Consider the following 55119-nt stretch of genomic DNA (forward strand, 5'->3'; position numbering starts at 1 on the left):
AGACCAACGCGTGGGCAGGGGACGATGCATCAGGTAAACTGCCGCATCTTTTATACCTATAACGATTCGCCTGATGCCCACGACGTTTCATGAGATTCCCCGCAAGCGCCCGACCACGCCCCTGCTCGACCGCGCGAACACGCCGGACGGCCTGCGCCGGTTAGGCGAAGCCGAGCTGGAAACCCTGGCCGATGAGTTGCGCCTGGAATTGCTCTACACGGTCGGCCAGACCGGTGGGCATTTCGGTGCAGGCCTGGGCGTCATCGAGCTGACCATCGCGCTGCATTACGTCTTCGACACCCCGGACGACCGGCTGGTGTGGGACGTGGGTCATCAGGCTTATCCGCACAAGATCCTCACCGGTCGCCGCGAGCGCATGGGCACCCTGCGCCAGAAGGACGGCGTCGCGGCATTCCCGCGCCGCTCCGAGAGCGAATACGACACCTTTGGCGTCGGCCACTCCAGCACGTCGATCAGTGCCGCGCTGGGCATGGCAATTGCCGCCCGCCTGCAAAACAGTGATCGCAAGGCCATCGCGGTGATCGGCGACGGTGCGTTGACCGCAGGCATGGCGTTCGAGGCACTGAACCACGCGCCGGAAGTGGACGCCAACATGCTGGTGATCCTCAACGACAACGACATGTCGATCTCGCGCAACGTTGGTGGATTGTCGAACTATCTGGCCAAGATCCTTTCCAGCCGCACCTACGCGAGCATGCGCGAAGGCAGCAAGAAAGTGCTGTCGCGCCTGCCCGGTGCCTGGGAAATCGCGCGTCGCACCGAGGAATATGCCAAGGGCATGCTGGTTCCCGGCACCCTGTTCGAAGAGCTGGGCTGGAACTACATCGGCCCGATCGATGGCCACGACCTGCCGACCCTGATCGCCACCCTGCGCAACATGCGCGACCTGAAAGGTCCGCAGTTCCTGCACGTGGTCACCAAGAAAGGCAAAGGCTTCGCCCCGGCGGAAGTCGACCCGATCGGTTACCACGCCATCACCAAACTCGAACCCCTGGACGCCCCGGCCGCCGCGCCGAAAAAGGCCAGTGGACCGAAATATTCCGGCGTGTTCGGCGAATGGTTGTGCGACATGGCGGCTGCCGATCCGCGTCTGGTCGGGATTACCCCGGCGATGAAAGAAGGCTCGGACCTGGTTGCGTTCAGCGAACGCTTCCCGCTGCGTTACTTCGACGTGGCCATTGCCGAGCAGCACGCCGTCACCCTCGCGGCCGGCATGGCCTGCGAAGGCGCCAAACCCGTGGTAGCGATTTATTCGACTTTCCTGCAGCGCGGCTACGACCAGTTGGTGCATGACGTCGCGGTGCAGAACCTCGACGTACTGTTCGCCATCGACCGCGCAGGCCTGGTGGGCGAAGACGGTCCGACCCACGCCGGAAGTTTCGATCTTTCGTACCTGCGCTGCATCCCCGGCATGCTGGTGATGACCCCGAGCGATGAAAACGAGCTGCGCAAAATGCTCACCACCGGCCACCTGTATGAAGGCCCGGCGGCCGTGCGTTATCCACGCGGTAATGGCCCGAACGCGACCATCGAGAAAAACCTCGAACCGATCGAGATCGGCAAAGGCGTAGTCCGCCGCCAGGGCAACAAAGTCGCCCTGCTGGTGTTCGGCGTGCAACTGGCCGAGGCGCTGAAAGTTGCCGAGACGCTGGATGCCACCGTGGTCGACATGCGTTTCGTCAAACCATTGGATGAAGGACTGGTGCGTGAAATCGCGGCAAGCCACGATCTGCTGGTGACTGTCGAAGAAAACGCCATCATGGGCGGCGCCGGTGGCGCGGTCAGCGAATTCCTCGCCCGCGAAAACATCCTCAAGTCGATGCTGCACCTGGGCTTGCCGGACATCTACGTCGAACACGCCAAGCCTGCGCAAATGCTGGCCGAGTGTGGACTGGACGAGGCCGGAATCGAAGCGTCCATTCGCGAGCGCCTGCAACTGCTCAACATCTAAACGCAAACCCCTGTGGGAGCGAGCTTGCTCGCGATGGCGGCCTGTCAGTCAACTCAGATGCTGACTGATATACCGCTATCGCGAGCAACCTCGCTCCCACAGTAGTTTTCAGCGCCTATCAAAACTGTATTCGCCCCAAAGCACCAACGGACTACCAATGAAGCGCTCCCCCCTCGCCCTGGTGCTGACCCTGCTGCCGGCCGGCCATCTGCTGGCCGACACCTTCGAACGCGACCAGGCCCTGAAACTGCCCGACGTGCTGATCAGTGCCAACCGTCAGGTCGAAGCACGCAACGACAGCAGCGCCGCCAATACCGTATTCACCCGCGAAGACATTGATCGCCTGCAGCCCGATAGCGTCACGGATCTGTTGCGTCGGGTGCCGGGCGTGCAAGTCTCGCAGACCGGCGGGCGCGGCAGTCTTCCGGGGGTCTACATCCGCGGCACCCAGTCGGCCCAGAGCCTGGTGTTGGTGGACGGACAGCGCATCGGCAGTTCGACCTCCGGCGACAGCAACCTGCAACACATCAACATCGAGCAGGTCGAGCGCGTGGAAGTGCTGCGCGGCTCCCGATCGGTGATTTATGGCAGCGATGCGATTGGTGGGGTGGTCCAGATCTTCACCCGCCGTGGCGGCGAGCAGGGCCTGCAGCCTCGACTGCATACGGGTTTTGGCAGCAACCAGACGTGGGAGCGTAGCGTTGGCCTGTCCGGCGGTGATGAGCGAACCCGCTTCAACCTCGGCGCCAGCCTCGACGAAACCGCCGGGATCAATCGCACTCACGAGTCATACCCCAGCGACGGCGACCATGACGAATACCGCAACAAGTCGCTCAGCCTGAACTTGAGCCACGTGCTCAGCGATGACATCGAGATCGGCGCCAACGTGCTGGATAACCGTGGCAAGAGCGAGTTCGACAACCCGTTCGGTCGTTACGATGACCAGACGAAACAGTCTTACCAGCAACAGCCCTTCAGCGACTTCGATGTGAGCAGCGTCAGCAGCTATGTCGATGCACGGATCAACGACCTCTGGAAAACCCGCGTAGATGTCGGCCACAGTGAAAACCGCGAGAAGACCCTCGACAAGCTCAGCGATGAACGCACGGTGTTCAACACGTATCGCAACTCGGTGACCTGGCAGAACGACCTTACGATCAACGAGCACAACAGCCTGCTGCTTGGCGGCGATTGGTATGAAGACCGGATCAACAGCAGCACGGCATACGACGAAGACAGCCGCTGGAACCGCGCCGCGTTTATCCAGCATCGCTTTGAGGCGGACAGTTTCTCCACGGAGTTGGGCCTGCGTCACGACGATAACCAGCAGTTCGGCAGCCAGAATACCTGGAGCGGCACCTTCACTCTGCCGCTGAACCCGGACAACGAAGTGCTGCTGACCTACAGCGAAGGCTTCCGCGCACCGACGTTCAACGATCTGTACTACCCCGATTTCAGCAACCCGGACCTGAAGCCTGAAACCTCGAAAAGCTATGAGCTGCAGTGGCGCAGCCAATTGACCGAGAGCAGTCGCCTGGAGACATCGCTGTATCGCACCGACCTTGAAGACGCGATCATCTTCGGCAGCAACTCGCGCCCCGAGAACGTTGCCTCGGCGCGAATCAACGGCTTCGAAGCAGCGCTGAAGCAGGAGCTGTTCGACTGGCAGAGCAATCTCGGCGTGGCGATCATCGACCCGCGCGACCGCGACACAGGCCACACCCTGGCTCGTCGCGCACGGCGCACTTTGAGCTGGGACCTGGACCGGCAGTTCGAACGCCTGGGCCTCGGTGCCAGTTGGCAAGCGGTCAGCAGCAGCTATGACGACCTGAACAATCAACAACCGCTCGGCGGCTATGCCTTGTTGGGACTGCGCAGCAGTTGGGAACTCAATCGTGCAATCAGGCTGGAGCTGAAGGTCGACAACCTGCTGGACAAGGGTTACAGCCGGGTGCTGTACAGCTACCAGGGTAGCCAGTACGGGTATCGCGAGGAAGGCCGGGCGTTGATGTTCGGGGTGACGTGGACGCCGGAGCTCTGATCCGAAATTTGTGGTGCTTGGGTGGACCTCTTCGCGAGCAAGCTCGCTCCCACAGGCTCAGTGTGATCTTTGTGGGAGCGAGCCTGCTCGCGATGCGGGCGGCGCGGTCTTAGCGGTCGGGCGCGATCATCTGACACAGTTTTGCGGTTGCCTCGATCATCTGCCCGCTCGGCCGCTCCAACCCCTTGTCCGTCACCAGGCGCAATTGTCCGTTCGCCACCGCCTTCACCTGTGACCAGGCTTTCCACGCATCAAGCTGCGCCTGTTCGCCGGCCAGAATCACCTCGGGATTACGCTGCAACACAGCTTCCACACTGACTTGCGGTGCCGGCAATTTCAGGTCGGCAAACACGTTTTTGGCACCGCAGACCTCCAGCGCATCACTGATGATCTGCTCGCCGCCAACCGTATACAGCGGCCGATCCCAGACCTGATAGAACACGCGTAACGGCTTATCTCGGCGATAACGCTGACGCAGTTCACCCAGTCGTCGGCGCAAATCGCTGGCCAATGAAATTCCCCGCTCAGGCCGGCCGAGCTGAGCGGCAATAGCCTCGATCTGCGCGGTAAGCTGATCCAGGCTGTGTGGTTCGGCGACGTAGGTAGGAATATTCAGGCGCTTGAGCTGGTCGCGCTGGGCCGGGCCGACACTACCGGGCCATAGCAGCAACAGATCGGGGTTCAGGCTGAGCAAGCGCTCCACGTCCAGCTGGCCATAGCGGCCAACGGAGGGCAGGTTCTTGAGTTCGGCAGGTCGTTCACCGGCGTCCAGCACACCGACCAGGAGGTCGGCAGAACCCAGTTCCACGACGATTTCAGAGAGCGACGGTGCCAGGCTGACAACCCGCTCGAGCGCCATGGCCGAGCTACTTGCGGCCAGCAGCAAAACCGCCAGCCAGACCGCGCGCATCAACCGAGTTGACGCGGAATACGGTAGAGGTAGAACAGCACCGCGGTCGACAGCGCCAGCAGCATCAGCGGTACCGCTTCAAGACCGACGAACACCGCCAGGGCAGCAATCCAGGCCGGCAGGCCGGCGGCGAGGAATGCCGTGCGCCGCTTGGCCGCCAGACTGATCCAGGCGCCAGGTTCTTCAGGGGTATCAAGAGCTTTCTGAGTGGCGATCAGCGCGTGTTTGTAGGCGCCGAAAAACTTCAGGCTGACAAACATCGAGGCGACTCCGGCGATGAACAACGGCATCGCCAGCACCGGCAGGATGGCTTCGCTCTGGCCGAACACCGCGTTGATCACCAACAGCGGCAACAAGGCCAGTGCCAGGTACTTCCACCAGCTGACGGACAGTCGCCGACGAACCTGACCGCGGGTCACGCCCGGTCTACCTCGCCCTGATGCTCGTTACCCATCATGTGGTCGAGCTTGCTGGCCTTGGTCGCCAGGTAGAGTCGGTTATGCGGGTTGTGGCCGGTGTGCAGCGGCACGCGCTCGGCGACCACGATCCCCATGTCGGTCAAGGCTTTGACCTTACGCGGGTTGTTGGTCATCAGGCGCAGGGACTTCACGCCCAGGTGCTCCAGCATCGGCAGGCACATGGCATAGTCACGCTGGTCGGCGGCAAAGCCCAGACGCTCGTTGGCTTCAACGGTATCGGCGCCACCGTCCTGCAGCTCATAGGCACGGATCTTGTTCAGCAGGCCAATGCCGCGGCCTTCCTGACGCAAGTACAGCAACACGCCACGACCTTCACGGGCAATCGCCTGCAAGGCAGCTTCCAGTTGCGAGCCGCAGTCGCAACGCTGGCTGAACAAAGCATCGCCCGTCAGGCATTCGGAGTGCAACCGGCCGAGTACCGGGGCACCGTCGGCGAAATCACCCAGGCTCAGCACAACGTGCTCGCGGCCGGAGGCTTCATCGAGAAAGCCGTGCATGGTGAATTGCGCAAAAGGCGTTGGCAGCTTGGAAGCGGCGACAAAAACGACAGGCACCGGTGTGCTCCTGATCTAAAAGTCTGAAGATTCGCAGAGCCGGCATTGTAACAGCAGGTTCCGGGCGACGCTTAGGCTGAATTATCGGCGATAACTATCAAAAAGTTTGATATCAGGGGCTCCGTGTCAGCCCTTCATTTCGAATCAAACGGATAAGGCTGTTTCCAGCGCTCGAAGATCGGTTTCAGCTCGCCGCTTTTCACCAGTTGCTCCATGCGCTGGTCGAACAGGGCCATTAACGTGCGCGCCTTCGGAGTCTTGGCGAAACACAGGTACAGCGGCAACTCTGCGATATGGGTACGCCGCAGCTGGGACGGATCCTTGGCCCGACTGATGACATCATCGACTTCAGTCAGGGCATCGATATAGAAGTCAGCACGATTGTGGGTCAGCATCGACACGATGCCGGTACGCCGCATCACCTCGTCGAAGTGGCGCACATTGGGCAAGTAATGCTGGTAATCGTAGCCACGGACCCAGGCCAGACGATAATTTCCCAGGGTTTCCGGGGTGGGTACCGGACCGCTGGCCAGGCCCAAAGCATAGATGTGATCGGTGTCGAAATTCCAGCGCGGATAGAGCAGTTCGTCTGGCCCGTCGCGATAGGATCCGACACAGGCGTCCACTTCCCCGCGCTGGGCCAGGCCCATGGAACGCATGTAAGGCTCGGTACGGATGTCCAGCTTGACGCCCGCAGGCTCAAAGACCTGCCGCAGCACGTCCCAGCCCAGCCCATGACCATCGGCGGCGGTGTAGTTTTCCCATTCTTCGCTGGCCAGGTGAATCACCGATGGCGTAGTCGCGGCCTCCCCCGCCTGGGCGAGCGAGCAAAACAAGGCGAACACCAGCACCATCAACCCGCGTCGAGCCATCCTTAGTTCTCTCAGTTAAAGCACTCCCACTTAACGCCTCATGACCTATAAGTCAGGCGAAAATCCACACCAGTCCCTGCATCGCCAACCAGGCGAACACCCCGGCCAGGACATCATCGAGCATGATGCCAACGCCGCCATGTACATGCCGGTCAATCCAGCGAATCGGCCACGGCTTGAGTATGTCGAAGAAGCGGAACATCAAGAAGCCCGCCAGCAACCACTGCCAACCTTCCGGCACCAGCCACAGGGTGATCCACATCCCGACCATTTCGTCCCAGACGATGCCTTCGTGGTCATGCACCCGCAAATCGTCGGCCACTTTGCCGCACAGCCAGAAGCCGAACAACATGGTGATGCCCAGCATCAGCCAGTAACCCCAGTCGGGCAGCATCTGCCACAACGGGATAAAGGGCAGCGCAACCAATGAGCCCCAAGTGCCGGGCGCCTTTGGCAAGGTGCCCGAGCCAAAGCCGAACGCCAGGAAATGCCATGGATTACGCCAGACCGACGGCGGTACGTTTGCCGCCGGGACCTGTTTGGGGTGATCTGTCACGGTGACTCCCGAAAATGTTGATAACCCCGGGTTTGCGGGGTGATGTCTTTGCCGTCGGCATCCAGCAGCATCACGCCCTGCCCCGTCACCACCTGCCCGATCACATGAATCGGCCAGCCGTCGGCCAGCAACAGCGGTAACTCGACGGACGGCAAGGTGAAGACCAGGACGTAATCGTCGCCGCCGCTCAGGGCCGCAACCTGTGCGTCCGATTGACCGAGAAAATCGACCAGGCTCTGCGACAGAGGCAAACGATCCCGCTCGACTTCGATACCGACCTTCGAGGCCAGCGCGATATGCCCGCAATCAGCGAGCAGACCATCGGAGATATCCATTGCCGAAGTGGCCTTGCCACGCAACGCCTGACCCAAGCCGAGCTGCGGTTGCGGCGACCAGTAATGCGCCAGCAACGGCTCGGCAATGCTCGCTTCGGCCGTGCGCTGGCCGAGCACCAGTGGCAAGGCACCAGCGGCATTGCCCAGGTCGCCGCCCACACACAACAGGTCGCCCGGTTGCGCACCGCTGCGGGTCAGCGCCAGACCGGCAGGCACGCGTCCGAACACGGTCATGGTCAGGCTCAGCGGCCCACGGGTCGTGTCACCACCCACCAGCGCCACGCCACAGCTTTGTGCCATCTGGTTCAAACCACGGGCATAGGCTTGCAGCCAATCGGCGGTCACCGTCGGCAAGGTCAGGGCAAGGGTAAAGGCAACGGGGGTGGCGCCCATGGCAGCCAGGTCGCTGACGGCCACAGCCAGCGAGCGCTGACCGAGTAGAAACGGATCGCACGGGTCGGCGAAATGCACGCCGGCCACGAGGGTGTCGGTAGAAATCGCCAACTGCTCCCCGGGAGGAACAGCCAGCAAGGCGCAGTCATCGCCAATCCCGAGGGCAACACCTTCGCCGCCCTGCGCACAAGGCGCGGCGGCAAAGAAATTGCGGATCAGCTCAAACTCGCCCATGGCTTCGTGTCGACATTACAAGCGCCGATCAGCGCTTGAACGCCTTCACTTCAGCTTCACGCAGACGCGGGGCCAGCTTGTCGAGCACACCGTTGACGAACTTGTGGCCGTCGGTGGAACCGAAGACTTTGGCCAGTTCGATACCTTCGTTGATCACAACGCGGTAGGGCACGTCGACGCGCTTGAGCAGTTCCCAGGTGGACAGGCGCAGAACCGCCAGTTCAACCGGGTCGAGCTCTTCGATGGTCAAGTCCAGGCAAGGCTTGAGGGCGGTGTCGATTTCGGTCTTGAACTGCGGAACCCCGTGCAGGATTTCGCGGAAGTACGCGCCGTCGACATCGGTGAAATCGTTATCGACCCGGAACTGCGCTTCGATCTCGTTCAGCGATTGCTTGGCCATGTGCCATTGGTACAGCGCCTGAGTCGCGAGCTGACGGGCTTCGCGGCGCTTGGCGCTTTTCGATGGCTTGCCAGCATCCGCAGGCTTTGGATCGCGCGGGTTGAAACGATCGCTATCGTCGCTAATCACTTGGCCTCCAACTGCGCCAGCAGGCTGACCATTTCCAGAGCGGACAGGGCAGCTTCAGCACCTTTGTTGCCGGCCTTGGTGCCGGAACGCTCGATGGCTTGCTCGATGGAGTCAACGGTCAGCACGCCGAATGCAACCGGTACGCCAAACTCCATGGACACCTGGGCCAGGCCCTTGGTGCACTCGCCAGCCACGTATTCGAAGTGCGGAGTGCCGCCACGAATGACTGCGCCCAGGGCGATGATTGCCGCAAACTCGCCCTTTTGAGCGACTTTCTGCGCAACCAGCGGGATTTCGAAGGCGCCAGGTGCGCGGATGATGGTGATGTCGCTTTCGCTTACGCCGTGGCGAACCAGGGCATCAACTGCACCGCTGACCAGGCTTTCAACGACGAAGCTGTTGAAACGGCCCACTACCAGAGCGTAGCGGCCTTTAGGGGCGATGAAGGTACCTTCGATGGTCTTCAGGGTCATTCGTTAGATCTCTTAAAGAGCCGGGACGCGTTTCGTACGCGCCCCTCGGTGATTTATTTGCCGCGAATTCAAGTCCGGAAACGACCGGGCATTATTCGGAGGGCACGTATTCTACAACTTCCAGATCGAAACCGGATATCGCATTAAATTTCATCGGTGCTGACATCAGGCGCATTTTACGCACGCCCAGGTCCCGGAGAATCTGCGAACCGGCACCCACGGTGCTGTAGGTGGTCGGCTTTTTCACCGCCAGGTGGTCAGCGGTTTCGCGGATGTGCGCCAGCAACACGTCGCCATCGAGCGGGTGACCGAGCAACAGCACTACGCCGCTGCCGGCCTCGGCAACCGTGGCCATGGCGGCGCGCAGGCTCCAGCGGCCCGGTTGCTTGACCATCAGCAGGTCACGCAGCGGGTCCATATTGTGCACGCGAACCAGGGTCGGTTCTTCGGCACACACGTTGCCCAGGGTCAGTGCCATGTGCACGTCGCCTTCCACCGAATCACGATAGGTCACCAGGTTGAATTGGCCCAGTTCGCTGTCCAGTGGCTGCTCGGCAATCCGCTGAACGGTACGTTCGTGGATCATCCGGTAGTGAATCAGGTCGGCGATGGTGCCGATCTTGATGTCGTGTTCGGCTGCAAAAGCTTCCAGCTCGGCGCGACGGGACATGGTGCCGTCATCATTCATCACTTCGCAGATCACGCCGCTCGGCTCGAAACCGGCCATGCGCGCCAGGTCGCATGCCGCTTCAGTATGGCCGGCGCGAGCCAGGGTGCCGCCAGCCTGGGCCATCAGCGGGAAAATGTGGCCCGGGCTGACGATGTCTTCAGCCTTGGCGTCGCGGGCGGCAGCCGCTTGCACGGTACGTGCGCGGTCGGCGGCGGAGATGCCGGTGGTCACACCGGTAGCCGCTTCGATGGAGACGGTGAACTTGGTACCGAAACCGGAACCGTTGCGCGGCGCCATCAACGGCAGCTTGAGCAGTTCGCAACGCTCACGGCTCATCGGCATGCAGATCAGGCCACGGGCGTGCTTGGCCATGAAGTTGATGTGCTCGGGCTTGCAGCACTCGGCGGCCATGATCAGGTCGCCTTCGTTCTCGCGGTCTTCGTCATCCATGAGGATGACCATCTTGCCTTGGCGGATGTCTTCAACCAGTTCTTCGATGCTATTGAGCGCCACAAGGCACCCCCTTGAGTCAGGATTTGAGGTAGCCGTTGGCGGCCAGAAAGCTTTCAGTGATGTTGCTGGAAGTTGGCTCTGCGGCCTTGTCGCCCAGCAACAGGCGCTCCAAGTAGCGAGCCAGCAAGTCCACTTCCAGGTTCACCCGGCGACCCGGCTGGTACGACGCCATGATGGTTTCGCTCAGGGTATGCGGAATGATGGTCAGCAGGAACTCGGCGCCATCGACTGCGTTCACGGTGAGGCTGGTGCCGTCGACAGTGATCGAGCCTTTATGGGCGATGTACTTGGCCAGGTCCTTCGGTGCGCGAATGCGGAATTCCACGGCCCGCGCATTCTCTGTACGGGCAACCACTTCGCCCACGCCATCGACGTGACCGCTGACCAGGTGCCCGCCGAGGCGAGTGGTCGGGGTCAGGGCTTTTTCCAGATTCACCGGACTGCCGCTTTTCAGGTCGTTCATGGCGGTGCAGTCGAGGGTTTCGCGGCTGACGTCTGCCGCAAAGCCGTTGCCGGGCAACTCGACAGCAGTCAGGCACACGCCGTTGACCGCGATACTGTCGCCCAGTTTGACGTCGCTCAGGTCGAGCTTGCCGGTTTCGACATGTACCCGCACATCACCGCCCTTTGGGGTCAATGCACGAATACTGCCGATGGATTCGATGATGCCGGTAAACATGAGGTTCTCCTCGAGAACAAAGCCAAAGCTTGCGCGATGGCCGGAAATTATACGCTCACCGCTGGCGATGGAATGGCGATGACTCGCCAGTCATCGCCAACTGCACGAATTTCGATGATCTTCAGCTCGGGTGCATCCTTCATTTGCGCAATCGGCCAATCCAGTAGCGGCCGCGCCGAAGATCCCAAAAACTTGCCGGCGATGAAAATCTGGAATTCGTCCACCAGCCCGAGCTGGGCAAACGCACCCGCCAGACGCGGACCGGCCTCGACCAACACTTCATTGACCCCACGGGCAGCGAGCTCAACCAGCAGCTGACGCAGATCGACCTGGCCGTCATAGCCGGGCACGATCAGGCACTCAGGGCCGTTGGCGTACTGTTCTTCCACCGCGACGCAGGTGGCGACCAGGGCCGGACCCGCCTTGAAGAACGGTGAATCCAGCGGCACCCGCAAACGTCCGTCGACCAGCACGCGCAGCGGCGGGCGGCTCATGGCCTGGGCCGTTTGCTCGGCATCCAGTCCCAACTCATCGGCCCGCACGGTCAACCGCGCGTTGTCCGTCAGCACCGTGTCGGCGCCAGTCAGCACTACACTGGCCTGGGCGCGCAGACGTTGCACCGCCGAACGTGCGGCTGCACCTGTGATCCACTGGCTTTCGCCACTTTCCATCGCCGTGCGACCGTCCAGGCTCATGGCCAACTTGACCCGCACGAACGGCAAGCCGTGTTCCATGCGCTTCAGGAAACCCTGATTGAGCTGGCGTGCCTCGCCTTCCAGCACGCCACTTTCAGTGGCGATGCCTGCCTGAGCCAGGCGTTGCAGACCGCGACCGGCGACTTCCGGGTTCGGGTCCTGCATCGCCGCGACCACGCGGGCCACTCCGGCATTCACCAGCGCATCGGCACAGGGCGGCGTGCGGCCATGGTGGCTGCACGGCTCAAGCGTCACATAGGCGGTAGCACCACGAGCCTGCTCACCAGCCGCGCGCAAGGCGTGGACTTCAGCGTGAGGCTCGCCGGCGCGAACATGCCAGCCTTCGCCGACAATCTGCCCACCCTGCACGATCACGCAACCAACCCGCGGATTGGGGTGCGTCGTGTAGTGCCCCTTGCGCGCCAGTTCCAGCGCTCGGGCCATGAAATGAGCATCGAGGATGGCAAGTTCTGCGGGCGTGGTCATTCTTTCACCGGTTCACGGGCCAGGCGGTCGATCTCTTCGCGGAACTCGTTGAGGTCCTGGAAGCGCCGATACACCGAAGCGAAGCGGATGTAGGCGACTTCGTCGAGCTTCTGCAGCTCGGCCATCACCAGTTCGCCGACCACGAGGGATTTGACCTCGCGTTCGCCGGTGGCTCGCAGTTTGTGTTTGATGTGCGCCAGCGACGATTCGAGGCGCTCGACACTCACCGGGCGCTTCTCCAGCGCGCGCTGCATGCCGGCGCGGAGTTTTTCTTCGTCGAACGGCTGGCGACTGCCGTCGGTTTTGATCAGGCGCGGCAACACCAGTTCAGCCGTCTCGAACGTCGTGAAACGCTCGCCGCAGGCCAGGCATTCACGCCGGCGGCGCACCTGTTCGCCCTCGGCGACCAGACGCGAGTCGATGACCTTGGTGTCGTTGGCACCGCAGAAGGGACAGTGCATGGTGGCAGGCAACAAAAAAAGGGAGGGCCATGGTAGCGCATCCCTGTGGCAAGACAAGCCATAGGGTTTGCGGTATACAGACGCAATGATCACTAGATCCATGGAATTCAGCTTTATGGAGCCACCGATGTCATTACGTCCGCTCATTTTACTCAGTATTTTCAGCCTGCTGGTGGCTTGCGGCAGCGATGCGCCCAAGCCCCAGCCGCCAACGCCAGGCCCGGCGCCGCAACAGGCGCAGAAGAAGGCCAGGGAGGCGGCTGAGCTCGGCCCCTTGCCCGCCTATCAGCGTGAACTGAGCGGCACCCTGCAAGGCGTGCCGGCAGGTGCCGAAGTCGAACTGGCATTGCTGGTGATCGACGAAAAAGACCGCCCGCAACAATTGCTCGCCAGCTCCAGCCTGATCGGCAACAACCAGGTGTTGCCGTTTCACCTGCGTTTCAACCCGGATGCCTTTCCGGTCGGTGCCCGTGTGGAACTGCGAGGCCGCGCCAGTCAGTCCGGCCAGTTGATCCTGCACCTGCCGTCACAGCTGATTACCCAGCCGACCACCCAGTCCCTGGGCCAACTGCAATTCGTCAAAGCCCCATGAGTGCACCGCTCGACCTGCAACGGGCCTTGGCTGAACTGCTCGGCGACGCACAACTGGTGGCCTGCCCGTTGCCGGAAACCGATTTGAAACTGTGGCTGATCGACGGCGACAACATGGACCGCGCCTTCAGCCCGGAAGAAACCCGGCGCATCCTGCATGAGCCACCATACTGGAGTTTCTGCTGGGCCAGCGGCCTGGCCGTGGCCCGCTATCTGGCCGAAAACCCGCATTGGGTCGAAGGCAAGCGGGTGCTGGATTTCGGTGCCGGTTCCGGGGTGGCGGGGATTGCCGCTGCCAAGGCCGGCGCCCTGGAAGTGCTGGCCTGCGACCTCGACCCGCTGGCGATTGCCGCGTGCCAGGCCAATGCCGAGCTCAACGACGTACAGCTCAATTACTCGACGGACTTTTTCGCCGAGGCTGATCGCTTCGACCTGATTCTGGTGGCGGACGTGCTGTACGACCGGGCGAACCTGCCGTTGCTCGACCAGTTCCTCAGTCGCGGCCGGGAGGCGCTGGTGGCGGACTCCCGAGTACGGGATTTTCGTCATCCGTTGTACCGGCGCATCGAAGTGCTCGAAGCCATGACCCTGCCGGATCTGGCCGAGCCCCACGAGTTTCGGCATGTGAGCCTCTATCACGCCGCCCGCGCCTGACCTTATAGTTGCTCCATTCACGCTTTTACGAGATTGCCCATGAGTCAGGAAACGCCGTACATCTTCGACGCCACGACTGCCGATTTCGACCAGTCGGTGATCGAGAACTCCTTCCACAAGCCGGTGCTGGTGGATTTCTGGGCCGAATGGTGCGCGCCCTGCAAAGTGCTGATGCCGATGTTGCAGAGCATTGCCGAGAGCTATCAGGGTGAGCTGCTGCTGGCCAAGGTCAACTGTGACATCGAGCAAGACATCGTCGCTCGCTTCGGCATCCGCAGCCTGCCCACCGTGGTGCTGTTCAAGGACGGCCAGCCTGTCGACGGCTTTGCCGGCGCCCAGCCGGAATCCGCCGTGCGCGCCCTGCTCGAACCCCATGTGCAGATGCCGCCACCGGCCGCCGCCGATCCGTTCGAACAGGCCCAGGCACTGTTCGATGACAGCCGCTTTGCCGATGCCGAAGCCCTGCTCAAAGTGCTGCTGGGTGAAGACAACACCAATGCCAAGGCGTTGATCCTGTACGCCCGCTGTCTGACCGAGCGCGGTGAACTGGGCGAAGCGCAAGCCGTACTGGATGCCGTCAAGAGCGACGAACACAAGGCCGCACTGGCCGGCGCCAAGGCACAGATCAAGTTTCTCGGCTTGGCCAGGGACTTGCCGGATGCCGCTGACCTGAAGGCCCGGCTGGCGAAAAATCCCCAGGACGATGAAGCGGTCTATCAACTGGCCATCCAGCAACTGGCCCGTCAGCAGTACGACGCTGCACTGGATGCGTTACTCAAGCTGTTCATCCGCAACCGCAGCTACAGCGAAGGCTTGCCGCACAAGACCTTGCTGCAGGTGTTCGAGTTGCTGGGCAATGACCACCCGCTGGTCAGCACGTACCGCCGCAAGTTGTTTGCTGCGCTGTACTAAGCCGCCCCTGTAGGAGCGAGCTTGCTCGCGAAAAACCTGAGAACACCGAGGTGAATCAGGTTTCCCGGGGTATCGTTGACGCCCATCGTCGGAACGCCGCCCGGAGCAAGCTCGCTCCTACAACAGCCAGCGGTAAATCGGTGTATCGGTGCCGCTTTCCACCTTCACATCCGGACTGTGGCGCAACCGCACCAACAGGCGCTTGCCCGCCGCCGCGCTGCCGGTCAGGCCTTCGAGTTGATCGAGCAGATCCGGCCCGCTGAGCTGCCCGGCCTTGCGCAACAAATCCCGGGCGATCTGCCACAGCGCATCATCCTGATTCAGCGGTTTCGCCGCTGGCGCGCTGACTGCGGATTTTTCCACCTGCAACTGCGCCCCGAGTCGCGCCCAGTCCGCGTCGTCCATCTCCAGGGTCAAATCCACCGGCCAGTCGCCGATGCTTCCGCGAATTCGCAACATAGGTCTGCTCCCGCACATTTCTTCCCCGCATGCTCCCATGGGACTTGTGCAACGCCAAGCGGACAGTCAAACTCCTCACACTTACGTTATAAGATTACATAACATATTTTTCATTTTACTTTTCGGAGACTCGCCATGCGTCGTCTGCTTCTCGCTCTGCCGTTTGCCATGCTGCCATTGGCTGTCGCCCATGCCGCCGACGAACACGATCATGAGCATGGCAGCCTGGGCGCCCACGAACATGGCGTGGGACGCCTGAACGCGGCGCTGGACGGGCAGACCCTGGAACTGGAGCTGGAAAGCCCGGCCATGAACCTGGTGGGTTTCGAGCACGTGCCCACCAGCGATGCAGACAAAGCCAAAGTCGCCGCCGCCCGCGCTCGACTGGAGCAACCGCTGGCCCTGTTCAACCTGCCAAAAGCCGCTGGTTGCGTGGTGGAAAACCAGGAACTGGAAAGCCCGTTGTTCGGCGACAAACCCGATGCCGATGATGATCACGATGAAGACGCCAAGGACGAAAACGGCCACGAACATCACCATGATCACAGCGAAATCCAAGCTCGCTATCAGTTCACTTGCACCACACCGGCGGCACTGAAGTCGCTGGACCTGGCGAATATTTTCACCAGCTTCCCGGCCACCCGGAAAATTCAGGTACAACTGATCGGCCCGAACGGGCAGCAAGGGGTTGAAGTGACGGACAAGGCTGCTGCCCTCAAATTCTAAATTCACCTTGCTCCTACAGGGTTCACCTATCAATTGACCGGTTTCACATGACCCAAGCACTCATCGAACTGTCCGACCTGGGCTTCAGTTGGCCCGGTCACCCGCCACTGCTGGACATCCCGGCGTTTCGCCTGGAGCGCGGAGAAACCCTATTCCTCAAAGGCCCCAGCGGCAGCGGCAAGACCACCCTGCTCGGCTTGCTCGGCGGCGTGCAAAAGCCTGATCGCGGCAGTATCCGCCTGCTCGGCCAGGAGCTGACGCAACTCTCGGCCGGTGCCCGCGACCACTTCCGCGTCGATCACACCGGCTACATCTTTCAGCAGTTCAACCTGCTGCCGTTTCTGTCAGTGCGTGAAAACGTCGAACTGCCCTGCCACTTCTCGAAACTGCGCGCCGAACGGGCGAAACAACGCCACGGCAGCGTCGACAAAGCGGCCGCGACGCTGCTCGCCCACCTGGGTTTGAAGGATGAAAACATCCTCGGGCGCCGCGCCGATTCGTTGTCCATCGGCCAGCAGCAACGGGTCGCCGCCGCCCGCGCGCTGATCGGTCAACCGGAACTGGTGATTGCCGACGAGCCGACCTCGGCCCTCGATTACGACGCCCGCGAGAACTTCATTCGCCTGTTGTTCGCCGAATGCCGCGAAGCCGGGGCGAGCCTGTTGTTCGTCAGCCACGACCAGAGCCTTGCGCCGTTGTTCGATCACAACCTGTCGCTGGCCGAACTCAATCGCGCCGCCACCCCGTCAGAGGTCTGAGATGTATTTGTTTCGTCTAGCCATGGCCAGCCTGGCTAACCGCCGCTTCACCGCGACCCTCACGGCGTTCGCCATCGCCCTGTCGGTGTGCCTGCTGCTGGCGGTGGAGCGCGTGCGCACCGAAGCCAAGGCCAGTTTCGCCAGCACCATCAGCGGCACCGATCTGATCGTTGGCGCCCGCTCAGGCTCAGTGAACCTGTTGCTGTATTCGGTGTTCCGCATCGGCAACGCCACCAACAACATCCGCTGGGACAGCTTCGAGCACTTCGCCAACAACCCGAAAGTGAAATGGGCCATCCCGATGTCCCTCGGCGACTCTCATCGCGGCTACCGGGTGATGGGCACCACCGAAGCCTACTTCGAGCATTACCAGTACGGACGCCAGCAACACCTGGAGCTGGCCGATGGCCGGGCCTTCGCCACCGACCCGTTCGAAGTGGTGCTCGGTGCCGAAGTGGCCGAGGCACTGCATTACAAACTCGGCGATAAACTGGTGCTGGCCCACGGTGTGGCGGCGATCAGCCTGGTCAAGCACGACGACAAGCCGTTCACCGTGGTCGGCATTCTCAAGCGCACCGGCACCCCGGTGGACCGCACGCTGCACATCAGCCTTGGCGGCATGGAAGCGATTCACATCGACTGGCACAACGGCGTACCTGCCCGGGGCGAGGGTCGCATCACGGCCGATCAGGCGCGCAATATGGACCTCACGCCGCAAGCGATCACTGCGTTCATGCTCGGTCTTAACAACAAGATTGCGACCTTCACCCTGCAACGGGAAATCAACGAGTTCCGCGGTGAGCCAATGCTGGCGATCCTGCCGGGCGTGGCGTTGCAAGAGCTGTGGAGCCTGATGGGTACCGCGGAAAAAGCCTTGTTCGTGGTCTCGCTGTTTGTGGTGCTGACCGGATTGATCGGCATGCTGACGGCCATTCTCACCAGCCTCAACGAACGCCGCCGGGAAATGGCGATCCTGCGTTCGGTGGGTGCGCGACCGTGGCATATCGCGACGCTGCTGGTGCTCGAAGCCTTTGCCCTGGCGCTGTCAGGTGTGATCGCCGGTGTGGCGTTGTTGTATGTGTGCATCGCGGCGGCCCAGGGTTATGTGCAAGCCAACTACGGCCTGTTCCTGCCGCTGTCCTGGCCAAGCGAGTATGAATGGACGCTGCTCGGTGGCATCCTCATCGCCGCGCTGCTGATGGGCAGCGTGCCGGCCTGGCGCGCCTATCGCCAATCCCTGGCCGATGGCCTGTCGATCCGTTTATGAGGACGTTGAAAATGCCCCGCGCTGTACTTGCGCTGTTGATGCTGGTCGCTCTGCCCTTGTGGGCGGCCCAGCCGCGAGACTTGACCTGGTCGGAGATGATTCCGCCGGATGCGCCGAAAGAAGTGCCGAACATGACGCCGCTGCACGACCTGTCGCAGATGAGCAATGCCCTGTCGGCCGAGTCGGCACCGGCCGCCAAACAGGACCTGCCCAACGCACCGGTGGTCAAGGCCCTCGATGGCCAGAACATTCGCTTGCCGGGCTACATCGTGCCGCTGGAAGTAAGCGAGGAAGGACGTACCACGGAGTTCCTGCTGGTGCCGTATTTCGGCGCCTGCATCCACGTACCGCCACCACCGTCGAACCAGATCGTGCACGTCAAAAGCGAAGTCGGTGTGAAACTCGACGAGCTGTATCAGCCGTACTGGATCGAAGGCGCATTGCAGGTCAAGGCATCCACCAGTGAGCTGGCGGATGCTGGATATCAAATGGAAGCGGACAAGATTTATCTGTATGAACTGCCGGAGTGAAGCCGGTGGTTTTGTGCTGTCGATCAATCCCTCTTCGCGAGCAGGCTCGCTCCCACACTAGAAAGCGTACGCCTGTGGGAGTGAGCCTGCTCGCGAAGGGGCCATCGACAATCACCACAAAAACAACTGCCACCCCGCATTCATTGAGCTGCATCAAAAGACCGAATAGTTAGCCGGCTTACCATTGGACATCAAAATTTTTAACGTCCTCTGGAGCCCCCATGAACAAATCCATGCTCAGCGCCTCGCTGCTTGCCCTCGCGCTCGCGGCCCCGCTCGCCCACGCCCACGAGGCCGGCGACATCATCCTTCGGGCAGGCGCCATCACCGTCAACCCTAAGGCCGACAGCTCCAGCGTGAAGGTCGATCAGGGGCCGCTGGCCGGCACCGACCTGGGCGGCAAGGCGACCATGGACAGCGACACGCAGCTGGGCCTGAACTTCGCCTACATGATCACCAACAACTGGGGGATCGAACTGCTCGCGGCCACCCCGTTCGAGCATGACGTGCAACTCAAAGGCACCGCCCTGCCTGCCGCCAACGGCAAACTCGGCTCCCTCAAACACCTGCCGCCGACCCTGAGCGTGGTCTACTACCCGCTGGATTCGAAGTCGGCCTTCCAGCCGTACGTCGGCGCCGGCATCAACTACACCTGGATCTACGACGAAAGCCTGAGCAGTGAAGCCAAGTCCGCCGGCTTCAGCAACTTCAAGGCAGAGAACACCTGGGGTCTGGCCTGGCAGGTGGGCGCCGACTACATGCTGACTGACCATGTCATGCTCAACGCTCAGGTGCGCTACATCGACATCGATACCCGTGCCACCGTCGAAAACAACTCGATTGCCCCGGGCACTCGCGCCAAGGTCAACGTCGATGTCGATCCGTTTGTGTACATGGTTGGCCTGGGCTACAAGTTCTAAAGAACGTTCACGTGGTGGTGAATGAGGCTTGGTGGCGAGCAGACTTGAAGCTGACGGCGACTGCTGTGCAGTCGAACGGGGGAAGCCCCCCTCGCCACAGGAAATCTATCCGCATCAAGGTGAATTCCGGCCGTGAAAAAGGCGCCTGTAAAAAGGCGCCTTTTTCATGTCCGCATGGAAGCGATCTATCGCCCCAGCAACCGCGCCAGTCCCACATGCATCGGTGTCTGCTCCGAGGTCGTGAAGCGCTCCAACAGACGCCGGTTGTTCGCCCGGGAGTGACGAATGTCACCGGAGCGCGCCGGGCCGTAGCTCACCGGTGGCAGCTTGCCGACCACGGCTTCGAGCGCTTCGAGCATTTGCTTGAGGGTCGTTGCCTGGTTCCAGCCAACGTTGACCGCACCGACTTCGACCCGAGGCTTCTCGATGGCCTGCACCAGCAAGTCGACCAAGTCTTCGACGTAGACAAAATCCCGGGTTTGCTCACCATCACCGAACACGGTGATCGGCAGGCCCTTTTGCGCGCGCTCGCTGAAAATGCTGATCACCCCGGAGTACGGCGAGGACGGATCCTGGCGCGGGCCGAAGATGTTGAAGAAGCGGAAAATCACCGGTTCCAGCGCATGTTGGCGGCGGTAGAAATCGAAGTAGTGCTCACTGGCCAGTTTGTCCGCCGCATAGGGCGTCAGCGGCGACTTAGGCGTGTCTTCGTCGATCGACTCGCCTTCGCCATTGTTGCCGTACACCGCCGCGCTGGAGGCAAACAGCACGCGCTTGACCCCGGTCTGGCGCATGGCTTCGCAGACGCTCAGCGTACCGATGAAGTTGCTCTGGTGCGTGCGCACCGGATCGTCCACCGAGGCCTGCACCGAGGCCACGGCCGCCAGATGCGCCACGGCGCTGCAACCGGCCATCGCCTGGGCAACCAAAGCCGCATCGGCCACGTCGCCGACGATCAGTTCGACCTTGGGGTTGTCCAGCGGCAGATTGCTGCGCTTGCCGCTGGACAGGTCATCGAGAATCCGCACCGCATGGCCCTTGGCGAGCAGGGCGTCAGTCAGGTGCGAACCAATGAAACCGGCACCACCGGTGATCAAAACGGGACCGTCAGCCATGGCGATAGAACCTGTCCAGTAGAACGGGAAGCGCCGCACGCCAGGCGCGCGGCTTGATCCCGAAGGTGTGCAGAATTTTCTTGCAGGCCAGTACCGCGTGTTGCGGTTCTTCGGCAGCATCCGGACGCGCGGCGTGGGCCTGGGCGGTCGGGGCTTCGATGGCCAGCGGATGCAGGCTGCGGGCTTCGGTCAGAATCGCCTGCCCCAGCGCCAGCGGCGTGGTCGCCTCATGCCCGGCGTAGTGGTAGGTGCCCCACAGCGGCGCAGCGCAATCGAGTTGCTTGAGGACTGAAATGATCACGCGGGCAGCATCGTCGACCGGCGTCGGATTGCCGCGCCGATCGTCGGCCATCAGCAGTTCTTCGGGTTGTTCGGCACGGGCGAGGAAGCGGCCAAGGGTGCCGTCCGGGCTGTCGTCCAGCAGCCAGCCGAAACGCAGCAGTACGTGTTGCGGGCAGGTGGCGCGAACGCTTTGTTCGATCCGCCACAATGCCTGGCCCCGCAGGCCCAGTGGCACGGGTTCGTCTTTTTCGCTGTAGGCCGTGGCGCGGGAGCCGTCGAACACGCGATAGCTGGAAGGTTGCAGCAGAACGATGTTGTGGTGCTGGCACAATTCCGCCAGACGCTCGATCGCACGCTCCTGACCGGCCAGGCGCTGTTCGCTCACCACCTCTGCCTGAAACCAGTCGAAGTAGTAGGCAAGGTTGATCAATGCATCGGGACGAGTGTCGTCGAGCAGTTGTGTCAGGCTCGCGGCATCCCAGCCGTCTTGCGGCGGGCGGGGGGCGAGGAAACCGATGTCTTCCTCTGCACCGAGGCGAATCAGCGCCTGCCCAAGGGCATTTCCGCCGCCCAGTAACATAAGGCGCATTCGCATAGAGTCAGCAGGCCCAGTCTGATTGAAACAATGGCTTTATCGACAGCGCGCCCAGGCGATGTCGTTGGTAATTGCCGGAATCGTTGCATTTTGCGGGTTTAGTGCGCAACCGTCATCCGTAAAGTGTAGATGTCCGGGATTTGCGGTGTTGCCACCGGCCCTATCGCGAGCAGGCTCGCTCCCACATTAGTCCGGTGTACACAATTCCATTGTGGGAGCGAGCCTGCTCGCGAAGAGGCCCTTAAGGCCAGCAAAGGTCTTGAGTGGTACTTGCATCTTTCACCCTCACCCGCATAACTTGCTGCATGAACCTGCCCATCCCCGCAGACAGTGCCCTGAGCGGCTTTCACCCCGCCGTCAGCGCCTGGTTCAGCCACACGTTCGCAGCGGTCACCGCCGCCCAGGCCCGGGCGTGGCCGTTGATCCGCCAGCAGCGCTCGACCCTGATCGCCGCGCCCACTGGCTCCGGCAAGACCCTCACTGCCTTTCTCGCCGTCATCGACGACCTGGTGCACCGCGGCCTGGAAAGCCCCGAAGGCTTGCCCGACGCCACCCTGGTGGTCTACGTCTCGCCGCTCAAGGCGCTGTCCAACGACATCCAGATCAACCTGCAAAACCCGCTGGCCGGCATTACCGAGCAATTGCGCCTGATGGGCCTGCCCGAATTGCAGATCACCACGGCCGTACGCACCGGCGACACACCCCAAAAAGATCGTTCGGCGATGCGCAAGACGGCGCCGCACATTCTGGTGACCACGCCAGAATCCCTGTACGTGTTGCTCGGCTCCGATTCCGGTCGGCAGATGCTCGGCACGACACAAACGGTGATCATCGACGAAATCCACGCCATGGCTGCCAACAAACGCGGCAGCCATCTGACACTGAGCCTTGAACGCCTGCAGGCATTGTGCGCACAACCACTTCTGCGTATCGGTCTGTCGGCCACGCAAAAACCGATCGAAGCCGTCTCGCGCTTCCTCGTCGGTCACGACCGTCCGTGCGAGATCGTCGACATCGGCCATGCCCGACCCCGCGACCTGGACATCGAAGTGCCGCCCGTGCCGCTATCGGCAGTGATGGCCAACGATGTCTGGGAACTGGTCTACGACCGCCTCGCCGCCCTCGCCCGGGAACACCGGACCACGCTGGTTTTCGTCAACACCCGGCGCCTGGCCGAACGCCTGAGCCGTCACCTGAGCGAACGCCTGGGCAAGGACGCCGTGGCCGCCCACCACGGCAGCCTGGCGAAGGAGTTTCGCCTGGACGCCGAGCAGCGACTCAAGCGTGGCGACCTGCAAGTGCTGATCGCCACGGCGTCGCTGGAACTGGGGATCGATATCGGCGACGTCGACCTGGTGTGCCAGATCGCCTCGCCACGTTCGATTGCCGGGTTTCTGCAACGGGTCGGCCGCTCCGGGCACCAGGTCGGCGGTACGCCCAAGGGCCGTTTGTTTGCCACCACCCGCGACGACCTGATCGAGTGCGCCGCGCTGCTCGACTGCGTGCGCCGGGGCGAACTCGATACCTTATTGATCCCGCAAGCGCCGCTGGATGTGCTGGCACAACAGATCATCGCCGAGGTCAGTTGCCAGGAGTGGCCGGAACAAACGCTGCTGGAGATGCTGCGCCGCGCCTCGCCCTACGCCGGACTCGACGACAAACACTACCAGGCGCTGCTGCACATGCTCGCCGAGGGCTACAACGGGCGTCAGGGCATCCGTAGCGCGTACCTGCACCGCGACGCCGTGAGCCGCACCCTGCGCGGTCGCCGGGGCGCAAAACTGACGGCGGTGACCAGTGGCGGGACCATTCCGGACAACGCCGACTACAGCGTATTGCTGGAGCCTCAAGGGCTGAACATCGGCACCATCAACGAAGACTTCGCGGTGGAAAGCATCGCCGGGGATGTCTTCCAGTTGGGCAATACGTCCTATCGGATCCTGCGCGTGGAAACCGGCAAGGTGCGGGTCGAGGATGCCCAGGGCCAGCCACCGACCATTCCGTTCTGGCTTGGGGAAGCGCCGGGACGCAGTGCCGAATTGTCCTCGGCGGTGGCACGCTTGCAGGCTCAGCTCGACGACCTGCTGGGTGCCGCGCCTGGCAACTTGCAGCCAGCACTCGACTGGCTGACCGATACCCTGGGCCTGAACCTCGCCAGCGCCGAGCAACTGGTGGACTACCTGGCCCGTGCGCGGCAAACGCTGGGCGCCCTGCCATCACAAGACACCTTGCTGATGGAGCGTTTTTTCGACGAGTCCGGCGGTACCCAACTGGTCATTCACACGCCGTTCGGCAGTCGCATCAACCGCGCCTGGGGGCTGGCCCTGCGCAAGCGTTTCTGTCGCACCTTCAACTTCGAATTGCAGGCCGCCGCCAGCGAAGACGCCATCGTGCTGTCGCTGTCCACCAGTCACAGTTTTGAACTGGACGATGTCTGGCGCTACCTGCACAGCAACAGCGCCGAGCACCTGCTGATTCAAGCCGTGCTCGACGCGCCGCTGTTCGGCGTGCGCTGGCGCTGGAATGCCGGGGTGGCCCTGGCGCTGCCGCGCTACAGCGGCGGGCGCAAAGTCCCGCCGCAGATCCAGCGGATGAAAAGCGAAGACCTGATCGCCAGTGTCTTTCCCGATCAGATCGCCTGCGTGGAAAACCTCGCCGGCGAACGGGAGATTCCCGATCATCCGCTGGTAGAGCAAACCCTCGACGACTGCCTGCACGATGCCATGGACAGTGAAGGCTGGCTGGCCATGTTGCGGCGCATGGAGCGCGGCGACATTCGCCTGATCAGCCGCGACTTGCCGGCACCCTCGCCGCTGGCGGCGGAGATTCTCAGTGCCCGGCCCTATACCTTTCTCGACGATGCGCCGCTGGAGGAGCGCCGCACCCAAGCGGTGCTCAATCGCCGCTGGAGCGACCCGCAAACCACCGACGACCTCGGCGCGCTGGACGCCGAAGCGATTGCCGCCGTGCGCGATGAAGCCTGGCCGGCGCCCTCCGGTGTCGATGAAATGCACGAGGCCTTGATGAGCCTGGCGTGCATCAGCGATGCCGAGGCCAGCGCCAATCCGCAATGGCTCGACTGGCTCGATACCCTGGCCGACAGCGGACGCGCGAGCCGTATGCGGATCAACGCCGGGCAATCACTGTGGCTGGCGCTGGAGCGCCTGACCTGCCTGCGAGCGATTTATCCACAGGCCGAATTGACGCCCCCACTGCTGGCGCTGCCGGACTTCGATGAAGCCTGGGCACCCGAGGAAGCCGTACTCGAACTGATCCGCGCGCGGCTCAGCGCCTTCGGGCCGCTCCCACTCAATTCCATTGCCGAGCCACTCGGTTTGCCCGTCGCGCAGGTCAATCAAGCCTTGGCGCAACTGGAGCGCGAGGGCTACGTGCTGCGCGGCCGTTTCACCCCGGGCACCGCTCAGGAAGAATGGTGCGAGCGGCATTTGCTGGCGCGGATTCACCGCTATACGGTCAAGCGCCTGCGTCGGGAAATCGAACCGGTGGCGTTGCAGGATTTCATGCGATTCCTGTTCGACTGGCAGCATGTGTCGAGCGCAAGCCAAGGCCAGGGCGTGGCGGTATTGCCAACCGTCGTCGCGCAATTCGAAGGCTACCCCGCCGCCGCTTCAGCCTGGGACAGCGACATCCTGCCGGCACGAATCAAGGACTACTCGGCGTCCTGGCTGGATGAGTTGTGCCGCAGCGGCAGGCTGGTGTGGACGCGCCTGACTGCGCACAACAAAAGCGCCAGCACCGCGCTGCGCAGCACGCCGATCGTGTTACTGCCGCGCAACCGGGTCGGCCTCTGGAGCGGCTTGGCCGAACAGGCGCCGGTCAGCGAACTGTCGCCGAAAACGCAAAAGGTCCACGCCGCCCTCAGCCAGCACGGCGCGCTGTTTTTCGATGAGCTGGTCCATGAGGCCCATCTGTTGCGTTCGGAACTGGAAATCGCCCTGCAGGAACTGGTGGGCGCCGGGCTGGTAAACGCTGACAGCTTCGCCGGGTTGCGCGCACTGATCACTCCGGCCAGCAAGCGCCAGCCACGCAACAGTCGGCGTGGGCGCGGAGCATTCATCGGTGGCATGGACGACGCCGGGCGCTGGGCCCTGTTGCGACGTACGCCTGCCGCGCCGGTGGTGGAAAACCAGCGTCCCGCGCCCGCACCGGCCGGAACGCTGGAACACATCGCCATGACCTTGCTGCGCCGCTACGGCGTGGTGTTCTGGCGCTTGCTGGAACGAGAGGCGGACTGGCTACCGAGCTGGCGCGAACTGCTGCGTACGTTCCATCGCCTGGAGGCACGCGGCGAGATTCGTGGCGGACGCTTTGTCAGCGGCCTGGCGGGTGAACAGTTCGCCTTGCCCGAGGCGATTCCTTTGTTGCGGGAGGTGCGGCGTCGGCCTCATGACGGCAGCCTGGTCGCGGTGTGCGGGGTCGATCCGCTGAACCTCGCCGGCACGCTGTTGCCAGGTGCGAAGGTGCCGGCAGTGGCGAGCAATCGGCTGGTGTATCGCGACGGGTTGCCGGTCGCGACCGAGATTGCCGGCAAGCAGCAGATCTGGGTGGAGCTGGATCAACAGGCGGGCGCCCAAGTGCGCAGCAAACTGATCCGGCACTGAGGTTGTCTGCTCGCGAAGAGGCCATCACAGCCTCCGAAGATTTCCTTGACGACTTACTGCGACCGCGACCGATCCGGCATCAGCACCGCCGAATGATCCGGCTCATGCCCCGCCTCGAGTGGTGGCTCGACGGGATGCCTCGGCACCAGCGCCTGCTGTGGATAAGTCTGCGCAAAATGCACCCATGGGCAGTTATCCACAAGCTTTTTCAGGCGCTGGTTGAAGGCCCGACTCACAGCATACTGGCCGCCGGACACCGTGCGAAATTGCGCAGTCAGCACCACGCCATTGAGGTCCATCCTGTCGACGCCAAACACATCCAGCGGCCCTTGCAGGTTGTAGCGCAGGAACGGGTCGCCGCTGATGGAATGCCCGGCCTCGCGGATCAGCTCGATGGCCTTGTCGACATCGGTGTCATAGGTGAATTGCACCGAGAAAAACGCATAGGCGAATTGCCGCGATTGGTTGGTCACGGCCTTGATCTGCCCGAACGGCACCGAGTGCACGAAACCCTTGCCGTCGCGCAGGCGCAAGGTGCGGATGGTCAGCCCTTCGACCGTGCCGGCATGCCCGGAATCAAGCACCACCCAGTCGCCGATGGACAGGGTGTCTTCGATGATGATGAACAGCCCGGTAATCACGTCCTGCACCAGCTGCTGGGAACCGAAACCGATTGCCAGGCCGATGACCCCGGCACCGGCCAGGAACGGCGCGACGTTGATCCCCAGGTTGGCCATGGTGGTGATCGCGCAAATCACCACCAGGATGATTTTGATCGCGTTGCGCAGCAGCGGCAGGATGGTTTTCACCCGCGTACTGGGCTGGCGCGCCGAGCGCTTGTTGGCCGGCGGTTTCAGGGCTTCCTGAATTGCCGTGTCGAGCACCACCCAGACCATCCAGGTCACCAGCAGGATCAGGCCGATGTGGCTCAGGGAATCACTGATCGCCCGGCCCACGGCATTGCTCACCGCGAACTCGAACAGCGACACGCCCCAGATCCGCCCGAGGATATCGATGAACACGATGGCCATGCCGATGCGCAGCAAGGCATGGGACAAGTTGAGAAAACGCTCCTTGTAGGCGCCGCTGCGGCGCAGGTCCGCTGCGCTGCGCGCCTTGAACAGATGGTGCAGCGTAGTGCTGAGAAACACCGTGGCAATCAGCAACACCGTGGTGAACAAGGCGCTGCGCAGCACTCTCTGGTTGTCCGCCCCGGCGCCGATCAGGTTGACGATCGAAACCAGTACCATCAACAGAATCGGCCAATACCAAAGCCCGGAAAATATCCGCAGGGTTTCACGCAACGCCGGCTGACCGAAGCGCTGGGCCAGCGGCAGGATGCGGATCACATGGGCCACCGGGCGACGCATGCGGATCACCAGCAAGCCGAAGGCAATCGACGCAGCCAACCCGGTGAACACGGCGATGCTGCTGGTGAGATTGTTGCCCAGTTGATGGGCGATCTGCGGACTGGTCAGGGCATCGCTCAAGGCCACCAGAAAGCCGATACCGAATAACGGCCGGGGACTGTTCTCGCGGATGATCTGCACCGCCCGCCGCTTGTGCCCGGCATTGAACACCACCACCAGCGACAGCACCAATGACGCGGAAAATATCCCCGCGCTTGCGGCATAAGCCAGACACAGCGCCAGCGCCCGACCGGCCGATATCGGCAAAAACTGGCTGGCATAAATCGTCAGGGGCAGGCTGACCACCGCCGGAATGGAATAGGGCAATACATAACCGAGCAGGGCCTGGCCACGCTCGCGACTGAGCAACAGGCGATGCGCGCACAGGCGTTTGACCAACCATCGCCCAAGCAGCCCAAGACAGGCAAACACGGCCGCCCACACGCAGGTCAGTAGTAGAAAATCGCTGGCGACGCTCCAGGTCGAACGGGCCGAAGGCTGATTGACCAACTGATCCACTTCATCGGCCGCGCGGTCGGCACGCAGCCGCCAGGCATCGACCAGGTTCTGATTGAGATCAAACCTGGACTGGACCTCGTCGATGCTTGAACTGATGGCCCCCAGTAACCCGCCTTGCACCAGCGGCTCGGGGTGTGCCGGTGGCGTCGCGGCGGTCGCGGTGGCAGGCAGCCCCGGTATCGCGGCAGCTTCCAGTTGCTCGCTGCCCAGAGACAGCAACGCCCCCAGCAGTATCGCGGTCTTGAGCCTGATCAAAGCACCCGCTCCTTTGGCTGTGTCAGTAAGGAACTGATCGAGAAATACCGTGCAAGTTCGACTATTACCCGCAGATAGCAGGACGGCGATGCCTTCCTGTGGCACAGACTAGCACTCGCGCTCGCGATCTTTGCGTCCAAGGCAAATATCAAATGTCCGTCCCTGTATTTTTCTGCACAACCCGAACCCCGACACTGCGCTCCATCGAATCAACCTCCGGAGTTGCAGACATGCCCATTGCCTTGCTCGCGCTGACCCTCAGCGCCTTTGCCATCGGGACGACCGAGTTCGTCATCGTTGGCCTGTTACCCACCATAGGTGCCGACCTCGGCGTCAGCCTGCCATCCGCCGGCCTGCTGGTCAGCCTGTATGCCCTCGGCGTTGCCATCGGCGCCCCGGTGCTGACCGCCCTCACCGGCAAGGTTCCGCGCAAGTTGCTGCTGTTGTCACTGATGGTGCTGTTCACCCTCGGCAATCTGCTGGCGTGGCAAGCACCGAGCTACGAGTCGTTGATCCTCGCACGGATCGTCACCGGCCTGGCCCACGGGGTGTTTTTCTCGATCGGCTCAACCATCGCCACCAGTCTAGTGCCGAAGGAAAAAGCCGCCAGCGCGATTGCCATCATGTTCACCGGCCTGACTGTGGCGCTGGTCACCGGCGTGCCGCTGGGGACATTCATCGGCCAGCATTTCGGCTGGCGTGAAACCTTCCTCGCCGTTTCGGCATTGGGTGTCATCGCCTTCGCTGGCAGCCTGATTTACGTGCCGAACAACATCGCCCACAGCAAACCCGCGTCGCTGTTGCAGCAATTACAGGTGCTCAAGCAACCGCGCCTGTTGCTGGTGTATGCCATGACGGCCGTCGGCTACGGCGGCTCGTTCATCGCCTTTACCTTCCTCGCGCCGATTCTTCAGGACCTTTCCGGTTTCAGCGCCAGCACCGTCAGCCTGGTGTTGCTGGTCTATGGCATCTCCGTGGCCGTCGGCAACATCTGGGGCGGCAAACTGGCGGACAAACGCGGCCCGATCAGCGCCCTGAAAATCATTTTTGCCCTGCTCGCCGCCGTGTTGTTCGTGCTGACCGTCACTGCCGGCAATCCCTGGCTCGCGCTGGCCACCGTGCTGGTCTGGGGCGCCGTGGCCTTCGGCAACGTGCCGGGATTGCAGGTGTACGTGGTGCGCCAGGCCGAACATCACACCCCGCAGGCCGTGGACGTGGCATCCGGCCTGAACATCGCGGCATTCAACCTCGGCATTGCCGGCGGTGCGTGGGGCGGTGGCCTGATCGTCGCCCACATGGGGTTGATTCATACCGCATGGATCGGCGGTCTGGTGGTGTTGCTGGCGCTGGCATTGACCGCGTGGAGTGGACGTCTTGATCGCCTCGGCCCGGTGTTCGCCGAACCGACTGAGGGTTCTGCCCGCATTATCACCGGCCACTGATAACCCCTGTGGGAGCGAGCCTGCTCGCGAAGGCGCCAGCACCCTCAGGAATGAGGTGACTGACACACCGCTTTCGCGAGCAGGCTCGCTCCCACTTTCAATCTGTTGTGATGCGTTGACTGTGTACCATCCGTAGCCCCATCGAAACTTTCGCCGCCGCCCCGGAGTCATCCAAAGACAGGGGCCGTCAGGCGGGAGGCGACATGACAGCGAATCGCACCGATATTCCCGCACACTCAAGCGCAACCGACATGCAGATACAGGGGCCGTCCGTCACTTGTCGTTTCAAGGTGCTGACGGTCAACACCCATAAAGGTTTCACCGCGTTCAACCGGCGTTTCATCTTGCCGGAACTGCGTGAAGCGGTGCGAAGTGTGTCTGCCGATGTGGTGTTTTTGCAGGAAGTCCACGGCACTCACGAACAACACCCCAAGCGCTACACCAACTGGCCGGCGATGCCGCAATACGAGTTTCTCGCCGACTCCCTGTGGCCGCAGTTTGCCTATGGACGCAATGCGGTGTATCCGGAGGGCGATCACGGCAATGCGCTGTTGTCGAAATTCCAGATCATCCGCCACGACAACCTCGACGTGTCCATCGGTGGCCACGAGAATCGCGGGCTCCTGCATTGTGTGTTGCGCCTGCCCGACGACGGCCGGGAAGTGCATGCCATTTGCGTACACCTGGGGCTGCGCGAAAGCCACCGCACCGCGCAACTGAAATTGCTTGCCCAGCGCCTGGATGCCCTGCCGGGCGACGCCCCGGTGATCGTCGCCGGGGATTTCAACGACTGGCGCCAGCGCGCCGATGCATTGCTCAAGCCAGCCGGCTTGCGCGAAGTCTTCGCCGCGCACCATGGCAAACCGGCGCGCAGTTTCCCCGCTCGCCTGCCGACATTGCGCCTGGACCGCATCTACGTGCGCAACCTCAAGGCCAGCCATCCGCAAGTGCTGACCACCCGGCCCTGGTCGCACCTTTCCGACCACGCCCCGCTGTCGGTGGAGATCGAACTATGAGCAGCCAGCCGATGGAAAAAACCACGTTGCAAGACATCCCTGCCCCGCCGATCCGCGAGCCGACAGCGGTCGATGTCGAATATGGGTGGCAAGGCAGCAATCGCGTCGAGTTACTGGAAAACGGCGAAGGTTTTTTTCCCCGGGTATTTGAAGCCCTGCGCCAGGCGCAAAGTGAAATCCTGCTGGAAACGTTCATTCTGTTCGAGGACAAGGTTGGCAACGAGCTGCAACAGATTCTAATCGAAGCCGCTCAGCGCGGCGTGCGCACCACCGTCAGTCTCGACGGGTTTGGCTGCGGCGAACTGAGTGCCGGGTTCCTCACCGCCCTGACCGCGGCCGGCGTGCATCTGCAAATGTTCGACCCGGCACCGAAACGCCTGGGCATCCGCACCAACTGGTTCCGGCGGCTGCACCGCAAGATCGTGGTGGTGGACGGCCGCGTCGCTTTCATCGGCGGAATCAATTTTTCCGCCGATCATCTGGCCGACTTCGGACCCGAGGCCAAACAGGACTATTCCGTGGAGGTGCAAGGCCCGGCGGTGGCCGACATCCATCACTTCGCCCTGCTGCAATGCGGTCGCCCGGTGCGGGCCAGATACTGGTGGCAACGGCGCCGGATGCGGCGTTCGGAACTGGCCTTGAGCGATCACGATGGCCAGGTGCGGCTGGTGTATCGCGACAACGGCGAACACCCGTCCGACATCGAAGAGGTTTACCGCCAGGTGTTGCGCCAGGCACAACGGCGGGTAGTGATCGCCAACGCCTACTTCTTTCCCGGTTTCCGCCTGCTGCGCGAGATCCGCAACGCGGCCCGTCGGGGCGTGGATGTGCGGCTGATCCTGCAAGGGCAGCCGGACATGCTGGTGGCCAGGCTCGCCGCGCGCATGACCTATGACTACCTGCTCAGGTCCGGGGTGAAGATCTACGAATATTGCGACCGCCCGCTGCACGGCAAGGTCGCGTTGGTGGACGAAGACTGGAGCACCGTCGGCTCCAGCAACCTTGACCCGTTGAGCCTGTCGATGAATCTGGAGGCTAACGTGCTGATCCGCGACCAAGCCTTCAATCGTCATCTGTTCGATCGCCTGGAAGACCTCAGCGACAACCACTGCAAGGTCATGTCTCCCGACATCGCGCCACGCGGGCGTGTCTGGCACATGACCATCGGTTTTCTGGTGTTTCACTTCCTGCGGCATTTCCCGGCGTGGGCCGGTTGGTTGCCGGCGCATAAACCTCGCCTGAAACCTGTCTCCCCTCCGACCGGGAGCGCTGACCATGAACCGCGCTGAGCCCCACACGGCAACTCACGCCAGTAGCGCTGGCAAGTCGCACTGGAGGCGCTGGAAACGACCGCTGACGATGCTGTTTTTCCTGATGCTGATCGTGCTGTTCACGATGCTCGCCCAGCGCATCGAATGGAACGAAGTGTTCGATAACCTGGCCGATTTCAAGGTGCGCACGCTGATCATTGCCTCGGGGCTGACCCTGGTGAGTTTTCTGGTGTACGCCTGCTTCGACCTGATCGGCCGCACCTACATCCGCCAGAATCTGACATGGAAGCAGATCCTGCCCGTGGGGATCATCAGCTACGCCTTCAACCTGAACCTGAGCGCCTGGGTTGGCGGCATCGCCATGCGTTACCGGTTGTATTCGCGGCTCGGGGTCAACAAGAGCAACATCGCGAAAATCCTTGGTCTGAGCCTGGCGACCAACTGGTTTGGCTACATGGTCATTGCCGGCACAGTGTTCAGCAGCGGCCTTGTGCACATGCCGCCGGGCTGGAGACTCAGCAGTGGTGCGCTGCAAGGCGTGGGGGTTCTGTTACTGCTGCTGAGCGCCGGTTACCTGGCGGCGTGCCGGTTCGCCAAACGTCGGGAGTGGGCGATCCGCGGCGTGGAGATCGACTTGCCGTCACTGCACATGGCGGTGCTGCAACTGGCCCTCGGGGCCCTGAACTGGTCGCTGATGGCGGCGGTGATTTTCACGTTGCTACCGAGCAAACTGGACTATCCACTGGTACTTGGCGTGCTGTTGATCAGCGCCATCGCCGGGGTCATCACGCACATCCCGGCCGGGCTCGGCGTGCTCGAGGCTGTGTTCGTAGCGCTGCTGCAACACGAGGTTTCACGGGGTAGCCTGGTGGCGGGACTGCTGGCCTATCGGGCGATTTATTTCATTCTGCCGCTATTGATTGCCCTGGTGATGTACCTGCTGGTGGAAGCCAAGGCCAAGGCGTTGCGGATTGCGAAGAAACCCAAGTGATTTGAAGTGTTTGGTCGTCCGTCATCGCGGGCTTGCCCGCGAAGGGGCTCGCAAGAACACTGCAAAATCAGGATGATTGAATAATGCTCAACCGCTCCCCCACCACCATCTCGGTAATCCAGTCGACGAGGATCGAGGTGTACGCCTGCTGGGAAACCGGGTCGCTCAAGGCGTGATCGGCGCCGTCGATGATGCGGTGGGTCAGTGAGTGCGTCTGCTGGCAGGCCGCCCGGTAGCTCATGATCGTCGCGTGGGGCACGTAGTCGTCGGTCTCCGACTGCACCAGCAGGACGTCCCCGGTAAATTGCGAACAGGCATGCAAGGCGCGGTTACCGTCGGCACTCACCAGGGTGCTTCGGTAATCATGCAGATCCAGCTTGTCCAGATCGCGTTTCGGCGTGTGCCATTGCTCGTCGCGATACAGCGCCGGCACCCGCAGCGCGAGCCAGCGCACCGGCCTGAGCGAGGTCAGGATCGAGGCCAGGTACCCCCCGTAACTGGTACCGACCACGGCAATCGCCGACGTATCGAGGGCCGGGTGTGCGAGCAAGCGGTCATAGGCTGCCAGCAGGTCCCGCAGGTTGTCTTCGCGGGTCACTCGGGACAATGGAATGCCGGTGCCACCGGTGTGTCCGCGCAGGTCGAAGGTCAGGCAAACGCAGCCCAACCCGGCGATGCCTTTGGCGCGTTCCAGGTCCCGCTCCTGACTGCCGCCCCAGCCGTGCACGAAGAGCACACCGGGGACTTTCGATTTGGGGCTCAGAAACGTCCCGCTCATCTGTTCGTTGTCGATGTCGATCCGAATGGATTCGCTTCTAGCCGTCATAGGATTCAACCGTCACGTACTTGAGGAGAAAGTCACTGGTGTGCGCCGGCCCGCGGAACACCTCGATGGCGTCTGCCGGCAGCGGCTGATCGATGTAGGTTTCCACCGAAGACACACGAATCGCGCACATCCCAGGATCGTTGACGAAACTCTGTAAGGCTGCTACTTCGGCACTGCTGGCACCGCCCATGCGCCAGGACTGTTCCAGCACGCCACTGCGCGGCTGGCCGTTACTGTCCAGGCCCTGGGCGATGTCGTAATTGCGCCGGGAGGCATAAAAGCCGGGATAGGCTTCATCCGCTGCGTTGTCGAACACTTGTGCCTGACGGATCGCCAGGCGCACGTCTTGCGGCAGATCCAGTTTCAGCAATTGGTCGTAGTCACCGGATACCACCAGCAAATCGGAACCGCCATACACCGCGTCGCCCTGCGCGTCTTCGGTCAGGTATTGCTCACCGCAGTAACTGAGCACCCTGTCGCCGATAAAACTCTGGCCGACGCTGTAGGTGATCACCTGGTCCAGGTCCTGCTCGAGCACCACGCCTTTGGTGAACAAGGCCTCAGCCTCTGGCCTGGCAAGCACTTCATCGAACTCATCGAGGCTCTTGATCACTTCCTGACCGCGTCCGGCACAGGCATGAATCGGCTTCAGGCGGATCGGCCCGGAGTGCAACAAATGCTCCGCCGCCGGGCGCGCATCCACCAGGGAGAACACGCTGAGACCATCGAGCACCACGCTGCGCACCCGCTCGGAAAACAAGGGCGCCCAGCCTTGCGGTGCATGGGCATGGTGGTTGAGCAATCCATGACTGATAGCTTTGGTGCAGATGAAGTCATGGTCGACATAACCGCCCCACAAATCCTCCGGCCCCTTGACCCCCAGTTGCCGGGCAGCCGCAGCGCCCACCAGGGTCTGGGTCGGCAACAGGTAGAGGTTCCGCCCGCCGTGCCGTTGCGGGTCGTAACTGCCGCCGTACTTGAGCCCCAGTATCTGCGCCAGCCAGCGGGCCAGCACACGGTTGGTCTCGACTTCGTGGAGTGGTGCATCGGCAATCACCGAATGGGCGAGCACCAGTTTCTTGTTCTTGCGGTTTGTTGGGGTCATGCATCCCCCCTTCAATCGACGCTTGATGAATATAGCTGAAGGGGTGCAGGGATCAGGCCAAGGCGTCCCAAGGGGAAACGTATTTCAAATCAGCCCGTTGCGCAGGAGATGATGGCATGAGGCCTGTCTTATTCTGCACGACGCCCTTCGGGATTCCGGCATTTTGCACGATTCAAGCCCCCCCGACCCTGTGGGAGCGAGGCGATGCGACTACCGTGCAACCGATCCAGGGCTCACCCCGAACCGCGTCCGATAATCACTCGGTGCCAGGCCGGTGATTTTCTTGAATGTCGCACGAAACGCCCCGGGGTCCTGATAACCCACAGTCCAGGCGATATGGTCGATGGTGCCGTTGGTGAACTCGAGCATTTCCCGGGCCTTGCCGACTCGCAGATGCTGGCAGTACTCAGTGGGCTTGAGCCCGGTAGCCGCGCGGAATCGTCGCAGGAAAGTGCGTTCTTCCAGGCCTGCCTTTTCGGCCATCGCCGCCAGCGATACATCGGTCGCCCCGGTGCCTTGCAACCAGTGTTGCACCCTGAGGATCGCCGCATCGCCGTGACTGAGGATCGGCGCAAAGTTACTGCCGCACTCACTGGCGCTGTCGCTGTGTTCCACCACCAGAAAACGCGCGGTACTGGTGGCAATACTCGGCCCCAGCAGCCGGTTGACCAGGCGCAAACCCAGTTCGGACCAGGCCATTAGCCCGGCGCTGGTAATCAGGTCGCCGTCATCGACAATCGGCGTATCGGCCTTGAGCCTGATCGCCGGATAACGTTCGGCAAAGGTTTTGGCCGAGGTCCAGTGGGTGGTGGCGCTGCGACCGTCGAGCAGACCGCTTTCAGCCAACAGGATCGAGCCCACGCAAACCCCGCCCAGTGTCGCGCCGCTGGCATGTTGCTCGCGCAACCAGCGGATCAATTCCTGTGGCGCCTGCCCCTCGGAAAAACCGCCGATCGACGGCGGAATCAGTACGGCCACCAGGGCGCGCTCCGGGCCGGGGTGGCTGTCGAAGGTTCGAACCGGCGGCTGATCACCCTCGACCTGCCAATGGCTGACCCGCAGCAGCGGCAACTGCGCAGCCTGATGCTCGGCGGCGATCCGGTTGGCCACCCCGAACAAGTCCGTCAAGCCATGTACCGCCGCCATCTGCGCGCCGGGATAAATCAGCACACCGAGCTCGGCGATTGCCCTTTCTGCGTCCATTGTCAGTTTTCCCCCTCTTATTGTCGGTGCGGCCAATCCCCCGGACCGCCTGCCAGCGCCAATACTGCATTCCACACCAACACACACTTCGAGGAAACAGTCATGGCCAAGCAAGCGCTCATCGTAGTCGATATCCAGAACGACTACTTCCCCCAAGGCAAGTGGCCTCTGGTCGGTGCCGACGCCTCAGCAGACAACGCCGCCCGCCTGATCAAGGCCTTCCGCGACGCCGGTGATCCGGTGGTGCATATCCGCCACGAATTCACCTCCGAAGAGGCACCGTTTTTCACCCCGAACTCCGAAGGCGCGAAGCTGCACCCGAAAGTGCTCAATCGCGCCGACGAACCGGTGGTACTCAAGCACTTCGTCAACTCGTTCCGCGAAACCGGTCTGAGGTCGATCCTCGACGAGCAAGACATCAAGGAGCTGGTGGTCGTGGGCAGCATGAGCCACATGTGTGTGGACGGCATCACCCGTGCAGCGGCGGACTTTGGCTATAAGGTGACCGTGATCCACGACGCCTGCGCCACCCTCGACCTGGAATTCAATGGCGTGACGGTTCCGGCGGCGCAGGTTCATGCGGCGTTCATGGCGGCCCTGGCGTTTGCGTATGCCAGCGTGGTGTCGACCGACGAGTTCCTCGCGGCCTGAGTCTGCAACTAAATTTCACCGCCCATAAAAAACCCGCACTTCAGACCGAAGTGCGGGTTTTGCTTTGTCAGCTTCTAGCTTGAGGCTTGCAGCTGCTTCAGAACGGAATATCGTCATCAAAGCTGTCGAAATCCGGAGCCGGCTGCGGCGCAGCCTGCTGAGGGGCCGGACGCTGTGGCTGCTGTTGCGGTGCAGGACGCTGGGCTTGCTGGCGCGGAGCGGACTGCTGGTAGTTGTTACCGCCGCCCTGGCCTTGCTGGTCGCCCTGTGGACGGCCGCCCAGCAGTTGCATGGTGCCTTGCATGTCGACCACGATTTCGGTGGTGTAACGCTTGATACCGTCTTTTTCCCACTCGCGGGTCTGCAGCTTGCCTTCGATGTACACCTGCGAACCTTTACGCAGGTATTCGCCAGCGATTTCCGCAACCTTGCCGAACATCGAAACACGGTGCCATTCGGTCTTTTCGACTTTCTGACCGGTTTGCTTGTCGGTCCACTGTTCGCTGGTCGCCAGACTCAGGTTGGTCACGGCATTACCGTTAGGCAAGTAGCGAACTTCGGGATCCTGGCCGCAAGTGCCGACCAATATGACTTTGTTAACCCCACGGGCCATAACGTTCTCCTAGGCTACGCACGCTGCCCCGGCCGGGTTGTTCACCAGGCGCTCAAGGGTGGTGCGATCCAATAGTTCGGTGTCCAGTTTGATGTAAATCGCCGCCTCATCTGCGACGATGACTGCATCTGTTACCCCTACGACCGCCTTCAGGCGCTCGACCAGACCCGCTTCGCGGATCGCCTCGGGCGACAACGGCAAGCGCAGGCTTGTGACGTAGGGAGGTTCACGCATGGTAACAGCAAAGGCCAGCCAGAGGGCAGCCAGACCGGCGCATCCGAGGAACACAACCGACAGACCGCCATGCTGGAACAGCCAGCCACCAAGGATTCCCCCCAGTGCCGAGCCCAGGAACTGGCTGGTGGAATAAACCCCCATCGCCGTGCCCTTTCCGCCTGCCGGTGAAACCTTGCTGATCAGCGACGGCAACGAAGCCTCCAGCAGATTGAACGCAGTGAAGAACACCACCGTACCGATCACCAGAGCCCGCAAGCTGTCGCCGAACTGCCAGAAGAATAGCTCAGTGAGCATCAGCGTCAGCACTGCGCCCAATAAAACTCGTTTCATTTTGCGTTTCTTTTCGCCATAGATAATGAACGGGATCATGGCGAAGAAGGAAATCAGCAGCGCAGTCAGGTACACCCACCAGTGCTGCTCCTTGGGCAGCCCGGCCTTCTCGACCAACGCCAGCGGCAAGGCGACGAAGCTGGACATCAACATCGCGTGCAACACAAAAATGCCCAGGTCCAGACGCAGCAGGTCCGGATGCTTGAGCGTCGGGATCAGCGCCTGACGCGCGACACCAGACTCGCGATGCTGCAACGGGCCGGTGGAGCGCGGCACCATGAACATCACGATCACAATGCCGAACAACGCCATGCCACCGGTGGCAAGGAACAGCCCGGACAGCCCGAAGGCGCGGGTCAACAGCGGGCCGACCACCATGGCCACCGCAAACGACAGGCCGATGGTCATGCCGATCATGGCCATGGCCTTGGTCCGGTGCTGCTCGCGGGTCAGGTCGGACAGCAAGGCCATGACCGCCGCGGAAATCGCCCCGGCGCCCTGCAGGATTCGCCCGGCGATCACGCCCCAGATCGAATCGGCATTGGCCGCCAGCAGGCTACCGAGGGCAAAGACGATCAGCCCCAGGTAAATCACCGGGCGTCGACCGATGCGGTCGGAAAAGAAACCGAACGGAATCTGGAAAATTGCCTGGGTCAGGCCATAAGCGCCAATCGCCAGGCCGATCAGGGCCGGCGTGGCCCCGGCCAGATCCATCCCATAGGTCGCCAGTACCGGCAACACCATGAACATGCCAAGCATACGGAAGGCGAACACCAGGGCCAGACCGCTTGCTGCGCGGGTCTCGCCGCCACTCATGCGCTCGCTGTGGGGATCGTGCATGGAAAAACCTCATGTGAACCGGCGGCGATTCTACCAGTCCCATCGATTGGCAGGGTATATCGCGACGCTTTGACGCGCATTGCTGACACAGTCTTCATGTAAGACAGTATCCCTCTCGTTTGATAGTGTGCATCCATCCAGTATTTGGCCGTATACTCCTACGTTTTCGACGCCCGCCGAGCGAGGCCACCTTGGACAAGATCCTGATTCGTGGGGCTCGAACCCACAACCTGAAGAACATCGACCTGACCCTGCCACGGGACAAGCTGATCGTCATCACCGGCCTGTCCGGCTCGGGCAAGTCGTCCCTGGCTTTCGACACCCTGTATGCCGAAGGTCAGCGCCGCTACGTCGAATCACTGTCGGCCTACGCCCGGCAGTTCCTGTCGATGATGGAAAAACCCGATGTCGACACCATCGAAGGGCTATCGCCGGCGATTTCCATCGAGCAGAAGTCGACCTCGCACAACCCGCGCTCGACGGTCGGCACCATTACCGAAATCTACGACTACCTGCGCCTGCTTTATGCACGCGTGGGCATTCCCCGTTGCCCGGATCACGACATCCCGCTGGAAGCGCAGACCGTCAGCCAGATGGTCGACCTGGTCCTCGCCGAACCGGAGGGCAGCAAGCTGATGCTGCTGGCACCGGTTATCCGCGAGCGCAAAGGCGAGCACCTGTCGGTTTTCGAAGAACTGCGCGCCCAGGGCTTCGTCCGCGCCCGAATCAACGGCAAGCTCTATGAGCTGGACGAAGCGCCCAAGCTCGACAAGCAGAAAAAACATTCCATCGATGTCGTGGTCGACCGTTTCAAGGTTCGCGCCGACCTGCAACAACGCCTGGCCGAATCCTTCGAGACCGCGTTGAAACTCGCGGATGGTATCGCCCTGGTGGCACCGATGGACGACGAACCGGGTGAAGAGATGATCTTCTCGGCTCGCTTCGCCTGCCCGATCTGCGGCCACGCGATCAGCGAACTGGAACCCAAGCTGTTCTCCTTCAACAACCCGGCCGGCGCTTGCCCGACCTGCGATGGTCTAGGGGTCAAGCAGTTCTTCGACATCAAGCGCCTGGTCAATGCCGAACTGACCCTGGCCGAAGGGGCGATTCGTGGCTGGGATCGGCGTAACGTCTATTACTTCCAGATGCTCGGCTCGCTGGCTTCCCACTACAAATTCAGTCTTGAGGTTCCGTTCAACGAACTCCCTGCCGATCAGCAGAAATTCATCCTGCATGGCAGCGGCTCGCAAAACGTCGATTTCAAATACCTGAACGACCGTGGGGATATCGTCAAACGCTCGCATCCGTTCGAAGGCATCGTGCCGAATCTGGAGCGACGCTACCGCGAGACCGAATCGGCGTCAGTACGTGAAGAGCTGGCCAAGTTCCTCAGCACCCAATCCTGCCCGGACTGCCGCGGCACCCGCCTGCGGCGTGAGGCGCGGCACGTGTGGGTCGGCGAGAAAACCCTGCCGGCGGTGACCAACCTGCCGATCGGTGATGCATCCGATTATTTTGGCGGGCTCAAGCTCACTGGCCGGCGTGGCGAAATTGCCGACAAGATCCTCAAGGAAATCCGCGAGCGCCTGCAGTTCCTGGTCAACGTCGGCCTCGACTATCTGTCGCTGGATCGCAGCGCGGACACCTTGTCCGGTGGCGAGGCCCAGCGTATCCGCCTGGCCAGCCAGATTGGTGCCGGCCTGGTGGGCGTTCTGTACATCCTCGACGAACCCTCCATCGGCCTGCATCAGCGCGACAACGACCGGCTGCTGGGCACCCTCAAGCACCTGCGCGATATCGGCAACACGGTGATCGTGGTCGAGCACGACGAAGACGCCATTCGCTTGGCCGACTACGTGGTGGACATCGGTCCGGGCGCTGGTGTGCACGGCGGGCATATCGTCGCCGAAGGCACACCGGCCGAGGTCATGGCGCACCCGGACTCGCTGACGGGCAAATACCTGTCGGGGCGGGTGAAGATCGAAGTCCCGGCCAAACGCACACCGCGCAACAAGAAGCTTGCGCTGTCGCTCAAGGGTGCGCGCGGCAACAACCTGCGCAATGTCGATCTGGAGATTCCAATTGGCCTGCTGACCTGTGTGACCGGTGTATCCGGCTCAGGCAAGTCGACGCTGATCAACAACACGCTGTTCCCATTGAGCGCTACTGCGCTTAATGGTGCCACTACCCTTGAAGCGGCCGCCCACGACAGCATCAAGGGCCTTGAGCACCTGGACAAGGTCGTCGACATCGACCAGAGCCCGATCGGTCGCACACCGCGCTCCAACCCGGCGACCTACACCGGGCTGTTTACACCGATCCGCGAATTGTTCGCTGGCGTGCCGGAATCCCGCTCCCGCGGCTACGGACCGGGGCGTTTCTCCTTCAACGTCAAGGGTGGGCGTTGCGAGGCCTGCCAGGGCGACGGCCTGATCAAGGTGGAGATGCACTTCCTGCCGGACATCTACGTGCCGTGCGACGTGTGCAAGAGCAAGCGCTACAACCGCGAAACCCTGGAGATCAAGTACAAGGGCAAGAGCATCCACGAAACCCTCGAGATGACCATCGAGGAAGCGCGGGAGTTCTTCGATGCCGTACCGGCCCTGGCGCGCAAGCTGCAAACGTTGATGGATGTCGGTCTGTCGTACATCAAGCTGGGGCAATCGGCGACCACGCTCTCCGGTGGTGAAGCCCAGCGGGTGAAACTCTCCCGCGAACTGTCCAAGCGCGATACCGGCAAGACCCTGTACATCCTCGATGAACCGACCACCGGGCTGCACTTCGCGGATATCCAGCAACTGCTGGACGTGTTGCATCGCCTGCGCGACCACGGCAACACCGTGGTGGTGATCGAACACAACCTGGACGTGATCAAGACCGCTGACTGGCTGGTGGACCTGGGACCGGAGGGCGGTTCCAAGGGCGGGCAGATCATTGCCGTCGGCACGCCGGAGGAAGTGTCAGAGATGACGCAATCCCATACCGGTTACTACCTCAAGCCGCTGCTGGAGCGCGACCGGGCTTAACCGGACGCCATGAAAAAGCCCCCGTCACTTCATCAGTGACAGGGGCTTTTTTGTATCCGCTGAATCAGGCGTGGGACTGCAGGTAGTTCTCAAGCCCGATCAATTTGATCAGACCCAACTGTTTTTCGAGCCAGTAGGTGTGATCTTCTTCGGTGTCATGCAATTGAACCCGCAGCATTTCGCGGCTGACATAGTCCTTGTGCTGCTCGCAGAGCTTGATGCCTTTGCACAGCGCGGCACGGACCTTGTATTCCAGGCGCAAATCCGCCTCGAGCATCTCGGTCACCGTGGTGCCGACATCAAGATCGTCCGGACGCATGCGCGGCGTGCCTTCGAGCATCAGAATCCGGCGCATCAGGGCATCGGCGTGACCTGCCTCTTCTTCCATCTCGTGGTTGATTCGTTCGTAGAGCTTGGTGAAACCCCAGTCCTCATACATCCGCGAGTGGACGAAATATTGATCACGCGCCGCCAGTTCGCCGGTCAGCAACGTGTTGAGGTAATCGATCACATCTGGGTGGCCTTGCATCGCCCTACATCTCCCTGCATGAAAGTTGTAGTTTGAACCAACATGCCCCTATCGTCACTCGCAAGACGCAATAAAAGCGAAGATATTCTGAGAAAATCGGTTGAAATAACGCAAAAACCGCCCAAACAAGGGCGGTTCTGCTTCTCATTTAGACTTCGTTAAGCTGTACGTTGAGCAGCTTTGCGATTGCTTCTCCATACGCCGGGTCGGCCTTGAAGAAATGCTGCAACTGGCGGTCAACCACGTCACTCGACACACCCGCCATCGCACCGGCGATGTTACTGACCAGCAGTGATTTCTGCTCTTCAGACATCAAACGAAACAACGCGCCGGCATGACTGTAGTAATCAGTATCTTCACGGTGGTCGTAACGATCGGCGGCACCACTGAGAGCCAATGCGGGCTCCGCGTAACGAGGCGCCTGCTTAGGCGATTCGACGTAGCTGTTTGGCTCATAGTTCGGCGCTGCGCCACCGTTACTTCCAAAGGCCATCGACCCGTCCCGCTGGTACGTATTGACCGGGCTACGAGGTGCGTTCACCGGCAGTTGCTGGTGGTTGGTACCCACGCGGTAGCGGTGAGCATCCGCGTAGGCGAACACCCGACCTTGCAGCATGCGATCCGGCGAGAGGCCAACCCCTGGAACCATATTGCTAGGGCCGAACGCCGCTTGCTCGACTTCCGCGAAGTAATTCTGCGGATTGCGATTGAGCTCCAGCTCTCCGACTTCGATCAGTGGAAATTCTTTCTGTGACCAAGTCTTGGTTACATCAAACGGATTCTCGTAGTGCGCCGCCGCCTGAGCCTCACTCATGATCTGAATGCACACGCGCCATTTTGGAAAGTCACCGCGTTCGATGGCATTGAACAAATCGCGCTGGGCATAATCCGGATCAGTACCCGCCAGGCGCGCAGCCTCGGCCGGAGCCAGGTTCTTGATCCCCTGTTTGGTCTTGTAGTGCCACTTAACCCAGTGACGCTCACCTTGAGCGTTGATAAGGCTGTAAGTGTGGCTGCCAAAGCCGTGCATGTGGCGGTACCCATCAGGAATACCCCGGTCGGAGAACAGGATGGTGACCTGGTGCAACGCCTCAGGCGAATGCGACCAGAAGTCCCACATCATCTGGGCACTCTTCAGGTTGCTTTGCGGTAAGCGCTTCTGGGTGTGGATAAAGTCTGGAAATTTCAGTGGATCGCGAATGAAAAACACTGGTGTGTTGTTACCAACGATGTCCCAGTTGCCTTCCTCGGTGTAAAACTTCAAAGCAAACCCGCGCGGATCGCGCTCGGTATCGGCCGAACCACGCTCACCACCCACGGTGGAAAACCGCAGGAAAGTGGAGGTTTGCTTGCCGACTGCATCAAACAGCCTGGCACTGGTGTATTGAGTGATATCGCGCGTCACGGTGAACGTACCGTAAGCACCCGAGCCTTTGGCGTGCACACGGCGCTCAGGGATGTTTTCACGGTTGAAGTGGGCAAGCTTCTCGATCAGGTGAAAGTCGTCGAGCAGCAGCGGGCCACGAGGGCCGGCGGAACGGGAATTCTGGTTATCGGCAACAGGAGCGCCGCTGGCAGTGGTAAGCGTTGTGTTCTGGCTCATGCGATCTTCCTTCCTCTGTCGGTCTTGAACTGCCGGCTAATCGGCTGAGTAGGAGTATTGATCATCAATATGACAGCTACAAATTCATTAACTTGCAGACATCGATAGATAAATACTAATGACCATCCCCGTCACATCATGACGACACAGACGAAGGAGACGCTTGTACAAACGACGCGTTTCTTATTCTTACAGGCACAAAAAACCGGGCACTAGGCCCGGTTCCTTGTTTCAGACTGACGTCTTACTCGGCGGATACAGCTTCGCCAGCAGTAGCACGATCAACCAACTCGACGTACGCCATAGGCGCGTTGTCGCCAGCGCGGAAACCGCACTTGAGGATGCGCAGGTAGCCACCCTCACGGGTAGCGTAACGCTTGCCCAGGTCGTTGAAGAGCTTACCAACGATGGCTTTCGAACGAGTACGGTCGAAAGCCAGACGACGGTTAGCAACGCTGTCTGTCTTGGCCAGAGTGATCAGCGGCTCGGCAACGCGGCGCAGTTCTTTGGCTTTTGGCAGAGTAGTTTTGATCAGCTCGTGCTCGAACAGCGACACCGCCATGTTTTGGAACATGGCCTTGCGGTGCGAGCTGGTGCGGCTCAGGTGACGACCACTTTTACGATGACGCATGGTTCATTCCTTACCAAACACTACGTTCGGTGATTACGACGATCAGGCAGTCGCCTTGTCGTCCTTCTTAAGACTTGCAGGCGGCCAGTTGTCGAGGCGCATGCCGAGGGACAGACCGCGGGAGGCCAGAACGTCCTTGATTTCAGTCAAGGATTTCTTGCCCAGGTTCGGAGTCTTCAACAGTTCCACTTCGGTACGCTGAATCAGGTCACCGATGTAGTAAATGTTTTCCGCCTTAAGGCAGTTAGCCGAACGTACAGTCAGTTCCAGATCGTCAACCGGGCGAAGCAGGATCGGATCGATCTCGTCTTCCTGCTCGACAACCACTGGCTCACTGTCACCCTTGAGGTCGACGAACGCAGCCAACTGCTGTTGCAGAATGGTTGCAGCACGGCGAATTGCCTCTTCAGGATCCAGAGTACCGTTGGTTTCCAGATCAATAACCAGCTTGTCCAGGTTAGTACGCTGCTCGACACGGGCGTTTTCCACCACGTATGCGATACGGCGAACCGGGCTGAACGAAGAGTCAAGCTGCAAGCGACCGATGCTGCGGCTTTCGTCTTCATCGCTCTGACGCGAGTCTGCCGGCTCATAACCACGACCACGAGCTACTACGAGCTTCATGTTCAGGGCGCCGTTAGACGCCAGGTTAGCGATTACGTGATCGGGGTTAACGATCTCGACATCATGATCCAGCTGAATATCGGCAGCGGTAACCACCCCCGAACCCTTCTTCGACAAGGTCAGCGTAACTTCGTCACGGCCATGCAGCTTGATAGCCAGACCTTTAAGGTTCAACAGGATTTCAATTACGTCTTCCTGTACACCTTCGATGGCGCTGTACTCGTGGAGCACACCGTCAATCTCGGCCTCGACTACTGCGCAGCCGGGCATTGAGGACAACAGGATGCGGCGCAGCGCGTTGCCCAGGGTGTGGCCAAAACCACGCTCGAGAGGCTCGAGAGTAATCTTGGCGCGGGTTGGACTGACAACCTGCACATCAATGTGGCGGGGTGTCAGGAACTCATTTACCGAAATCTGCATGGATGCACCTATTTTCTAGCCCTTACTTGGAGTAGAGCTCGACAATCAGGCTTTCGTTGATGTCGGCGGACAGATCACTGCGAGCAGGAACGTTCTTGAAAACGCCCGACTTCTTCTCAGCGTCTACTTCTACCCACTCTACGCGGCCACGTTGAGCACACAGATCGAGAGCTTGGACAATGCGAAGTTGGTTTTTTGCTTTCTCGCGAACAGCAACCACGTCACCAGCACGAACCTGGTAGGACGGAACGTTAACGGTCTGACCGTTTACGCTGATCGACTTGTGCGATACCAGCTGACGGGATTCGGCACGAGTCGAACCAAAGCCCATACGGTATACAACGTTGTCCAGACGGCATTCGAGCAGTTGCAGCAGGTTCTCACCGGTTGCACCTTTCTTGCCAGCAGCTTCTTTGTAGTAGCCGCTGAATTGACGCTCGAGAACGCCGTAAATACGACGGACCTTCTGCTTTTCACGCAGTTGGGTGCCGTAGTCGGACTGGCGACCGCGGCGTTGGCCATGGATACCAGGTGCTGCTTCAATGTTGCACTTCGATTCGATCGCGCGCACGCCGCTCTTCAGGAAGAGATCGGTGCCTTCGCGACGAGCGAGTTTGCATTTTGGACCAATGTAACGAGCCATTCTTTACAATCTCCTGGATTACACGCGGCGCTTCTTCGGCGGACGGCACCCGTTATGCGGGATTGGCGTCACGTCGGTGATGCTGGCGATCTTGTAGCCACAGCCGTTCAAAGCGCGGACTGCGGATTCACGACCCGGACCTGGACCTTTGACGTTGACGTCGAGGTTTTTCAGGCCGTATTCCAGCGCAGCTTGACCAGCACGTTCAGCAGCTACTTGAGCAGCAAACGGGGTGGACTTGCGGGAACCGCGGAAACCCGAACCACCGGAGGTAGCCCAGGAAAGAGCGTTACCTTGACGGTCGGTGATGGTCACGATGGTGTTGTTAAAAGATGCATGGATGTGGGCGATGCCATCAACCACTGTCTTTTTAACTTTTTTACGAGGACGAGCAGCAGGTTTTGCCATGATTAAATTCCTGTCGATTCGCTGGGGCGATTACTTGCGGATCGGCTTACGCGGACCTTTACGGGTACGCGCGTTGGTCTTGGTACGCTGACCGCGTACTGGCAGACCACGACGATGACGCAGACCGCGATAGCAACCGAGGTCCATCAAGCGCTTGATTTTCATGTTGATTTCGCGACGCAGGTCACCTTCAGTGGTGAACTTCGCCACTTCGCCACGCAGCTGTTCAATTTGCTCGTCGCTCAGATCCTTGATCTTTGCGGCTGGGTTTACCCCAGTCTCTGCACAAATTTTCTGTGCAGTAGTGCGACCAACACCATAGATGTAGGTCAGCGAGATAACAGTATGCTTGTTATCTGGAATGTTAACGCCTGCAATACGGGCCATTCAGTGGGACTCCAATTGACAGCTACCTACGCCCCGGAAGCCAAGAAATAGGGCGCGAGATAATATCGCTGTAATAACAAATAATCAACCCGGCAGCGCACTAGCTGCCGGGCTTGAAGCACAATCACACTCAGCCTTGGCGCTGTTTGTGACGCGGTTCCGCGCTGCAAATTACTCGAACAACACCTTCGCGGCGAATAATCTTGCAGTTACGGCACAGCTTTTTCACCGATGCACGAACTTTCATCACCAACTCCTCGAACCTTATGGGTCAGCGCAGCATGCCGCTGCCGTAACCCTTCAGGTTGGCTTTCTTCATCAGGGATTCGTACTGGTGCGAAACGAGGTGCGATTGTACTTGGGACATGAAGTCCATCACAACCACGACCACGATCAGCAACGAGGTCCCGCCAAGGTAGAACGGTACGTTGGCTGCAACCACCAGGAACTGGGGCAACAGGCAGACGGCCGTCATGTAAAGAGCACCGAACATGGTCAAGCGAGTCAGAACGCCATCAATGTAGCGCGCAGACTGCTCACCTGGACGGATGCCCGGAATAAAGGCACCGGACTTCTTCAGGTTTTCCGCTACGTCTTTCGGATTGAACATCAACGCCGTATAGAAGAAGCAGAAGAAAATAATCCCTGCACTAAACAGCAGAATATTCAACGGCTGACCAGGAGCGATCGACTGCGAGATGTCCTGCAACCAGCCCATACCTTCAGACTGGCCGAACCAGGCACCCAACGAAGCCGGGAACAGCAAAATGCTGCTCGCGAAAATAGCCGGAATAACACCGGCCATGTTCACCTTCAGCGGCAAGTGGCTAGTCTGCGCAGCAAAGACCTTGCGGCCCTGCTGACGCTTGGCGTAGTGAACAGCGATACGACGCTGACCACGCTCAATGAACACCACGAAACCGATAATCGCTACTGCCAGCAAACCGATGGCAACCAGGGCAAAGATGTTGATATCACCCTGACGCGCAGACTCGAAAGACTGCCCGATCGCTCTCGGAAGACCGGCGACGATACCCGAAAAAATCAACATCGAGATACCGTTGCCAACACCACGCTCAGTAATCTGCTCACCCAGCCACATCATGAACATCGCACCAGCCACAAATGTGGATACCGCGACGAAATGGAAGCCAAAGTCACCAGTGAACGCAACGCCCTGCCCCGCCAGACCAATGGACATGCCAATGGCCTGAACGAGAGCGAGGACGACAGTGCCGTAGCGGGTGTACTGGCTGATCTTGCGACGGCCAGCTTCACCTTCCTTCTTCAACTGCTCCAGCTGCGGGCTGACGGCGGTCATCAGCTGCATGATGATCGATGCCGAGATGTACGGCATGATCCCCAGTGCAAAGATGCTCATCCGTTCCAGCGCGCCGCCGGAAAACATGTTGAACAAGCTAAGAATGGTCCCCTCATTCTGTCGAAACAGGTCCGCGAGTCGGTCCGGGTTGATACCTGGAACCGGGATGTGTGCGCCTATTCGGTAGACGATAATCGCCAGGAACAGAAAACGCAGACGAGCCCAGAGTTCAGACATACCGCCTTTGCCGAGCGCAGAGAGAGCACCTTGCTTAGCCATTTATTCCTCGAACTTGCCGCCAGCTGCTTCGATAGCCGCACGCGCACCTTTGGTGGCGCCGATTCCCTTGCCGATAGTGACAGCGCGAGTCACTTCACCGGACAGCATGATTTTCACACGCTGTACGTTGACGTTGATCACGTTGGCATCTTTCAGGGACTGCACGGTGACGATGTCGCCTTCCACTTTAGCCAGCTCGGACAGACGCACTTCTGCACGGTCCATGGCTTTCAGGGAAACGAAACCGAACTTCGGCAGGCGACGATGCAGCGGCTGTTGACCGCCTTCAAAGCCTGGAGCAATGGTGCCACCGGAGCGGGAAGTCTGACCTTTGTGACCACGGCCACCAGTCTTACCCAAACCACTACCGATACCACGGCCCGGACGATGCTTTTCGCGACGGGAACCCGGCGCTGGACTCAGATCATTGAGTTTCATCGATTAACCCTCGACACGCAGCATGTAGTAAGCCTTGTTGATCATCCCGCGGTTCTCGGGAGTATCCTGGACTTCTACAGTGTGACCGATGCGACGCAGACCCAGACCCTTAACGCACAGTTTGTGGTTAGGGATGCGGCCGGTCATGCTTTTGATCAGCGTAACTTTTACGGTAGCCATGATCAGATGATCTCCTTCACGCTTTTGCCACGTTTGGCGGCAATGGACTCAGGAGACTGCATAGCCTTCAGACCCTTGAAAGTGGCGTGAACCACGTTTACCGGGTTAGTCGAGCCATAGCACTTAGCCAGAACGTTTTGAACGCCAGCAACTTCGAGGACGGCACGCATAGCGCCGCCAGCGATGATACCGGTACCTTCAGAAGCAGGCTGCATGTACACCTTCGAAGCGCCGTGAGCGGACTTCATTGCGTACTGCAGAGTGGTACCGTTCAGATCAACCTGGATCATGTTGCGGCGAGCAGCTTCCATTGCCTTCTGGATCGCAGCAGGCACTTCACGCGACTTGCCACGGCCGAAGCCAACACGCCCTTTACCATCACCAACCACGGTCAACGCGGTGAAAGTGAAGATACGGCCGCCTTTAACGGTTTTGGCTACGCGGTTAACTTGAACCAGCTTCTCGATGTAGCCTTCGTCGCGCTTTTGGTCGTTATTGGACATAACTTAGAACTCCAGCCCAGCTTCACGAGCAGCATCAGCCAGCGCCTTGACGCGGCCGTGGTACTTGAAGCCAGAGCGGTCGAAAGCCACCTGCGAGACGCCAGCGGCCTTAGCACGCGTAGCGACCAGCTGGCCAACCTTAGTGGCCGCGTCGATGTTGCCGGTGGCACCATCACGCAGTTCTTTATCCAAAGTCGAGGCGCTTGCCAGGACTTTGTTGCCGTCGGCCGAAATGACCTGGGCGTAGATGTGCTGCGAAGAGCGGAACACGCAGAGACGCACGACTTCGAGTTCGTGCATTTTCAGGCGTGCTTTGCGAGCGCGACGCAGTCGAGTAACTTTTTTGTCGGTCATTTGCTATGCCCTACTTCTTCTTGGCTTCTTTACGACGGACGACTTCGTCCGCGTAGCGCACACCTTTGCCTTTGTACGGCTCTGGTGGACGGAAGTCGCGGATCTCGGCGGCCACTTGACCTACCAGCTGCTTGTCGATGCCCTTGATCAGGATATCGGTCTGGCTAGGAGTCTCAGCGGTGATGCCTTCCGGCAGTTCGTAATCCACTGGGTGCGAGAAGCCAAGAGCCAGGTTCAGCACCTGACCTTTTGCTTGCGCCTTGTAACCAACACCGACCAGCTGGAGCTTGCGCTCGAAGCCTTGGCTTACGCCCTGGACCATATTGTTTACCAACGCACGAGTGGTACCAGCCATCGCGCGAGTTTGTTGATCGCCATTGCGAGCAGCAAATCGCAGCTCACCAGCTTCTTCAACGACTTCAACGGACGAATGGACGTTCAGTTCGAGAGTGCCCTTGGCACCCTTCACCGAAAGCTGTTGGCCTGCGAATTTTACTTCGACACCGGCTGGCAGCTTAACGGGGTTCTTAGCGACGCGAGACATGCTTATCCCCCCTTAGAACACAGTGCAAAGAACTTCGCCGCCGACACCGGCAGCGCGCGCAGCACGATCAGTCATCACACCCTTGTTGGTGGAGACGATAGACACGCCGAGACCGCCACGAACTTTTGGCAGATCATCGACGGACTTGTACTGACGCAGGCCTGGACGGCTAACGCGCTTCACTTCTTCGATAACCGGACGGCCTTCGAAGTACTTCAGCTCGATGGACAGCAGAGGTTTGATTTCGCTGCTGATCTGATAACCCGCAATGTAACCTTCGTCCTTCAGGACTTTGGCAACAGCCACCTTCAACGTGGAAGATGGCATGCTTACGACGGACTTTTCAGCCATCTGGGCATTACGGATACGAGTTAGCATGTCCGCTAACGGGTCCTGCATACTCATGGGCTAGACGCTCCTAATACAAAAAAATTAGCCTTGCGGCTATTACGTGTCGCCGAGAATCTCCGGGCGTTAAAAAACACGGGCTCAGGCGAGCCGGGTATTCTAGACACACCCCAGAAATGAATCAAGCCCCAAAAGGGGCTTGATCCAGATTCAAGGCCACCGATGGTCAGGATCTTGCGATCCTGGACACCGAGACTTTGACAGTACTTACCAGCTGGCTTTAACCAGACCCGGTACGTCACCACGCATGGCAGCTTCACGCAGCTTGTTACGGCCGAGGCCGAACTTGCGGTAAACGCCGTGTGGACGACCGGTCAGGCGGCAGCGGTTACGCATGCGCGAAGCGCTTGCGTCACGTGGCTGCTTCTGCAGAGCAACTGTAGCTTCCCAACGCGCTTCTGGACTTGCGTTCAGATCAACGATGATAGCTTTCAGTGCTGCACGCTTCTTGGCGTACTTGGCAACCGTGAGCTGACGCTTCAGCTCGCGGTTTTTCATGCTCATCTTGGCCATGGTCCTACTCCAATCAGTTGCGGAACGGGAATTTGAATGCACGCAGCAGAGCGCGGCCTTCATCATCGTTCTTGGCAGTGGTGGTCAGGGTGATGTCCAGACCGCGGAGAGCATCGATCTTGTCGTAGTCGATTTCAGGGAAAATGATCTGCTCTTTCACGCCCATGCTGTAGTTGCCACGACCATCGAAGGACTTGGCATTCAGGCCGCGGAAGTCGCGAACCCGAGGCAGGGAGATCGACAGCAGACGATCCAGGAACTCGTACATACGCTCACGGCGCAGGGTCACTTTGACGCCGATCGGCCAACCTTCACGGACTTTAAAGCCTGCGATGGATTTGCGAGCGTAGGTCACAACGACTTTCTGGCCGGTGATCTTTTCCAGGTCAGCAACAGCGTGCTCGATGACTTTTTTGTCGCCGATCGCTTCGCCAAGACCCATGTTCAGGGTGATTTTGGTAACGCGCGGAACTTCCATCACGTTCGAAAGCTTAAGTTCTTCCTTAAGTTTCGGTGCGATTTCCTTCCGGTAAATCTCTTTTAGTCGTGCCATGGTCTTCTACCTAGCAGTGTTCAAGCATCAACCGCTTTTTGGGTCGACTTGAAGACACGAATTTTCTTACCGTCTTCTACTTTGAAACCAACGCGGTCAGCCTTGTTGGTTTCGCCGTTGAAGATGGCGACGTTGGAAGCGTGCAGTGGCGCTTCTTTCTCGACGATACCGCCCTGTACGCCCGACATCGGGTTAGGCTTGGTATGGCGCTTGACCAGGTTCAGACCACCAACAACCAGACGGTTGTCAGCAAGAACCTTCAGCACCTTACCGCGCTTACCTTTGTCTTTGCCGGCGATCACGATGATCTCGTCATCACGACGAATCTTTTGCATGTCGGATCTCCTTACAGCACTTCTGGGGCGAGCGAGACGATCTTCATGAACTTCTCAGTACGAAGCTCACGGGTCACTGGCCCAAAGATACGGGTGCCGATCGGCTCTTGCTTGTTGTTCAACAGAACAGCAGCGTTGCCATCAAAGCGGATAATGGAGCCATCAGCACGACGTACGCCGTGACGAGTGCGGACTACAACAGCAGTCATCACTTGGCCTTTTTTCACTTTACCGCGAGGAATTGCTTCCTTGACGGTAACCTTGATGATGTCACCGATACCAGCGTAACGACGATGGGAGCCACCCAGCACCTTGATGCACATAACGCGGCGAGCGCCGCTGTTATCGGCCACATCGAGCATGGATTGAGTCTGAATCATATAATTTCTCCGACCCCTAGTCCTTAGACTTCCACAGCGCGTTCGAGAACATCAACCAGCGCCCAAGACTTGGTCTTGGCCAAAGGACGAGTTTCACGAATAGTGACTTTGTCGCCGATGTGGCACTGATTGGTTTCGTCGTGCGCGTGCAGCTTAGTCGAACGCTTAACGTATTTACCGTAGATCGGGTGCTTAACGCGACGCTCGATCAGAACGGTGATGGTTTTGTCCATCTTGTCGCTGACAACACGGCCAGTCAGCGTACGGACAGTCTTTTCGGCTTCAGCCATGATTACTTACCTGCCTGCTGGTTGAGCACAGTCTTCACGCGAGCGATGTCACGCTTAACTTGCGAGAGCAGATGAGACTGCCCCAACTGGCCAGTTGCTTTCTGCATACGCAGATTGAACTGGTCGCGCAGCAAGCCGAGCAGTTGCTCGTTCAGCTGCTGTGCGGATTTTTCACGAAGTTCATTCGCTTTCATCACATCACCGTCCGTTTAACAAAGGAGGTGGCGAGCGGCAGCTTTGCAGCAGCCAGGGCGAAAGCCTCACGCGCCAGCTCTTCAGAAACACCCTCGATTTCATACAGGACTTTGCCTGGCTGAATCTGGGCAACCCAGTATTCGACGTTACCCTTACCTTTACCCATCCGAACTTCGAGTGGCTTTTTGGAAATAGGCTTGTCCGGGAATACACGGATCCAGATCTTGCCGCCACGTTTTACGTGACGGGTCAGAGCACGACGCGCCGACTCGATCTGACGAGCGGTGAGACGACCGCGAGCAACAGACTTCAGCGCGAACTCGCCGAAGCTGACCTTGCTACCGCGCAGCGCCAGACCACGGTTGTGGCCGGTCATCTGCTTGCGGAACTTCGTACGCTTTGGTTGCAACATTTTGCGTACCCCTTACTTAGCAGCTTTTTTACGAGGCGCTGGTGCTTGTGGTTTCAGTTCTTCTTGGCGACCACCAATTACTTCGCCCTTGAAGATCCAAACCTTCACACCGATCACACCGTAGGTGGTGTGAGCTTCGTAGGTGGCATAGTCGATATCGGCACGCAGGGTGTGCAGTGGCACACGACCTTCGCGATACCATTCAGTACGTGCGATTTCAGCACCGCCGAGACGACCGCTCACTTGGATTTTGATGCCTTTGGCACCAATGCGCATGGCGTTCTGTACAGCGCGCTTCATGGCGCGACGGAACATTACGCGACGCTCCAGCTGCTGAGCTACGCTCTGCGCAACCAGCATACCGTCGAGCTCCGGCTTGCGGATCTCTTCGATATTGATGTGCACAGGCACACCCATTTGCTTGGTCAGGTCCTGGCGCAGTTTCTCAACATCTTCACCTTTCTTCCCGATAACGATACCTGGACGAGCGGTGTGGATGGTGATGCGTGCAGTTTGGGCCGGACGATGGATATCGATACGGCTTACGGACGCGCTTTTTAGTTTGTCTTGGAGATACTCACGCACATTCAGATCTGCGAGCAAATAGTCCGCATAAGTCCGACCGTCTGCGTACCAGACGGAGGTGTGCTCCTTGACGATTCCCAGGCGAATGCCAATGGGATGTACTTTCTGACCCATCTCTTCGACTCCGTTACTTGTCAGCAACCTTGACAGTGATATGGCAAGACCGCTTGACGATGCGATCAGCACGGCCCTTGGCACGCGGCATGATGCGCTTCAGCGAACGCCCTTCGTTGACGAAAACGGTGCTGACCTTCAGGTCATCAACGTCTGCGCCTTCGTTATGCTCGGCGTTGGCTACGGCCGACTCCAGCACTTTCTTCATGATCTCGGCGGCTTTCTTACTGCTGAAAGCCAACAGGTTGAGCGCTTCGCCCACCTTCTTCCCGCGGATCTGGTCGGCGACCAAGCGGGCTTTCTGGGCGGAGATTCGAGCGCCCGACAACTTAGCGGCTACTTCCATTTCCTAACCCCTTAACGCTTGGCTTTCTTGTCTGCCACGTGCCCGCGATAAGTGCGGGTACCGGCGAACTCGCCCAGTTTGTGGCCGACCATGTCTTCGTTCACGAG

63 protein-coding genes (1 of these 63 cut by a window edge) are annotated in these 55119 nt (G+C 60.4%); 17 read left to right on the top strand and 46 right to left on the bottom strand.

All coding sequences use genetic code 11. From position 1 onward, the window contains the following. Window positions 1-73 precede the first annotated feature (73 nt). Window positions 74-1972 carry a 1-deoxy-D-xylulose-5-phosphate synthase gene (dxs, locus tag CAF65_RS22060; RefSeq protein WP_085718192.1) on the top strand — a complete coding sequence of 633 codons (1899 nt, stop codon included), beginning with the start codon at window positions 74-76 and terminating at the stop codon, window positions 1970-1972. Window positions 1973-2129: 157 nt separating this feature from the next. After that, window positions 2130-4013 carry a TonB-dependent receptor domain-containing protein gene (locus CAF65_RS22065; protein ID WP_085718193.1) on the top strand — a complete coding sequence of 628 codons (1884 nt, stop codon included), beginning with the start codon at window positions 2130-2132 and terminating at the stop codon, window positions 4011-4013. 109 nt (window positions 4014-4122) lie between these two features. On the opposite strand, the gene CAF65_RS22070 is transcribed toward CAF65_RS22065, so the two are convergent. The 12 genes from CAF65_RS22070 to nrdR form a co-directional block, all read right to left on the bottom strand. Beyond that, complete coding sequence (locus CAF65_RS22070; RefSeq protein WP_085718194.1) at window positions 4123-4923, bottom strand: cobalamin-binding protein; 801 nt, start codon at window positions 4921-4923, stop codon at window positions 4123-4125. Beyond that, window positions 4923-5342, bottom strand: a complete 420-nt coding sequence (locus CAF65_RS22075; RefSeq protein ID WP_085718195.1) for an MFS transporter — start codon at window positions 5340-5342, stop codon at window positions 4923-4925. The genes CAF65_RS22070 and CAF65_RS22075 overlap by 1 nt, the downstream gene beginning before the upstream one ends. After that, window positions 5339-5956 (bottom strand): GTP cyclohydrolase II, encoded by a 618-nt coding sequence (gene ribA / locus CAF65_RS22080; protein ID WP_008018152.1) that lies wholly within the window; start codon window positions 5954-5956, stop codon window positions 5339-5341. The genes CAF65_RS22075 and ribA overlap by 4 nt, the downstream gene beginning before the upstream one ends. Window positions 5957-6090: 134 nt before the next feature. After that, entirely contained in the window at window positions 6091-6828 is a 738-nt protein-coding gene (locus CAF65_RS22085; protein ID WP_085718196.1) for an ABC transporter substrate-binding protein, read from the bottom strand. A gap of 52 nt (window positions 6829-6880) precedes the next feature. Then, window positions 6881-7384, bottom strand: coding sequence for a phosphatidylglycerophosphatase A (locus CAF65_RS22090; RefSeq protein ID WP_085718197.1), 504 nt, complete (start codon window positions 7382-7384; stop codon window positions 6881-6883). Continuing rightward, window positions 7381-8346 (bottom strand): thiamine-phosphate kinase, encoded by a 966-nt coding sequence (gene thiL, locus CAF65_RS22095; RefSeq protein ID WP_085718198.1) that lies wholly within the window; start codon window positions 8344-8346, stop codon window positions 7381-7383. The genes CAF65_RS22090 and thiL overlap by 4 nt, the downstream gene beginning before the upstream one ends. Before the next feature lie 28 nt (window positions 8347-8374). Beyond that, on the bottom strand, window positions 8375-8875 hold the full coding sequence (nusB, locus tag CAF65_RS22100) for a transcription antitermination factor NusB (protein WP_007933632.1): 501 nt from the start codon (window positions 8873-8875) through the stop codon (window positions 8375-8377). Continuing rightward, window positions 8872-9348 carry a 6,7-dimethyl-8-ribityllumazine synthase gene (gene ribE / locus CAF65_RS22105; protein ID WP_003228649.1) on the bottom strand — a complete coding sequence of 159 codons (477 nt, stop codon included), beginning with the start codon at window positions 9346-9348 and terminating at the stop codon, window positions 8872-8874. Before ribE ends, nusB begins: the two co-directional genes overlap by 4 nt. Window positions 9349-9439: 91 nt before the next feature. Further along, the gene (gene ribBA / locus CAF65_RS22110) at window positions 9440-10531 is read right to left on the bottom strand and encodes a bifunctional 3,4-dihydroxy-2-butanone-4-phosphate synthase/GTP cyclohydrolase II (protein ID WP_085718199.1); all 1092 of its coding nucleotides are present in this window, start codon (window positions 10529-10531) and stop codon (window positions 9440-9442) included. Between the two features lie 16 nt (window positions 10532-10547). Beyond that, complete coding sequence (locus CAF65_RS22115) at window positions 10548-11210, bottom strand: riboflavin synthase (protein WP_007906836.1); 663 nt, start codon at window positions 11208-11210, stop codon at window positions 10548-10550. A gap of 47 nt (window positions 11211-11257) precedes the next feature. After that, the gene (gene ribD / locus CAF65_RS22120; RefSeq protein WP_085718200.1) at window positions 11258-12391 is read right to left on the bottom strand and encodes a bifunctional diaminohydroxyphosphoribosylaminopyrimidine deaminase/5-amino-6-(5-phosphoribosylamino)uracil reductase RibD; all 1134 of its coding nucleotides are present in this window, start codon (window positions 12389-12391) and stop codon (window positions 11258-11260) included. Then, a complete protein-coding gene (nrdR, locus tag CAF65_RS22125) occupies window positions 12388-12852 on the bottom strand; it encodes a transcriptional regulator NrdR (RefSeq protein WP_178076733.1) in 465 nt (154 codons plus the stop codon). The genes ribD and nrdR overlap by 4 nt, the downstream gene beginning before the upstream one ends. Window positions 12853-12979: 127 nt before the next feature. Here nrdR and CAF65_RS22130 point away from each other — a divergent pair, with 127 nt between their 5' ends. Genes CAF65_RS22130 through trxA form a run of 3 tightly spaced genes read left to right on the top strand, consistent with a single transcriptional unit; the run spans window position 12980 to window position 15009 of the window. Then, window positions 12980-13444: a YbaY family lipoprotein gene (locus CAF65_RS22130; protein WP_085718201.1), complete on the top strand. Its 465-nt coding sequence runs from the start codon at window positions 12980-12982 to the stop codon at window positions 13442-13444. Next, on the top strand, window positions 13441-14097 hold the full coding sequence (locus CAF65_RS22135) for a methyltransferase (protein ID WP_085718202.1): 657 nt from the start codon (window positions 13441-13443) through the stop codon (window positions 14095-14097). Before CAF65_RS22130 ends, CAF65_RS22135 begins: the two co-directional genes overlap by 4 nt. Before the next feature lie 39 nt (window positions 14098-14136). After that, the gene (trxA, locus tag CAF65_RS22140; protein WP_085718203.1) at window positions 14137-15009 is read left to right on the top strand and encodes a thioredoxin; all 873 of its coding nucleotides are present in this window, start codon (window positions 14137-14139) and stop codon (window positions 15007-15009) included. A 117-nt stretch (window positions 15010-15126) separates the two neighbouring features. Here the strand turns inward: trxA and CAF65_RS22145 are convergent, their stop codons facing one another. Continuing rightward, window positions 15127-15468, bottom strand: a complete 342-nt coding sequence (locus CAF65_RS22145; protein WP_085718204.1) for a hypothetical protein — start codon at window positions 15466-15468, stop codon at window positions 15127-15129. 135 nt (window positions 15469-15603) lie between these two features. Here CAF65_RS22145 and CAF65_RS22150 point away from each other — a divergent pair, with 135 nt between their 5' ends. The 5 genes from CAF65_RS22150 (at window position 15604) to CAF65_RS22170 (ending at window position 19669) form a co-directional block, all read left to right on the top strand. Further along, entirely contained in the window at window positions 15604-16194 is a 591-nt protein-coding gene (locus CAF65_RS22150) for a DUF2796 domain-containing protein (RefSeq protein WP_085718205.1), read from the top strand. A gap of 47 nt (window positions 16195-16241) precedes the next feature. Continuing rightward, complete coding sequence (locus CAF65_RS22155; protein ID WP_008018167.1) at window positions 16242-16952, top strand: ABC transporter ATP-binding protein; 711 nt, start codon at window positions 16242-16244, stop codon at window positions 16950-16952. Window position 16953: 1 nt separating this feature from the next. Next, window positions 16954-18219, top strand: coding sequence for an ABC transporter permease (locus CAF65_RS22160; protein ID WP_085718206.1), 1266 nt, complete (start codon window positions 16954-16956; stop codon window positions 18217-18219). Window positions 18220-18230: 11 nt separating this feature from the next. Continuing rightward, a complete protein-coding gene (locus tag CAF65_RS22165; RefSeq protein WP_085718207.1) occupies window positions 18231-18749 on the top strand; it encodes a DUF3299 domain-containing protein in 519 nt (172 codons plus the stop codon). 221 nt (window positions 18750-18970) lie between these two features. Further along, a complete protein-coding gene (locus CAF65_RS22170; protein WP_085718208.1) occupies window positions 18971-19669 on the top strand; it encodes an OmpW family protein in 699 nt (232 codons plus the stop codon). 185 nt (window positions 19670-19854) lie between these two features. Here the strand turns inward: CAF65_RS22170 and CAF65_RS22175 are convergent, their stop codons facing one another. After that, window positions 19855-20784, bottom strand: coding sequence for an NAD-dependent epimerase/dehydratase family protein (locus tag CAF65_RS22175; protein ID WP_085718209.1), 930 nt, complete (start codon window positions 20782-20784; stop codon window positions 19855-19857). After that, complete coding sequence (locus tag CAF65_RS22180) at window positions 20777-21661, bottom strand: sugar nucleotide-binding protein (RefSeq protein WP_085718210.1); 885 nt, start codon at window positions 21659-21661, stop codon at window positions 20777-20779. Before CAF65_RS22180 ends, CAF65_RS22175 begins: the two co-directional genes overlap by 8 nt. A gap of 305 nt (window positions 21662-21966) precedes the next feature. Here CAF65_RS22180 and CAF65_RS22185 point away from each other — a divergent pair, with 305 nt between their 5' ends. Next, the gene (locus tag CAF65_RS22185; RefSeq protein ID WP_085718211.1) at window positions 21967-26283 is read left to right on the top strand and encodes a DNA glycosylase AlkZ-like family protein; all 4317 of its coding nucleotides are present in this window, start codon (window positions 21967-21969) and stop codon (window positions 26281-26283) included. A gap of 53 nt (window positions 26284-26336) precedes the next feature. Here CAF65_RS22185 and CAF65_RS22190 read toward each other — a convergent pair whose 3' ends face one another. Next, the gene (locus tag CAF65_RS22190) at window positions 26337-28466 is read right to left on the bottom strand and encodes a mechanosensitive ion channel family protein (protein WP_085718212.1); all 2130 of its coding nucleotides are present in this window, start codon (window positions 28464-28466) and stop codon (window positions 26337-26339) included. Window positions 28467-28696: 230 nt separating this feature from the next. Here CAF65_RS22190 and CAF65_RS22195 point away from each other — a divergent pair, with 230 nt between their 5' ends. The 4 genes from CAF65_RS22195 to CAF65_RS22210 all read left to right on the top strand — a co-directional run bounded on the left by CAF65_RS22195 (window position 28697) and on the right by CAF65_RS22210 (window position 33186). Further along, window positions 28697-29908 (top strand): MFS transporter, encoded by a 1212-nt coding sequence (locus CAF65_RS22195; RefSeq protein WP_085718213.1) that lies wholly within the window; start codon window positions 28697-28699, stop codon window positions 29906-29908. A gap of 251 nt (window positions 29909-30159) precedes the next feature. Further along, window positions 30160-30924 carry an endonuclease/exonuclease/phosphatase family protein gene (locus CAF65_RS22200; protein ID WP_085718214.1) on the top strand — a complete coding sequence of 255 codons (765 nt, stop codon included), beginning with the start codon at window positions 30160-30162 and terminating at the stop codon, window positions 30922-30924. Continuing rightward, complete coding sequence (gene clsB / locus CAF65_RS22205) at window positions 30921-32213, top strand: cardiolipin synthase ClsB (RefSeq protein WP_085718215.1); 1293 nt, start codon at window positions 30921-30923, stop codon at window positions 32211-32213. The genes CAF65_RS22200 and clsB overlap by 4 nt, the downstream gene beginning before the upstream one ends. After that, on the top strand, window positions 32200-33186 hold the full coding sequence (locus CAF65_RS22210) for a lysylphosphatidylglycerol synthase domain-containing protein (protein WP_085718216.1): 987 nt from the start codon (window positions 32200-32202) through the stop codon (window positions 33184-33186). The genes clsB and CAF65_RS22210 overlap by 14 nt, the downstream gene beginning before the upstream one ends. A gap of 67 nt (window positions 33187-33253) precedes the next feature. Here the strand turns inward: CAF65_RS22210 and CAF65_RS22215 are convergent, their stop codons facing one another. From CAF65_RS22215 to CAF65_RS22225, 3 genes are all read right to left on the bottom strand, one after another. Beyond that, entirely contained in the window at window positions 33254-34012 is a 759-nt protein-coding gene (locus CAF65_RS22215) for a S9 family peptidase (protein ID WP_085718217.1), read from the bottom strand. Next, a complete protein-coding gene (locus CAF65_RS22220) occupies window positions 34002-35117 on the bottom strand; it encodes a DUF3182 family protein (RefSeq protein ID WP_085718218.1) in 1116 nt (371 codons plus the stop codon). The genes CAF65_RS22215 and CAF65_RS22220 overlap by 11 nt, the downstream gene beginning before the upstream one ends. 210 nt (window positions 35118-35327) lie before the next feature. Then, window positions 35328-36320, bottom strand: coding sequence for a GlxA family transcriptional regulator (locus CAF65_RS22225; protein ID WP_085718219.1), 993 nt, complete (start codon window positions 36318-36320; stop codon window positions 35328-35330). Between the two features lie 102 nt (window positions 36321-36422). Between CAF65_RS22225 and CAF65_RS22230 the strand changes: the two genes are divergently transcribed. Then, on the top strand, window positions 36423-36971 hold the full coding sequence (locus tag CAF65_RS22230) for a cysteine hydrolase family protein (protein WP_085718220.1): 549 nt from the start codon (window positions 36423-36425) through the stop codon (window positions 36969-36971). Window positions 36972-37068: 97 nt separating this feature from the next. Here the strand turns inward: CAF65_RS22230 and CAF65_RS22235 are convergent, their stop codons facing one another. Both CAF65_RS22235 and CAF65_RS22240 read right to left on the bottom strand, forming a co-directional pair. Further along, on the bottom strand, window positions 37069-37584 hold the full coding sequence (locus tag CAF65_RS22235; RefSeq protein WP_057400623.1) for a single-stranded DNA-binding protein: 516 nt from the start codon (window positions 37582-37584) through the stop codon (window positions 37069-37071). Between the two features lie 9 nt (window positions 37585-37593). Next, window positions 37594-38991 (bottom strand): MFS transporter, encoded by a 1398-nt coding sequence (locus CAF65_RS22240; protein WP_085718221.1) that lies wholly within the window; start codon window positions 38989-38991, stop codon window positions 37594-37596. Between the two features lie 191 nt (window positions 38992-39182). Between CAF65_RS22240 and uvrA the strand changes: the two genes are divergently transcribed. Continuing rightward, complete coding sequence (gene uvrA, locus CAF65_RS22245; RefSeq protein WP_085718222.1) at window positions 39183-42017, top strand: excinuclease ABC subunit UvrA; 2835 nt, start codon at window positions 39183-39185, stop codon at window positions 42015-42017. A 64-nt stretch (window positions 42018-42081) separates the two neighbouring features. On the opposite strand, the gene bfr is transcribed toward uvrA, so the two are convergent. From bfr to rpsS, 25 genes are all read right to left on the bottom strand, one after another. Beyond that, window positions 42082-42546, bottom strand: a complete 465-nt coding sequence (bfr, locus tag CAF65_RS22250; protein WP_007970123.1) for a bacterioferritin — start codon at window positions 42544-42546, stop codon at window positions 42082-42084. Between the two features lie 148 nt (window positions 42547-42694). Then, window positions 42695-44149 carry a catalase gene (locus CAF65_RS22255; RefSeq protein WP_085718223.1) on the bottom strand — a complete coding sequence of 485 codons (1455 nt, stop codon included), beginning with the start codon at window positions 44147-44149 and terminating at the stop codon, window positions 42695-42697. Between the two features lie 244 nt (window positions 44150-44393). Beyond that, window positions 44394-44780 carry a 50S ribosomal protein L17 gene (rplQ, locus tag CAF65_RS22260; RefSeq protein ID WP_007970429.1) on the bottom strand — a complete coding sequence of 129 codons (387 nt, stop codon included), beginning with the start codon at window positions 44778-44780 and terminating at the stop codon, window positions 44394-44396. Window positions 44781-44822: 42 nt separating this feature from the next. After that, the gene (gene rpoA, locus CAF65_RS22265; RefSeq protein WP_007970428.1) at window positions 44823-45824 is read right to left on the bottom strand and encodes a DNA-directed RNA polymerase subunit alpha; all 1002 of its coding nucleotides are present in this window, start codon (window positions 45822-45824) and stop codon (window positions 44823-44825) included. 22 nt (window positions 45825-45846) lie between these two features. After that, a complete protein-coding gene (rpsD, locus tag CAF65_RS22270) occupies window positions 45847-46467 on the bottom strand; it encodes a 30S ribosomal protein S4 (RefSeq protein WP_085718224.1) in 621 nt (206 codons plus the stop codon). Window positions 46468-46485: 18 nt separating this feature from the next. After that, window positions 46486-46875: a 30S ribosomal protein S11 gene (gene rpsK, locus CAF65_RS22275; RefSeq protein WP_002555466.1), complete on the bottom strand. Its 390-nt coding sequence runs from the start codon at window positions 46873-46875 to the stop codon at window positions 46486-46488. Window positions 46876-46905: 30 nt separating this feature from the next. Next, a complete protein-coding gene (rpsM, locus tag CAF65_RS22280; RefSeq protein ID WP_009045849.1) occupies window positions 46906-47262 on the bottom strand; it encodes a 30S ribosomal protein S13 in 357 nt (118 codons plus the stop codon). 130 nt (window positions 47263-47392) lie between these two features. Further along, a complete protein-coding gene (rpmJ, locus tag CAF65_RS28215) occupies window positions 47393-47509 on the bottom strand; it encodes a 50S ribosomal protein L36 (RefSeq protein WP_002555468.1) in 117 nt (38 codons plus the stop codon). Window positions 47510-47533: 24 nt separating this feature from the next. Next, window positions 47534-48862, bottom strand: coding sequence for a preprotein translocase subunit SecY (gene secY, locus CAF65_RS22285; protein WP_003228718.1), 1329 nt, complete (start codon window positions 48860-48862; stop codon window positions 47534-47536). Further along, window positions 48863-49300 carry a 50S ribosomal protein L15 gene (gene rplO, locus CAF65_RS22290; RefSeq protein WP_003228720.1) on the bottom strand — a complete coding sequence of 146 codons (438 nt, stop codon included), beginning with the start codon at window positions 49298-49300 and terminating at the stop codon, window positions 48863-48865. A gap of 3 nt (window positions 49301-49303) precedes the next feature. Further along, window positions 49304-49480 carry a 50S ribosomal protein L30 gene (rpmD, locus tag CAF65_RS22295; RefSeq protein WP_003176408.1) on the bottom strand — a complete coding sequence of 59 codons (177 nt, stop codon included), beginning with the start codon at window positions 49478-49480 and terminating at the stop codon, window positions 49304-49306. Between the two features lie 2 nt (window positions 49481-49482). Beyond that, entirely contained in the window at window positions 49483-49983 is a 501-nt protein-coding gene (rpsE, locus tag CAF65_RS22300) for a 30S ribosomal protein S5 (RefSeq protein WP_085718225.1), read from the bottom strand. Window positions 49984-49986: 3 nt separating this feature from the next. Continuing rightward, window positions 49987-50337, bottom strand: a complete 351-nt coding sequence (gene rplR / locus CAF65_RS22305) for a 50S ribosomal protein L18 (RefSeq protein WP_003186037.1) — start codon at window positions 50335-50337, stop codon at window positions 49987-49989. Between the two features lie 10 nt (window positions 50338-50347). Continuing rightward, window positions 50348-50881 (bottom strand): 50S ribosomal protein L6, encoded by a 534-nt coding sequence (rplF, locus tag CAF65_RS22310; RefSeq protein ID WP_011336170.1) that lies wholly within the window; start codon window positions 50879-50881, stop codon window positions 50348-50350. Between the two features lie 12 nt (window positions 50882-50893). Next, window positions 50894-51286 carry a 30S ribosomal protein S8 gene (gene rpsH, locus CAF65_RS22315; protein ID WP_003186040.1) on the bottom strand — a complete coding sequence of 131 codons (393 nt, stop codon included), beginning with the start codon at window positions 51284-51286 and terminating at the stop codon, window positions 50894-50896. A 210-nt stretch (window positions 51287-51496) separates the two neighbouring features. Next, window positions 51497-51802, bottom strand: a complete 306-nt coding sequence (rpsN, locus tag CAF65_RS22320) for a 30S ribosomal protein S14 (protein WP_003176414.1) — start codon at window positions 51800-51802, stop codon at window positions 51497-51499. 13 nt (window positions 51803-51815) lie between these two features. Next, entirely contained in the window at window positions 51816-52355 is a 540-nt protein-coding gene (gene rplE / locus CAF65_RS22325; protein ID WP_003210069.1) for a 50S ribosomal protein L5, read from the bottom strand. 20 nt (window positions 52356-52375) lie between these two features. Next, entirely contained in the window at window positions 52376-52690 is a 315-nt protein-coding gene (rplX, locus tag CAF65_RS22330; protein ID WP_003186046.1) for a 50S ribosomal protein L24, read from the bottom strand. An 11-nt stretch (window positions 52691-52701) separates the two neighbouring features. After that, window positions 52702-53070 (bottom strand): 50S ribosomal protein L14, encoded by a 369-nt coding sequence (gene rplN, locus CAF65_RS22335; protein ID WP_002555479.1) that lies wholly within the window; start codon window positions 53068-53070, stop codon window positions 52702-52704. A 23-nt stretch (window positions 53071-53093) separates the two neighbouring features. Then, window positions 53094-53360 carry a 30S ribosomal protein S17 gene (gene rpsQ / locus CAF65_RS22340; RefSeq protein WP_003176419.1) on the bottom strand — a complete coding sequence of 89 codons (267 nt, stop codon included), beginning with the start codon at window positions 53358-53360 and terminating at the stop codon, window positions 53094-53096. 2 nt (window positions 53361-53362) lie between these two features. Beyond that, window positions 53363-53554 (bottom strand): 50S ribosomal protein L29, encoded by a 192-nt coding sequence (rpmC, locus tag CAF65_RS22345; protein ID WP_002555481.1) that lies wholly within the window; start codon window positions 53552-53554, stop codon window positions 53363-53365. Further along, entirely contained in the window at window positions 53554-53967 is a 414-nt protein-coding gene (rplP, locus tag CAF65_RS22350; RefSeq protein WP_003228729.1) for a 50S ribosomal protein L16, read from the bottom strand. Before rplP ends, rpmC begins: the two co-directional genes overlap by 1 nt. A 12-nt stretch (window positions 53968-53979) precedes the next feature. Next, window positions 53980-54666, bottom strand: coding sequence for a 30S ribosomal protein S3 (gene rpsC, locus CAF65_RS22355; RefSeq protein ID WP_007924192.1), 687 nt, complete (start codon window positions 54664-54666; stop codon window positions 53980-53982). Between the two features lie 13 nt (window positions 54667-54679). Next, window positions 54680-55012 (bottom strand): 50S ribosomal protein L22, encoded by a 333-nt coding sequence (gene rplV / locus CAF65_RS22360; protein WP_003103908.1) that lies wholly within the window; start codon window positions 55010-55012, stop codon window positions 54680-54682. 11 nt (window positions 55013-55023) lie between these two features. Beyond that, window positions 55024-55119: the 3' portion of a 30S ribosomal protein S19 gene (gene rpsS / locus CAF65_RS22365; RefSeq protein ID WP_002555486.1), read on the bottom strand. It continues 180 nt past the right edge of the window; 96 of the gene's 276 nt are visible here — the last part of the coding sequence; its start codon lies off the right edge, out of view — the gene reads right to left on this strand; it ends in the stop codon at window positions 55024-55026.

It is taken from the genome of Pseudomonas sp. B28(2017) (assembly GCF_002113025.1).
GTDB lineage: Bacteria > Pseudomonadota > Gammaproteobacteria > Pseudomonadales > Pseudomonadaceae > Aquipseudomonas.

What these genes read in the sequence shown, in the direction of transcription:
- rplX (WP_003186046.1), bottom strand. Translation starts at nt 52,690, where the DNA reads ATGCAAAAGATTCGTCGTGATGACGAGATCATCGTGATCGCCGGCAAA.
- CAF65_RS22130 (WP_085718201.1), top strand. Translation starts at nt 12,980, where the DNA reads ATGTCATTACGTCCGCTCATTTTACTCAGTATTTTCAGCCTGCTGGTG.
- rpsN (WP_003176414.1), bottom strand. Translation starts at nt 51,802, where the DNA reads ATGGCCAAGATGAGCATGAAAAACCGCGAGCTGAAGCGTCAGCTCACG.
- CAF65_RS22210 (WP_085718216.1), top strand. Translation starts at nt 32,200, where the DNA reads ATGAACCGCGCTGAGCCCCACACGGCAACTCACGCCAGTAGCGCTGGC.
- rplP (WP_003228729.1), bottom strand. Translation starts at nt 53,967, where the DNA reads ATGTTGCAACCAAAGCGTACGAAGTTCCGCAAGCAGATGACCGGCCAC.
- CAF65_RS22230 (WP_085718220.1), top strand. Translation starts at nt 36,423, where the DNA reads ATGGCCAAGCAAGCGCTCATCGTAGTCGATATCCAGAACGACTACTTC.
- CAF65_RS22215 (WP_085718217.1), bottom strand. Translation starts at nt 34,012, where the DNA reads ATGACGGCTAGAAGCGAATCCATTCGGATCGACATCGACAACGAACAG.
- CAF65_RS22195 (WP_085718213.1), top strand. Translation starts at nt 28,697, where the DNA reads ATGCCCATTGCCTTGCTCGCGCTGACCCTCAGCGCCTTTGCCATCGGG.
- CAF65_RS22170 (WP_085718208.1), top strand. Translation starts at nt 18,971, where the DNA reads ATGAACAAATCCATGCTCAGCGCCTCGCTGCTTGCCCTCGCGCTCGCG.
- rpsQ (WP_003176419.1), bottom strand. Translation starts at nt 53,360, where the DNA reads ATGGCTGAAGCCGAAAAGACTGTCCGTACGCTGACTGGCCGTGTTGTC.
- ribD (WP_085718200.1), bottom strand. Translation starts at nt 12,391, where the DNA reads ATGACCACGCCCGCAGAACTTGCCATCCTCGATGCTCATTTCATGGCC.
- rplE (WP_003210069.1), bottom strand. Translation starts at nt 52,355, where the DNA reads ATGGCACGACTAAAAGAGATTTACCGGAAGGAAATCGCACCGAAACTT.
- CAF65_RS22235 (WP_057400623.1), bottom strand. Translation starts at nt 37,584, where the DNA reads ATGGCCCGTGGGGTTAACAAAGTCATATTGGTCGGCACTTGCGGCCAG.
- CAF65_RS22220 (WP_085718218.1), bottom strand. Translation starts at nt 35,117, where the DNA reads ATGACCCCAACAAACCGCAAGAACAAGAAACTGGTGCTCGCCCATTCG.
- trxA (WP_085718203.1), top strand. Translation starts at nt 14,137, where the DNA reads ATGAGTCAGGAAACGCCGTACATCTTCGACGCCACGACTGCCGATTTC.
- rplR (WP_003186037.1), bottom strand. Translation starts at nt 50,337, where the DNA reads ATGACCGACAAAAAAGTTACTCGACTGCGTCGCGCTCGCAAAGCACGC.
- rplQ (WP_007970429.1), bottom strand. Translation starts at nt 44,780, where the DNA reads ATGCGTCATCGTAAAAGTGGTCGTCACCTGAGCCGCACCAGCTCGCAC.
- CAF65_RS22150 (WP_085718205.1), top strand. Translation starts at nt 15,604, where the DNA reads ATGCGTCGTCTGCTTCTCGCTCTGCCGTTTGCCATGCTGCCATTGGCT.
- rpsK (WP_002555466.1), bottom strand. Translation starts at nt 46,875, where the DNA reads ATGGCAAAACCTGCTGCTCGTCCTCGTAAAAAAGTTAAAAAGACAGTG.
- rplV (WP_003103908.1), bottom strand. Translation starts at nt 55,012, where the DNA reads ATGGAAGTAGCCGCTAAGTTGTCGGGCGCTCGAATCTCCGCCCAGAAA.
- rplN (WP_002555479.1), bottom strand. Translation starts at nt 53,070, where the DNA reads ATGATTCAGACTCAATCCATGCTCGATGTGGCCGATAACAGCGGCGCT.
- CAF65_RS22135 (WP_085718202.1), top strand. Translation starts at nt 13,441, where the DNA reads ATGAGTGCACCGCTCGACCTGCAACGGGCCTTGGCTGAACTGCTCGGC.
- rplF (WP_011336170.1), bottom strand. Translation starts at nt 50,881, where the DNA reads ATGTCTCGCGTCGCTAAGAACCCCGTTAAGCTGCCAGCCGGTGTCGAA.
- rpsH (WP_003186040.1), bottom strand. Translation starts at nt 51,286, where the DNA reads ATGAGTATGCAGGACCCGTTAGCGGACATGCTAACTCGTATCCGTAAT.
- ribE (WP_003228649.1), bottom strand. Translation starts at nt 9,348, where the DNA reads ATGACCCTGAAGACCATCGAAGGTACCTTCATCGCCCCTAAAGGCCGC.
- rpmJ (WP_002555468.1), bottom strand. Translation starts at nt 47,509, where the DNA reads ATGAAAGTTCGTGCATCGGTGAAAAAGCTGTGCCGTAACTGCAAGATT.
- CAF65_RS22145 (WP_085718204.1), bottom strand. Translation starts at nt 15,468, where the DNA reads ATGTTGCGAATTCGCGGAAGCATCGGCGACTGGCCGGTGGATTTGACC.
- rpoA (WP_007970428.1), bottom strand. Translation starts at nt 45,824, where the DNA reads ATGCAGATTTCGGTAAATGAGTTCCTGACACCCCGCCACATTGATGTG.
- CAF65_RS22255 (WP_085718223.1), bottom strand. Translation starts at nt 44,149, where the DNA reads ATGAGCCAGAACACAACGCTTACCACTGCCAGCGGCGCTCCTGTTGCC.
- clsB (WP_085718215.1), top strand. Translation starts at nt 30,921, where the DNA reads ATGAGCAGCCAGCCGATGGAAAAAACCACGTTGCAAGACATCCCTGCC.
- CAF65_RS22155 (WP_008018167.1), top strand. Translation starts at nt 16,242, where the DNA reads ATGACCCAAGCACTCATCGAACTGTCCGACCTGGGCTTCAGTTGGCCC.
- CAF65_RS22200 (WP_085718214.1), top strand. Translation starts at nt 30,160, where the DNA reads ATGCAGATACAGGGGCCGTCCGTCACTTGTCGTTTCAAGGTGCTGACG.
- thiL (WP_085718198.1), bottom strand. Translation starts at nt 8,346, where the DNA reads ATGGGCGAGTTTGAGCTGATCCGCAATTTCTTTGCCGCCGCGCCTTGT.
- CAF65_RS22115 (WP_007906836.1), bottom strand. Translation starts at nt 11,210, where the DNA reads ATGTTTACCGGCATCATCGAATCCATCGGCAGTATTCGTGCATTGACC.
- rplO (WP_003228720.1), bottom strand. Translation starts at nt 49,300, where the DNA reads ATGAAACTCAATGATCTGAGTCCAGCGCCGGGTTCCCGTCGCGAAAAG.
- CAF65_RS22160 (WP_085718206.1), top strand. Translation starts at nt 16,954, where the DNA reads ATGTATTTGTTTCGTCTAGCCATGGCCAGCCTGGCTAACCGCCGCTTC.
- rpsC (WP_007924192.1), bottom strand. Translation starts at nt 54,666, where the DNA reads ATGGGTCAGAAAGTACATCCCATTGGCATTCGCCTGGGAATCGTCAAG.
- CAF65_RS22185 (WP_085718211.1), top strand. Translation starts at nt 21,967, where the DNA reads ATGAACCTGCCCATCCCCGCAGACAGTGCCCTGAGCGGCTTTCACCCC.
- rpsM (WP_009045849.1), bottom strand. Translation starts at nt 47,262, where the DNA reads ATGGCCCGTATTGCAGGCGTTAACATTCCAGATAACAAGCATACTGTT.
- CAF65_RS22175 (WP_085718209.1), bottom strand. Translation starts at nt 20,784, where the DNA reads ATGGCTGACGGTCCCGTTTTGATCACCGGTGGTGCCGGTTTCATTGGT.
- CAF65_RS22065 (WP_085718193.1), top strand. Translation starts at nt 2,130, where the DNA reads ATGAAGCGCTCCCCCCTCGCCCTGGTGCTGACCCTGCTGCCGGCCGGC.
- dxs (WP_085718192.1), top strand. Translation starts at nt 74, where the DNA reads ATGCCCACGACGTTTCATGAGATTCCCCGCAAGCGCCCGACCACGCCC.
- rpsD (WP_085718224.1), bottom strand. Translation starts at nt 46,467, where the DNA reads ATGGCTCGTTACATTGGTCCAAAATGCAAACTCGCTCGTCGCGAAGGC.
- CAF65_RS22180 (WP_085718210.1), bottom strand. Translation starts at nt 21,661, where the DNA reads ATGCGAATGCGCCTTATGTTACTGGGCGGCGGAAATGCCCTTGGGCAG.
- CAF65_RS22085 (WP_085718196.1), bottom strand. Translation starts at nt 6,828, where the DNA reads ATGGCTCGACGCGGGTTGATGGTGCTGGTGTTCGCCTTGTTTTGCTCG.
- rpmC (WP_002555481.1), bottom strand. Translation starts at nt 53,554, where the DNA reads ATGAAAGCGAATGAACTTCGTGAAAAATCCGCACAGCAGCTGAACGAG.
- CAF65_RS22240 (WP_085718221.1), bottom strand. Translation starts at nt 38,991, where the DNA reads ATGCACGATCCCCACAGCGAGCGCATGAGTGGCGGCGAGACCCGCGCA.
- CAF65_RS22225 (WP_085718219.1), bottom strand. Translation starts at nt 36,320, where the DNA reads ATGGACGCAGAAAGGGCAATCGCCGAGCTCGGTGTGCTGATTTATCCC.
- secY (WP_003228718.1), bottom strand. Translation starts at nt 48,862, where the DNA reads ATGGCTAAGCAAGGTGCTCTCTCTGCGCTCGGCAAAGGCGGTATGTCT.
- CAF65_RS22165 (WP_085718207.1), top strand. Translation starts at nt 18,231, where the DNA reads ATGCCCCGCGCTGTACTTGCGCTGTTGATGCTGGTCGCTCTGCCCTTG.
- nrdR (WP_178076733.1), bottom strand. Translation starts at nt 12,852, where the DNA reads ATGCACTGTCCCTTCTGCGGTGCCAACGACACCAAGGTCATCGACTCG.
- rpsE (WP_085718225.1), bottom strand. Translation starts at nt 49,983, where the DNA reads ATGTCCAATAACGACCAAAAGCGCGACGAAGGCTACATCGAGAAGCTG.
- bfr (WP_007970123.1), bottom strand. Translation starts at nt 42,546, where the DNA reads ATGCAAGGCCACCCAGATGTGATCGATTACCTCAACACGTTGCTGACC.
- CAF65_RS22070 (WP_085718194.1), bottom strand. Translation starts at nt 4,923, where the DNA reads ATGCGCGCGGTCTGGCTGGCGGTTTTGCTGCTGGCCGCAAGTAGCTCG.
- rpmD (WP_003176408.1), bottom strand. Translation starts at nt 49,480, where the DNA reads ATGGCTACCGTAAAAGTTACGCTGATCAAAAGCATGACCGGCCGCATC.